Source organism: Mesobacillus sp. LC4 (assembly GCF_053543455.1).
The window spans coordinates 1,034,960-1,092,630 of sequence record NZ_JBGCUB010000001.1 but is presented as its reverse complement, the minus strand read 5'-3'; the positions used below and the strand labels follow the sequence as shown (position 1 = coordinate 1,092,630).

Below are 57,671 nucleotides of genomic sequence, written 5' to 3'. Positions count from 1 at the left end.
TGTGAATCGGGCACGAGGCTGTTTGTTCCGGATCATTTGCATGATGTAATCGTTGAGAATCTTGTGAAGCTTGCCGGGAAAATCAAGCTAGGAAATCCACTTGACCCAGCAAGTGATGTGGGTCCGGTTATTTCCAAAAAGCAAAAAGAGACGATTTTATCCTATATCGAAGCCGGAAAAGCAGAGGGAGCAACCCTGGTTTGCGGCGGAAAGGAAGCAAAGGTTTCTGGCTGTGAAAATGGACATTTCATTGAACCAACGATTTTCACAAATGTAACCAATGACATGAAAATTGCCCGCGAAGAAATCTTCGGGCCGGTGCTGTCTGTCATTCGATATACAGATCTTGACGAAGCAATCAAGATGGCGAATGATACCATCTATGGTCTTGCTGCCGGCGTATGGACCAGGGATGTGAATAAAGCTTATGAGGTTGCCCGCAAGCTTCAGGCTGGTGTCGTCTGGATCAATGACTGGCATATGCTGCGCAATGATGCTCCATTTGGCGGATACAAGCAGAGCGGAATCGGCCGCGAGATGGGCAAGCATTCACTCGATGCATATACTCAAGTCAAGCATGTCCACACTTCGATGGTCCCTGAAGCACATAAGCGTACATGGTATGGTTTGCTGCTTTCTGACAGTGCTGAATAATAAAAAATTCTAATGAGGTGAAAAGGATGCAAACGACAACATTATCACAGTTCTCCCTGCGTTCGGCAATTTACAGTGGGTCAAACTCCCGAGCCCTAGTACCTGATTTGTTCAATGGCTTAGGGTCTAAAAGAGTGGTTCTTTTTAGCGACAGGGGGCTGGAAAAAGCCGGAGTAGTAGACAAGGTCGCCCAGATTTTCGAGTTGACCTGTAAAGGATCTGGACCTGAACTGGCAGGGATTTATGTAGACATAGCCCAGGATGCGGAGAGCCGTTCGGTGAACGATGCGCTCAGTTATGCAAGGGAAGTGGGTGCTGACGGGTTGCTCGCAGTCGGAGGCGGCAGCGTGCTTGATACGGTTAAGGGAGTAAAATATGCCATGCATAAAGGGTTAACCGACATCAAGGAAGCAATCCCCGGCGGCTTTTTATTTGAACAGTTTCCAAAGGCGACGCATATTCCAATTCCACATATCGCCATTCCTACAACAGCGGGTACAGGGTCAGAAGTGTCGCCGATCGCGGTCATCTACAATGAGGATATACAGATGAAAGGCAACATCATCAATCCTTTCCTCAGCGCTGATATTGCTGTGCTGGATCCAGACTTGACTGTAGGACTGCCGCCGGCCATCACGGCTTTTACCGGTTTTGATGCTTTGACTCATGCGATCGAGGCTTTAGCTTCTCCAAGTGCCACTGCACTGACTGACGCCCATGCTTTGCATGCAATCAGGCTGATAGAAACAAATCTCCCAATTGCAGTAGCAGAAGGTTCCAATCTTGATGCGAGAATGGAAATGCTGCAGGCGAGCCTAATGGGAATCACCGCATTCAGTTTTGCATTGAATGCCATTCCGGTGCATAATTTCGCCCATGCATATGGCGCATTATTCCGAATCCCTCATGGACTGGCAAATGCTGTTTTCCTGCCTGTAGTAATGGAATATGTACCAAGCCTGTACCTTCCAAAGGTAAAAGAACTAGCCGCTGCATTGAGAATTGACTTTGATGCCCATGAGGAGAATGAGACCGTCCTGGCTAAAGTCGTTGAAAAATTGCGCCTGCTTCAGCATAAGACTGGATTGCCTTCAGACTTTACAGAATACAACCTGACCGAGGAAGATCTGGAACGTGTTGGAAGTGCCGTTGCCAAGGACCCTGCCGCCGTATCCTTCCCGATGCCAAAAGAGCTGATTCAGGCTGTCGGCCAGCAGGTCGTACCGATTGGGGTTAAGTAATAATCTATTAGGGGGAAACCAATCGGGGTTTAACCCTCTTTTTACAGTTTCTAACAGATTAGGACTATAAAGGAGTGGTCACAGAAGATGAATTTTGATTTTACTGAGGAACAGGAGCTCTTGAGAAAAACTGTCAGGAGCTTTGTCGATAAGGAAATCATGCCATATATAAAAGAATGGGATGAGAAACAGCATTTCGAGACCAGTATTTTAACAAGGCTTGCCGATTTGGGACTCATGGGTGTCTGTATACCAGAGCAATATGGAGGAAGCGGAATGGACTACAATTCCCTTGCGATTGTATGCGAGGAACTTGAGCGCGGAGACACGGCCTTCAGGACAGCGGTCTCTGTTCATACCGGTCTAAATAGCATGACATTGCTCCAGTGGGGAACTGAGAAGCAAAAGCAAAAATATCTGGTTCCCCAATCAAACGGAGAGAAGGTAGGAGCATTCGGGCTTACAGAGCCTAACGCAGGTTCGGATGTGGCCGCAATGCAGACAACGGCGCGTGACGCAGGAGATCACTACGTACTCAATGGATCAAAAACATGGATCTCATTAAGTGATGTAGCTGATCATTTTCTTGTATTTGCTTATACAGATAAAAGCAATAAACACCATGGCATCTCTGCCTTTATAGTGGAAAGGACCTGGGAAGGCTTCTCCTCTAAAGCCATAAAAGGGAAGTTGGGTATTAGGGCCGGAAATACCGGTGAGATCTTCTTTGATAATCTAAAGGTTCCAAAAGAAAATTTGCTGGGACAGGAGGGAGATGGCTTTAAAATTGCAATGTCTGCACTGGATAATGGACGCTTTACAGTAGCTGCGGGTGCATGCGGAACAATCATGGCAAGCCTTGAGGCCAGTGTGAAGTACTGTCATGAACGAAGCACCTTTGGCAAAGAAATCGGCAGGCACCAGCTTGTACAGCAGATGATTGCCAGGATGGAAGCCGGCCTCATACAGTCCCGTTTGCTGGTTTACCGTGCAGGCTGGCTGAAAAATCAGGGGAAGAGGAATACCAGGGAAACTTCCTTGGCAAAATGGCAGGCATGCGACTATGCCTATGAAGCTGCAAATGATGCCGTCCAAATCCATGGAGCCTATGGTTTCTCCAACGAATACCCGGTTGAACGGTATCTGCGTAACGCCAAAGCACCCGTCATTTATGAAGGGACACGAGAAATCCACACAGTCATGCAAGGAGAGTATGCTTTAGGTTATCGTGTTGATAAGCCATTGTCGAAAATGCTCCCAGCGTGGCCATTTGACTCGGTTAGCGAGGAAGCTGTGAAATAAGAAACGGGAGAGATTGAGTAGATGCCCGAAAAGCGATGGTGAAGTCAACTTGGGTAAATGGAAGTATACTGCTTTACCCGTAATTCAGTGAAGAGCTCTTTTTCGGTAAAAGCAACCTCTCTGCTTTGCCCATAATTCAGTGGGAGCTCTTTTTTGGTAAAAGAAACCACTCTGCTTTTCCCGTAATTCGGCGGAAAGCCCTTTTTAGGTAAAGCAGCACTTTTTGTCGCCCATTATGGCTGGCAGCAAACACCTATACGAACCTACACACCAATAATTACAAAAAAGTGATCACCTCATTAAGCAGGTGATCACCTTTTTACTTTTACAATACCATTTCAGATTGTACGTAGTGGTACAGGAGTTTCGCTGTGTTCTCGATAGAATCCTTGTGTGTTCTTTCGAATGCGTGTGATGAGTCAATTCCCGGTCCAATCAGTCCATGGATGATGTCGTGCCCTGATCGGATAGCAGCAGATGCGTCTGATCCGTAGAATGGATAAATATCGAGTTTGTAGCCGATTTCATTGTCAATCGCAAGCTGTGTCAGCCTTTTCCTTAGCTCGTAATGATATGGGCCGCTCGCATCCTTTACGCAGATGGAGACTGTATACTCATCCGTTGACTGGCCATCACCCATTGCACCCATATCGACTGCTAAATACTCTACGGTTTCCGGTGTGATATTCGAGTTCCCGCCATAGCCGATTTCTTCGTTATTAGAAATTAAAAAGTGTGTAGTGTAAGGCAGTTCTATGTTTTCGCTTTTCATTTGTTTGATTAATTGAAGCATGATGGCGACACTTGCTTTATCATCAAGGTGCCGAGATTTTATGTATCCTGAAGGAGTAGTCTGGACGCGCGGATCAAACGATACAAAATCTCCAACTTCAATTCCAAGTGCTTTGACATCATCTGCGCTATGTACTTTTTCGTCAATGCGCACTTCCATGTTGTCCTGGTTGCGTTCTGCTTTTCCAGCATCCTTGTATACATGGACAGAGGTCTGGTGCATTAAAATAGTACCGGTGAACTTTTTGCCGCTGGAGGTTTCAATTTCGCAGTATTCACCTTCGATGGAGTTATACTTGAAGCCGCCAATCAAATCAAGCTTAAGACGCCCACTCGGCTTGATTTCTTTTACGATCGCTCCGAGAGTATCCACATGGGCAGTCAGCATTCTATGGTTCAGCTGATCCTTGCCAGGAAGAGTCGCAATCAAACCTCCTTTACGGTTTCGTTTTGTATCAACCTGCAATTCCTTCAAATAATTTTCTACATATGTAATGACTTCGTTTGTATTTCCTGAAGGGCTGGGGATACTGACCAATTCCTGCAATAAATTTAATGTTTCATCTGTGTTCGGGTATGCCATAATAAAACTCCTCTCAAATAAAAATCTTCGCATAATTCATATTATAAACTTTTTTCACGCAGCAAAGTAAGCCTTTATCCAAAATACAGTAATCACCTACCGAGTCTATTCATATTTTGATTATGGATGCAGTTTTGGGAGGGATTAAGATGAATGGGTATTGGTTCAGGTATTCATTGCTGGAATGGTGCAAGGAGATGGAAGCGAAATGGAATTCAGTAAAAGGGCAACTTAGAGATTCCGCTGATGAAACCGCCTTAAATCAATGGGAAGCAAATCTTCTGACACTGAAAGCTCATGCCGAAAATTCCATGGATGATGAAGCACTATATGCTCAAGCCAGAAGCTTATATGACGAGCTTGCGGGATATTTATATGGCTCTGAATCAGAAATTGATCGGCAGCAAGGCCAGAGACTTCAGCCTGTGCCTATAGGCGGCCACAAACTTCCTCCGTTGCCTTATGCTTACGATGCGCTTGAGCCTGTGATTGATCAGCAGATCATGAGACTTCACCATTTAAAGCACCACCAGAGCTATGTAAACGGATTGAACAAGGCGGAAACAGAAATGCAGAAAGCAAGACAAACAGGGGATTTCGGTTTGATTAAACATTGGGAAAGAGAAGCAGCCTTCAATGGAGCCGGCCATTATCTCCATACAATTTTTTGGAACATCATGAGCCCAAATGGCGGCGGCACGCCAAAGGGACAGCTCGGGAAAGCAATCAACGATTCATTCGGCAGCTTTGACGGATTCAAAAAACATTTTTCAGAAGCCGCCAAAAATGTTGAAGCAGTTGGCTGGGCAATTCTTGTTTGGTCACCTCGTTCCCACAGGCTGGAAATCCTCCAGGCCGAAAAGCATCAAAACTTAACCCAGTGGGATGTTGTCCCTTTACTTGTCTTGGATGTTTGGGAACATGCTTATTATCTGCAGTATAAGAACGAACGGGCAAAATATGTTGAAAACTGGTGGAAGGTCGTCAACTGGAAAGAAGTCGAGCAGCGGTTTAATAAGGCCAGAACATTGGCATGGCAGCCTTTTTGAGGAGTGACTTAATGTCACCCTTTTTTTGTATAAAAGCCTCCCTTTAGCAAACACTAAACATATGTTCGGGAGGTGTTTTTATGGAAAGTAAAGATTTTAACCAGATTTACAATGAATACAAGGAACAAAGCCAGGGGCAGGCAGAGCTGGAAGCAAACTCACCGCAACCAGGAAAAGAGCAAATCGTTGCCGTACGAAAAAATGATGATGGTGACCTGATTGCTTTTAAAACTGAGAGCGGGAGAGAGCTCGATTATGTTTCCGCACTGTCTGAGGCAAAAGCGGGCAAGCTTGCACACGTTGATGTATTCCATAAATATGGCCGCGATATTCTGAGGAGCGAGCCAGATGGAATTAAGGAAAACAATCTCGATCATTTACCTCATTTTTAGCAGGGAGATTTCCCTGCATTTTTTATAAATTACTTGATTTTTCAGAAAGTTCAATCTAAAATAAAACTTACATACCAACCGGTAGGTATGTAATGAAAAGTTATGACATATATTTTTTAATAGACTATCAGAATTCAAGAATAGGATGGGAGTGACAATTATGCATTTACGCCTTACAGAAGAACAAAAAATGGTGCAAAAAACGATTCGCAGATTTGTAGAAAAAGAATTAATGCCGCTCGAAAATGAAGTCTTAAGAAATGAGAGAGAAGGACGGCCAAGCCTTCCTCCCGGAAAAATGAATGAATTGCAGATGAAGGCTAAAGAAGCAGGTTTCTGGGGGATCAATACACCAGAACAATATGGCGGTGCTGATTTGGGCCAGATGATGATGGCCATCGTCTTGATGGAAGTTTCGAAAACGTTCGTGCCTTTCCAATTTGGCGGTTCGGCAGACAACATTCTTTACTATGGAAATGAAGAACAAAAGCAGAAGTACCTGATTCCAACCATCAACGGTGAGAAAAAATCATGTTTTGCGATGACAGAACCTGGAGCCGGTTCAGATACAAGGAATATTAAAATGACAGCTGTGAAGGACGGAAATGAATGGGTACTGAACGGTGAGAAAACTTTTATAACAGGTGGAAACGAGGCTGACTTTGTCATGGTCATCGCGATCACGGATAAAGAAAAGCACCGTGCCACTGGCCGTGACGGGGTGACCTGCTTTATTGTCGACCGGGATATGGGCTGGAAATCAGAGTTTATACATACGATGGGCGAATGGGGGCCGGCGGGGCTGGTGTTTGATAACGTCCGTGTACCAGAGGAAAATATCCTGGGCGAAGTAGATGGCGGCTATAAACTGGGACTGGAATGGATCGGATTTGCAAGATGGGTTGTTGGTGCAAGGGCAATAGGAGCCGCTGAACGCTTGCTGCAAATGGCCATCGACTATTCAAAAGAACGGATTACTTTTGGCAAGCCGATTGCCGAAAGACAAGCTATCCAATGGATGATCGCGGATTCCGCAGTGGAAATCGAAGCCGCAAGATGGCTCGTGCTCAATGCAGCCTATACTCTTGATGCTGGTGAAGATAACAGGCATATGGCATCGATGGCAAAATTGTATGGTTCCAATATGGGGAACAGGGTTGTGGACCGCGTCATGCAAATTCATGGAGGAATGGGCTACACAAGGGAACTGCCGATCGAGCGCTGGTATCGTGAAGCAAGACTTTGGAGAATTTACGATGGCACGGATGAAATCCAACGAATGATCATCGCCAGGGATCTTTTGAAAGGACATGTGAAGATCGGCCAGTTTGTTTAATCGATAATTGTAAGCGTTAACAGAGTGATAGATAGAGGAGGAACTAGAATGGCAGGAAGATTTGAGGGCAAGGTTGCTTTTGTGACGGGAGGAAGCAGAGGAATCGGGAAAGGAATTGTTCAACTTTTCGCAGAGGAAGGTGCAAAGGTTGCTTTTGTTGACTTGAATGAGGAAGCATTGGCAGAAACCACAAATGAGCTGCGTGAAAAAGGATACGAGGTTTACTCCAAAGTAGCAAATGTGACGGACTCCGAACAGGTGGAGCAAGCAATGAAAGAGGTGCATGACACTTTTGGCTCTGTCGACATCCTTGTGAACAATGCAGGTGTCATCCGCGATAATTTGCTTTTCAAAATGACGGATTCTGATTGGCAAACAGTCATGGATGTCCATTTGAAAGGTTCGTTCAATGCTGCTAAAGCAGCTCAGAAGTACATGGTAGAACAGAAATATGGGCGGATCGTCAATATTTCGTCTACCTCCGCTCTTGGCAACAGAGGCCAGGCAAACTATGCAGCTGCAAAGGCAGGTCTGCAGGGTTTTACTAAAACACTCGCAATTGAGCTGGGGCGTTATGGGATAACAGCCAATTCAGTCGCTCCAGGCTTTATCGAGACGGAAATGACGAAAGAAACAGCAGCTCGAATCGGCATCTCGTTTGATGACCTGATTAAACACAGTATAGCGAGCATTCCAGTCGGCAGGAGCGGAAAACCTGCGGATATCGCCAATGCAGTTGCCTTCTTTGCTGATGAAAAATCATCCTTTGTTAACGGCCAGGTCATTTATGTAGCTGGCGGTCCAAAAAATTAATGTGAGGTGAAGAACCTGTGTTCAAACAACATATTGGTAAACAATCCAATAAAGTAAAAAACATTGTGGAACGAGGGGCTGTCAGGAAATTTGCTGAAGCAATCGGAGATCTTCATCCCATTTTCATTGATGAAGATACGGGAAAAAAATCACGATATAACAGGAACATTGCCCCGCCTACCTTTCCGAGGGTTTTCGACTACGGAACAATACAGGGACTGAATCTTCCTAATAAAGGCTTGATTCATGGCGAACAGACTTATCATTACGAGCGCCCTTTGCTTGTAGGCGAAGAAATAACCTGTTACTCGGTGATCAAAAATTATTTCGAAAAGAAAGGAACCCAGGGGGAGATGGGCTTCCTTGTATTAGAAAGCTTTGGTGAGGATGAAATGGGAAAACTAGTCTTTTCCTCCACTCAAACGGTCATTATCACGGAAGCAGTAAGGAAGGTGTTGATCGGATGAGCAGCTTAGCAGAATTGAATGTAGGAGAATCCCTGAAGGAGATCCAGCTTGAACCTGTCGACCGGATTACCCTGATCAAATATGCTGGTGCCTCAGGAGATTACAATCCAATCCATACAATCGATGATGAAGCTAAGAAAGCTGGGTTACCGGGAATCATCGCTCATGGCATGTGGACAATGGGCAACCTGGCAAAGCTATTCACTGATTTTTACGAGGAAGGATTCATTCAGGATTATACGATTCGGTTTAAAGGGATGGTGTTTCTGAATGATGTCGTCACTCTCCAGGCTGAACTGGCAGAGGAAAATGCGAACATCCTTAGATTCAACGTTAAGGCAGTCAATCAAAATGGCAATGAAGTCATTAAGGGAGACGTCCTCTATCATCGGTATGCTTCTTAGTAACCAAAAACCCGGCATAAAATTGCTGGGTTTATTGCTATAACGGGCAGAGGATGCCACGTTGGAATATAACGTGATTTTAAGGAATATCGACTTTCGATTCACTACTTGTATCTGGAATTGTTAATTCAAAAAGAGGAAACGAGGTGTTAAACCCCAGTGAACTTTGATTTTGACGAAGACTTACTCGCGTTAAAAAGAAATGTTCGTGATTTTATCCAGAGTGAAGTCGAGCCTGTTGCGATGCAAATCGAAGAAGAGGACAAAATTCCGCAAAACATTATACAGCTTTCCAGGGAAATGGGCCTCTTTGGATTAAGCATACCGGAGGAATACGGCGGACTAGGAATAGGAATAGGAATGGTGGAGAAATGTGCCCTGTATGAGGAGATCGGCCAGACGCACAATGGCTATACAACATTAATTGGAGCCCATACCGGCATTGGCACAGTCGGGATCGTCGAGCTGGGCAATCAGCAGCAAAAGCGAAAATATTTGCCTGCTATGGCCACCGGAGAAAAAATCGGTGCCTTTGCTCTCACAGAACCTGATGCCGGTTCGAATGCGGTCAACCTAAAAACGACTGCGGTCAAAAAAGGCGATAAATATGTACTCAACGGTTTGAAGCACTATATTACGAATGCAATTGAGGCGAGTGTTTTTACAGTGATGGCAGTAACTGACTCTGAAAAAGGGGCAAAGGGAATCACTTCGTTTATCGTTGAGAAGGACTTTCCCGGCTTCGAGCTTGGCAAAGTAGAAAAAAAGATGGGTCTGAAGGGGTCCCATTCAGCAGAATTGGTGTTCGAGGATTGTGAGGTTCCAATTGAAAATGTTCTTGGAACTGAAGGCCAAGGGTATGTAAATGCGTTGAAAATATTGGCCAATGGAAGGGCTGGCCTCGCAGCACGTAATCTGGGGTCATGCCAGAAACTCCTTGACATGTCTGTTGCCTACGCTAAAGAGAGGATTCAGTTCGGAAAACCGATTATCAAGCACCAGGCAGTAAGCCATATGCTAGCAGAAATGGCTGTTGAGATCGAAGCACTCAGGTCTTTTACATACCGAGTTGCCTGGATGGTTGATTCCAGCCAAAAGGTCATCAAGGAAGCTGCCATGCTAAAGCTCTATGGATCGGAGGTTTACAACAGGGTCGCCGATAAAGCAGTGCAGATTCATGGCGGTCTCGGTTATATATCAGATTACCCGGTTGAAAGATATTTCCGTGATGCTCGGATCACAAGAATTTATGAGGGCACGTCTGAAATCCAGAAAAACATAATAGCTGCCCAGCTTGAAAAAGAGTATTAACACGCCAACATACCTACTAGTTAGTATGAAAAAAGAAAGAGGTGGTATGGATGAATTTCAACCATACGGAAAAGGTCAAGGAATACCAGGCAAGGCTGACTGAATTCATGGATGAATACATTTATCCAAATGAGAAGGTATACAAAGACCAGATTGATAAGAATGACCCTTTTTCAAAAGTTCCTCCAATTATGGAAGAGCTGAAGAATAAAGCGAAAGAGAAAGGACTTTGGAACTTGTTTTTACCAGAGAGCCAATACGGCGAAGGCCTTACCAACCTTGAGTACGCACCGCTTTGTGAAATCATGGGAAGGTCAAGCATCGCGCCAGAGGTGTTCAATTGCGCTGCGCCTGATACGGGCAATATGGAAGTTCTCGTCCGTTACGGAACTGAAGAGCATAAGGAACAATGGCTGAAACCGCTCCTTGATGGCGAGATCAGGTCCTGCTTCTCGATGACGGAGCCTGATGTTGCTTCCTCTGACGCAACGAATATCCAGGCAAGCGTCGTCCGTGATGGAGATGAGTATGTCATCAACGGGACGAAGTGGTGGTCATCTGGTGCAGGAGATCCTCGCTGCAAGATTGCGATCGTGATGGGCAAAAATGATCCAGATGCCCCGAAGCATGAACAGCAATCTATGATTCTTGTTCCTCTTGATACACCAGGAGTAAGAATTAAAAGAATCCTGCCTGTATTTGGGTACGACCATGCGCCTCATGGACACGCAGAAATAGAATACAAGAATGTGAGAGTGCCAGCATCCAATATGCTATGGGGAGAAGGAAAAGGCTTTGCCATTGCCCAGGGCCGTCTTGGACCAGGGAGAATCCATCACTGCATGAGAACGATTGGCGCGGCTGAACGTGCACTGGAAGAGATGTCAAAACGGGTTCTTCAAAGGGCTGCATTCGGAAAAAGGCTCGCCGACCAGGGCGTCATCCAGGAGTGGATAGCAGAAGCAAGGATTGATATCGAGCAGGCGAGACTCCTGACATTGAAGGCTGCCTACATGATGGATACGGTAGGAAACAAAGAAGCCAAGGCCGAAATCGCGATGATTAAAGTGGTTGCTCCTAATATGGCACTGAAAATCATTGACAGGGCTATCCAGGCATTTGGTGCGGCAGGTGTAAGTGATGACTTCACGCTCGCAGCGGCATGGGCGAATATCAGGACTCTAAGATTGGCGGATGGCCCTGATGAGGTACACAAACGAGCGATTGCAAGATACGAACTGAAAAAATATATGTAAGGAGGAGACATCAATGCATGTATCTGAATTATTTTCACTTAAAGGAAAAGTAGCGATTGTCACTGGCGGAGGACGAGGCCTTGGGGAACAAATCGCGATTGGTTTCGCAGAAGCAGGAGCCAATGTGGTAGTTTGCTCACGGCGGGTCGAAGCCTGTGAAGAAGTTAGCGAGAAATTGAAGGGAATGGGTGTTGAATCCATGGCTCTTAAATGTGACATCACCAATCCGGAAGATGTGAAGAGCGTAGTCGAACAAACTGTGGAGAAATTCGGCCGGATCGATATCCTTGTCAATAACAGCGGAGCTTCTTGGGGAGCGCCGGCGGAGGAAATGCCGCTAGAAGCATGGCAAAAAGTCCTGAATGTCAATGTAACAGGAACGTTCTTAATGTCCCAGGCGGCTGGGAAAGTGATGCTTGAGCAAGGGGCAGGCAAAATCATCAATATTGCGTCTGTTGCAGGATTGAAAGGGTCCAATCCAAAGGTAATGGACGCAATTGGTTATAACGCCAGCAAAGGGGCTGTCATTACTTTTACAAAGGACCTCGCAGTAAAATGGGGCCCGCGAGGCATTTACGTTAATGCGATTGCACCGGGTTTCTTCCCGACAAAGATGTCAAAGGGGCTGCTGGAAAAAGGTGGCCAGGCGATTCTTGAGGGAACTCCATTACGAAAATTCGGCTCTGACACGGACCTTAAGGGCGTAGCAGTATTCCTGGCTGCAGCAGCGTCTGATTACATTACTGGTGATGTAGTCGTTGTCGATGGCGGGACACATGTACTGTAAAAGGAGGAAGCTCTCATGAATAGGGATGCAGTGATCGTATCTGCTGTCAGGACGGCGATTGGCAGGCAGGGCGGAGCACTTGCTTCGGTACCTGCCCATGTGTTTGGTGCAGAGGTGATCAAAGAGGCAATCGGGAGGGCAAATGTACAGCCTGAAATGATTGAGGATGTCATCATGGGGAATGTCATCAGCGGAGGCGGGAACATTGCCCGACTTACAGCGCTGCAAACAGGACTTTCCCTTGAATTGCCTGGCCTGACGATCGACCGCCAGTGCGGGTCAGGTATTAATGCAGTCAATCTTGCGGCCCAGGCAATTATGTCGGGGGCGGGCGATGTCTATGTTGCTGGCGGCATCGAAAGCATGAGCAGGGCTCCTTATTTAATGGATAAACCAGAAAGACCCTATAGCCCTCTGCCACCAAGTTTCAGGAAGTCCCAGCTGTCACCTGAAGAAATCGGAGATCCGCCAATGGGAATCACAGCAGAGAATCTCGTAACAAAATATGCAATTAGCAGGGAAGAGCAGGATGAATTCGCACTCTCCAGCCAGCAAAAAATGGCGGCAGCGATGGCTGAAGGCCGGTTTGATGAACAGATTATCCCAATCTCGATACCTGTCCGAAAGGGTTCACCGGTCATATTTAACAAGGATGAGCATCCACGGCCGCAAACGACTTTGGATGCCCTGGCTCAACTTAAGCCAGCGTTTTTACCGAATGGGACTGTCACAGCCGGAAGCAGTTCGGGCCTGAATGATGCCGCGGCAGCATTACTTGTTATGTCAAGGGAGAAAGCACAAGAATTGGGTGTGAGACCAATGGCCGTCATAAGGGAGCAGGCAGTAGCCGGGGTAGATCCGAATCTTATGGGCATTGGACCAGTTCCTGCAGTCAGGAAAGTGCTGGAAAAGTCTGGACTGACTCTCGATGAAATGGACATCATCGAGATAAACGAGGCATTTGCTGCCCAGGTCATTGCATGTGACAGGGAGCTAAAGATGGATAAGGAAAAGGTCAATGTGAATGGCGGAGCAATTGCCCATGGGCATCCTCTTGGAGCCACAGGAGCAATCCTTGTGACGAAAGCTGTTTACGAGCTCGAAAGAAGAGGCGGACGGTACGCGCTTATCACTGCCTGTATTGGCGGAGGACAGGGTATCGCCACGATTATTGAACGAGAATAGAAATTTCAGCTTAAAGGAGGACTGGTACTTATGGCTTCTGATACGATTCCAATCAGACAAGGGGAAGAACTTGATACCAGCGCGATCGAAAATTACTTAAGGGAGCAATTGACGAATCTTCCTGGAGATAACCTGACGATTGAGCAATTCAGCTTTGGAAAATCGAATTTAACCTATCAGCTGAAGATGGGGGAGTGGGAGGCGGTTCTACGGCGCCCACCGCTTGGTCCTGTGGCACCAAAAGCGCATGATATGGAGAGAGAATATAAAATCCTGAAAGAAATCAGCCCTCATTTTTCAGCAGCTCCGGAGCCCTATTTATTTGCTGATGAAAGAGTGATCGGCAGTCCATTTTTTGTGATGGAAAGAAAGCGCGGCATTGTACTTGACACCGATTTTCCCGAAGGCGTCATGCCAACTGATAAAATGTGCAGATCATTGTCTGAAACGATGGTCAACCATCTTGTCCAGCTGCACAGTATCGATTACCAGAAGACAAAACTTACGGAAATGACAAAACCAGAAGGCTTCATGGAAAGGCAGGTTATAGGCTGGATCCGCCGCTACGAACGGGCGGAAACGGATATTGTCCAAGGCGTGGAGCAGTTGAAGCAATGGATGCTAACAAATGTATCTGAATCTCAAACTCCAGCCATTATCCATTACGATTACAAATTGAATAACTCAATGTTCAATGAGGAATTGACAGAAATGGTCGGACTGTTCGACTGGGAGATGACTACTGTGGGTGATCCGCTTGCCGATTTAGGTGTCGCGATGAGCTACTGGATTGAACCCGACGACTCTGATCTTTTGAAAAAAGGGATGGGTAAGCCGCCCGTTACGGTGACCCCCGGCTTTATGACACGTGATGAATTTTTGGAGGACTATGCCAGGAAAAGCGGCAGGGACCTGGCCAACATGAACTTTTATCAAACATTCGCTTATTTTAAACTTGCTGTCATTTGCCAGCAAATCTATTACAGGTGGAAAAAGGGGCAAACGACGGACCCACGGTTTGCACACCTTGATGAATTTGTCAGCAGCTTGATCCAATACTCTCTTTACACAGCAGAAAAAAAATGACAGAAAGGGCTCGGTGATGATGAAAGTTCACCTTTTGCTAAAAAAAGAAGACATCGATAAACAGAAAATGGCTGATAACAAAATCGCTGTTGTTTTCGATGTTCTGCTTGCAACTTCTACTGTTGCGTCTGCTCTTGAGTTTGGAGCCAGGGAAGTCATCCCCGTGCTCGATGGAAAGGCAGCAGAACAGGAAGCTGAAGGCAGGGAAAAGGATAGTTTCGTTCTTGTTGGAGAGTATCAAGGGAGAACAATTGACGGGTTCCTTTCGCCAAACCCTTTAGAATTAAAGGAACAGATTGCAGGGAAGTCTGTCATTCTCTCCACTACAAATGGAACGGTTGCCCTCAAAAACTCTGCACATGCGAAGGCGGTTTATGCGGCATCCCTGTTGAATTGCGAGGCAGTTGCCAAACACATTTTAAAAGAATACCAGGGCGAGACGATTGTAGTTGTCTGCTCAGGGTCCTCCAATGAATTCAATGTAGAAGATTTCCAGGGAGCGGGCTGCTTTATTGACTGCTTAATCAAGCAATTCCGTGAAGAGTTTTTTCTAACTGATTCTGCCTATGCTGCGTATAGTTTCTACCATGGGCACAATCAAAATAGTGATGATATTTTAAAAGCTTCCCGAGTCGGACGGATGCTGAGCAAACATGGATTTGAAAAGGAAATTGAATTCGTTTCACAGCAAAATATATTTAATAAAGTCCCTATACTTATAGATAAAAACCGGATCATTGCTGTCTGAATTGACAGCGCTTACATGAAAAGGAGGAGAGAAAATATGTCATTAAAACCAGAAGTAAAGGCTTTGCTCGAAGCGTTTGCCAATAATCCTGTTCCGCCGCTGGAACAGCTTCCATTGGCAGAAGCCAGGAATGGATTTGAACAGTCTGCAAAACTAATGAGCAGAGCAGAAAAGCTGGCCAAAACGGAAGATCGAATAATCAAAGGTTTTAATGGAGAAATAGATATCAGGATCTATACACCCAAAGGAGCTGGTGAAGCTCAGTTTCCGGCCATTGTCTACTACCATGGAGGCGGGTGGGTAATCGGAAACATTGAAACACATGATGCCCTCTGCCACACATTAGCCAATGAAGCTGGATGTAAAGTAGTTTCAGTGGATTACAGTCTTGCACCAGAAAGCAAGTTCCCGGTTGCAGTGGAAGATTCATATCTAGCTGCTAAATGGGTGTTTGAAAACGCTGACGAGCTGAATATTGATGAAAACTTTATAGCAGTCGCAGGCGATAGTGCAGGAGGGAATCTTGCAGCTGCTGTCAGCTATCTTGCAGTCGAAAGGCAGTCACCATCGATTGCTTACCAAATGCTGTTTTACCCTTCTACAGGATTTGATTATACTCCATCTTACGAAAAATACGGCGAAGGCTACCATTTAACGAAGTCCACTATGAAATGGTTCCGTGAGCAATACTTGAACACACCAGCTGATACCCAAAACCCTCTGGCGGCACCTATGCTGATTCCCGATGATATCACTGCCAAGCTTCCGCCAGCTCTGATTATGACAGCAGAGCTTGACCCATTATGTGATGGAGGCGAGCATTTTGCCAAAAAACTGAAAAATGCCGGAGTGGAAACGGAATATGTTTGTGTCCCGGGTATGCTCCATGGTTTCCTAGGCATGACCGAATATTTGCCTGACGGGAAGAAGGCAATCAAGGACGCTGCGGCGGCTTTTAATAAACAAAGTTCTCTTAAACCAGTTGAGTAGAAAATAAGGAGGAATGGATGATGCCTAATCTTCATTTTGAACATTGGCCTAAAATATCTAGGTCACTCAAATTGCCTGAAACCTCTCTCTATGAAAATTTGAAAGTCAGTGCTGACCGATATCCAGACCAGAGCGCGATTTACTATTATGGAAATACACTTTCCTACAAGGAGCTTGATGAAGAGGTCAGCGCGCTTTCAGGATTCCTCCAGCAGAAGCTGGGTGTTGCTAAAGGGGAAAGAGTTCTATTGTTTATGCAAAATTCACCACAGTTTGTGATTGGATTCTATGCCATTTCAAGAGCAGACGCAGTTGTGGTCCCGATCAACCCGATGCTGACCGCAGAAGAACTAAGCTTTTATATCAAGGATTGTGAAATTAACACTGCGCTGGTTGGCCAGGAGCTTTATGAAAAGGTTGAGCCGCTTATAGGAACAACTCCATTAAATAATGTGGTAGTTGCCGCTTATTCAGATTATATAGGGAATCGCTTTAACGGAACAGTACCTCCGGAGGCAGAAGCAAAAAGAAAATTTTACGACCAGCCGGGACATTTCCTCTGGAAGGAAGCCATCGCGGCACAGTATGAACCCCGAAAGCATACGACCAGCGCAGATGATCTTGTTGTGCTGCCTTATACTTCTGGAACAACCGGGCTGCCAAAAGGCTGCATGCATACGAACCGAACTGTCCAGGCGAATACAATCGGCGCCTATCACTGGTCAAGTTCTACCACCAGTGCGGTTCATTTAACGACACTGCCATTGTTCCATGTGACCGGAATGGTCCACAGCATGCATATGCCGATTTATTCAGGCAGCACAATGGTGCTCATGACAAGATGGAACCGCGAGGCAGCCGTTGAATTGATTCAATCGCAAGGGTGCACGCACTGGGTGGCAATTGCAACAATGATCGTTGACTTCCTTGCAAACCCCAAACTGAAAAAAGAGGATATCGCAACGTTAACCTCGATCTCAGGCGGCGGCGCAGCTCTCCCTGAGGCAGTTGGAGAAAAACTGTACAAACTTTCAGGCCTGAGGTTTGTGGAAGGCTACGGACTTTCAGAAACAATTGCCCAGACCCACTTCAACCCGCCTGACAGACCAAAAATGCAATGTCTTGGAATCCCGTCTTTTGATGTCGATGCAAGGATCATTGAACCCTCAACCGGAAAAGAACTTGGTGCAGGAGAAATTGGTGAAATCGTAGTGAATGGTCCCCAGGTAATGGTTGGCTATTATAACAGGGAAGATGAAAACAGGAATTCATTCATTGACTTAGACGGCAAAAGGTTTTTCAGGACAGGTGACATAGGCCGTTTCGATGAAGAGGGATACTACTTCATGGTCGACCGCGTCAAAAGGATGATCAATGCCTCCGGTTACAAGGTATGGCCAACGGAAGTGGAATCGTATCTCTACAAACATCCGGCGATACAGCAGGCGGTGGTCGTTGGTATCCCAGATCCAAGAAGAGGAGAATCCGTGAAGGCCTTCGTGATTCTGAATGAGGGATATGAGGGTGAAATAAGCGAAGAAGAAATAATTGAATGGTCCAAACAGCATATGGCGGCCTACAAATATCCAAGGGAGATTGAGTTCAGGACACAGTTTCCTATGACAAGCAGCGGAAAGATATTATGGCGGAAACTACAGGAGGAAGAACGGGAAAAGGCTGAAAAACAGGTGAGGTAAAACCACTCCTTCGCGGCAGCTATTAAAATTCAAGGAGGATTTTAATGGAGATTTTGGTTCAGCAGTTGTTCAATGGGCTTACCATAGGAAGTGTTTATGCACTTGTTGCCCTCGGACTTACTCTAGTTTACGGTATCCTTCATATCCCAAATTTCGCTCACGGTGCTTTGTATATGATGGGTGGTTACATCACCTTGATGATGATGGTGCAGTACGGGCTTCATTATTGGCTGGCTATCCTGGTTTCTGTCATTGTTGTTGGACTTATTGGCGTGCTGATGGAACGATTCGTCTTTTACCCATTGAGGCACGCACCGCCTATACACGACAAAATTGCGGCAATTGGAATTCTATTGTTTCTGGAAGCCTTTGCCCAGTATGTCTGGGGAGCCGATTATCAAACAATGCCGACGCCATATGGCCAGGTCATTCAATTATTCGGTTTGACCTTTACTATGCAAAGATTACTGATCATCATTGCAGCGATTGCCGTGATGGTTCTGCTTTACCTTTTCCTGAAAAAGACATATACAGGAGCATCGATCATCGCGATGTCACAGGACCGTGATGGCGCTAACCTTGTCGGAATCAATACGAACCGGGTCGCGATGCTGACGTTCCTGATTTCCGGAGGGCTTGCTGCGATTGCTAGCTCTCTGGCTGCTCCTATCAATCTGGTATTTCCAGGCATGGGACAGCTGGTTATTTTAAAAGCATTTGTCATCATCATTCTCGGCGGCATGGGCAGCATTCCAGGAGCCATCATCGGCGGTTATATTTTAGGATTCAGCGAAAGCCTTGGTGCCACGTATATTTCTAACGATTATAAAGACATTATCGCGTTCATCCTGCTGGTGATCATTCTGTCAGTAAAACCAACAGGTCTCTTTGCAAAGGGGGGACACTAGTGGCAAAAATCATCAATAAACGGACTATCATTCCGGCACTCGTGCTATTTGCCATCGTCTTTCCATTGGTGACTCAAAATGACTATTTCATCCATGTGATGACTCTCTCTTTCATCTGGATGATTGGAGTTTATGGGCTTAATCTTTTGGCTGGATACACTGGTTATCTATCTTTGGCACATGCTGGATTCTTTGCGGTTGGTGCGTATTCCTTAGGTCTTTTAACAGTAAAAGCACAAATGAACTTCTGGCTGGCTTTTGCGCTCGCCTTGATTATTACAAGTATTCTTGGATTACTGATTGGCCTGATTGCGCTCAGGACAAAAGAACACTTTTTTGCCATTTATACTCTATGTGTAGGGTATATCCTTTATCTTGTCATCGATAAGTGGGACAGTTTAACAGAGGGAGTCCGGGGACTTATCGGAATTCCGGCACCTGCCAATATCGGACCGCTTTCCTTTGAAACACCTTTATCACAATATTACCTGGTCCTCGTTATCCTGCTCGCTGTGATCATGATTGTCTACCGTATCGTGAATTCTTTGACAGGAAGGACTTATATCGCCATTCGCAATAGTGAGGACCTGGCACAGACAATCGGTATTTCTACGATGAAAAATAAACTCGAAGTCTTCGTCCTTTCAACATTTTTTGCCGGATTGTCAGGAGCTCTCTACGCCTCATTCATCCGCTTCATAGGGCCTGATATAGGGAATATCGTCATCACATTTGATTTGCTGACATACCTGCTGATTGGCGGGATCGGCACGCTTTCAGGTCCGATCGTGGGAACTGTTCTAGTCGTCTGGATTTCCCAGCAGCTGCAATTTCTCCAGGATTATCGCATGCTTATTTTCGGACCTATCCTTACCCTGCTCGTGATTTTTTACCCACGGGGCATCGCAGGTTCGATTGTCGAGTGGATGGTAAAACGAGCAGAGAAAAAGCGTGCCAAAGACGAGCAGGACAAACACTTCTCACAAAGTCCAATTGCAGCAGACAATCAGGTGAAGGAGGGATAAGGATGTTCCTTGAAACCAAGAATTTAACGAAGAAATTTGGCGGCTTAACTGCGGTTAACAATGTTGATTTCTCCATTGAAAGGGGTAAAATCAATGCCATCATCGGACCTAATGGCGCCGGCAAGTCAACGTTTTTCAATTTAATCAGCGGCTTCCATTCTCCAAGCTCAGGCACTATTATCCTTAAAGGGCAAGATATCACCACAATGCCTCCTAATAAAATTGCTGAGTTGGGAATCGCACGCACCTTTCAGACTACGAATCTGTTTGAGCAGTCAACAGTGCTTGACAATGTGTTCGTCGGTCATAGATTAAGGACGAAATCAAATTTGCTGGATGCTGTTTTGAGGTCAAAGAGGTTGATAAGAGAAGAAGAAAAATGCCGAGAAAAAGCGCTCGAAGTGATAAAGTTCACCGGATTGGAAAGGGTTGCCGGCAAGTTGGTTGGCAGCCTGACCCAGGAAGAGAAAAAGCGGACGGCCTTTGCCCTGGCCCTTGCGACGGAACCGGAAATTGTTTTTCTTGATGAGCCTGCAGCAGGTGTCAATCCTGATGAGACAGAGGGTTTGGCTCAATTAATGAAGAAAATGGTGGATCAAGGGATTACCGTCTGCCTGATTGAACACAAGATGCAAATGATTATGAAACTAGCAGACAAAATTATGGTTCTCAACTATGGAGAGAAAATCGCAGAGGGCACTCCAGAGGAAATCAGGAATGATCCCAATGTCATTAAGGCTTATCTGGGAGGGAGCGCAAGTGCTTAAACTGCAGGACGTTTCGGTAAAATACGGAAGCTTTACTGCTATTCATAACGTCAGTCTTGAGGTTAACCCCGGACAAATTGTTGTTTTGCTAGGGGCGAATGGAGCTGGAAAAAGCACAATATTCAAGACGATCAGCGGACTGAACAAGGCGTCTTCTGGAAGTATTGAATTTGAAAGTGAATCCCTTAACAAACGCTCTCCTGATAAAATTGTCCAGTCAGGCATTGTCCAGTGTGCTGAAGGGCGTAAACTATTCCCTTCAATGACAGTAGAAGAGAACTTGAAGATGGGAGGCTATGTCCATAGAAAGCACAAGAAAGGGATAAAAGAATCGCTAAAGCATGTATACGAGCTTTTCCCTATTTTACAAGAGAAGCAGGATGATATGGCCGGTTCACTGAGCGGGGGCCAGCAGCAAATGCTTGCGATTGGGAGAGCACTTATGGCTAAACCAAAGCTGATGCTGCTCGATGAACCTTCAATCGGGCTTGCACCATTGATTGTAGAGCAAATGTTTGAAGTAATCAAAACCATCAATCGCGAGGGTACCACGATTCTCCTTGCTGAACAAAATGCCAATGCTGCCTTGAAAATTGCCGATAAAGGTTATGTTTTTGAAAATGGAGCGGTTGTACTCGAAGGTACTTCAGAGGAACTGTTCGCGAATGATGAGATCAAGAAAGCTTATATAGGTGCTTAGAACAACTTCTGTCTTTAGGGAGGTGGTTGCGAAGCGGTATAAATCAATATGTCTGAACATTAGGAAAGTTAAACTAAGGGGGAAAGCAAATGAAGAAATCTAAACTGTTTTTGATTTTAAGTGTAATGTTTGCTTTGATTTTCAGCCTTGCCGCTTGCAACAACTCTGAAAAAACAGATGCTGGAGGAACTGATCCTGAAGCTGGGTCAGGAGAAGGGACAATTAATATTGGTTATACAGGGCCGTTAAGCGGACCTGCAGCCTTTTATGGAGAAAGGACATTGAACGGGGTACAAATGGCTGCCGAGGAAATTAACAATGCTGGTGGTGTCGAAGTAAATGGGAAGAAGTATACATTCAATGTAGTCTCCCTGGATGACAAGTATTTGCCAAATGAAGCAGGAGCGAATGCAAAGAGATTGATGCAGGAAAACAAGACGCCGATTATTTTCACTCCTCACAGTGGCGGAGTAGCGGCAATGCAGGTATTTAATCAGCAGGAAAAATTCATTATTGGCGCCTATACAAGTGAACCTAAGGTCACTGAAGGGGGCAATAAATTAACAGTTAGAATTCCTCCTCGTTATGATGGCTATCTTGAGCCATTCACAAATTATTCAATGGAGAAATTCGGCAAGAAAATCGCTTTCCTTCCTACTGCGTCCCAGTACGGTAAAGACTGGGCAGAAAAGCTGCAGCCTCACTGGGAAAAAGCAGGCGGGAAAGTCGTGTATAACTCTTCGATCGACTTTGCGAAAGATACCGATTTCTTTACGATCATAACGAATGCCCTGAAGGAGAAGCCTGATGTATTATTTATCGGGGGACCGTCCGAGCCAACGGCAAAAGTTGCCAAACAAGCGAGAGAACTTGGCTTCAAAGGCGGTTTCATTGTTATGGACCAGGCAAAGTTCGACGAAATGAAGAAGGTTACCGGCAGCTATGATGTCCTAAATGGAGCGATTGGTGTTATGCCGCTTGTTGATTCAGACAGTCCAGGAATTCCAGAATTCGTCAAGAATTATCGTGAGAAATATAATGAGGACCCAGGTTCCGAAGCTGGCTTGAATTATATTGCCATGTATGTTTTTGCTGAGGCAATCAAAGCGGCAGGATCTATAGATGACCCTGAAAAAATCATGGCGCACATGCAGGATGGCCTGGATAAGCTACCAGAAGACAAGAAGGTGTATGTCATTCCAAAGATTGACCCTAACGGCGGATTTGAAGGCGAGCTGATCGTTGCAGCAATTGAGGATGGGAAGGTCGTGCCAATCAAGGCTGATTAATTGGTGAATGGGGCGTATGTTTAGATGCCCATCTGTACTAAGTTTTTGATTCCTCATTAAAAGGTACAAACCATCGCTAAACAAATCTACAAAGCGGCAGTTAAATATGACTGCCGCTGTTTTCTTTGCTTTCAAGTTTTCTAAAGACTTACAATAAAAGATAAGATTTAACTTGATTGATTTTCATGAAAGGGGAGACCTCATGAATAATAGGATTGGCATTGATGCTGGAGGGTCCTTAATAAAAATTGCTTATGAGGAAAATGGCATTCTTCATTATCGAAAACAACCAATCAGTGAAATGGATGGAGCATTAGGATGGCTGAAACTAGTCTCTTCAAACAAATCCATTTTCCTGACAGGAGGGAGAGCTGGTAAAATCAAAGCGAAATTTTTTCCGGAATCAGAGATTGTCGATGAATTTTCCGCCACATGTGAAGGTGCGAACTACTTGATGAGGAAGGAAGGGTTGCCAGCTGCAGAAAATTCCTTGCTCATCAATATTGGTACAGGAACTTCGTGGTTTAAGATCGAAGGGGAAAAGTATAATCGGGTTCTTGGCAGCGGAATAGGCGGCGGGACTTTTATGGGGATGGGAAGGCTTTTGGCAGATTCCAGTGATTTTGCAACTCTTGTCAGTTTGACAGCCACCGGTGACAAAGGGAAGGTGGACCTGCTGGTGAAGGATCTCTATCATCCGGAAGAACCTCCGATACCCGGAGACCTGACTGCAAGCAACTTCGCCAAGACGGAAACTATCCATACAAGCTCTTCAGCTGATGAAATGGCTTCTTTTATGAATATGATGGCAGAGACCATTACACTTTTAACCGTACAAACAGCTGCTTTGCACGGAAAAAAGAAAGTTGTTTTCATAGGAAGTACGCTGGCTGGCAATAAACCATTGCAAGATCAATTGGGTTTCTATTGTAAAATGTCCGGTCTGGATTCATACTTCCTGCATAACGGGGAATTCAGCGGGGCACTCGGGGCTATGCTCAGATGATTTAGGACAATTGTAAAAAGGTTAATAGAAAGAGGAGAATCTAGCTTTTTAGATTCTCCTCTTTCTATTATGATGATATTCCTATCCTTTAAAAACCTCAGAAACAATTTCAAAAGATTTTAATCTTGCTTTATGGTCAAATATTTGTGCATTGATGATCATTTCATCCGCCTGTGTTTCGTCCAGGAATTCTTGAAGTTTGGTTTTGATCGTTTCAGGGCTGCCGACAATGGAAGAACCGATACGACTGCCCAGCAGCATTCTTTCATACTCGCTCAGCTGATCTTCAAGGTTTTTGACAGGAGGCAGCAAAGGACTTGGGTTATTCCTGAAAAGGTTAAGGAACTGCTGCTGCATGGAGGTTGCCAGAAATTCTGCTTCCTCATCCGTTTCAGCAGCAATCACGTTGACGCCGACCATTGCATAAGGCTCCTCCAAAACATCTGAAGGCTGGAAGTTTCTGCGGTAAAGCTTTAATGCACCTAATGTATTTTCCGGTGAGAAATGGCTGGCGAATGAAAATGGCAAACCAAGTTGTCCCGAAAGCTGTGCACTGTAGCCGCTTGAGCCCAATAGCCAAATTGGTATGTTCAACCCTTCACCTGGAATCGCCCTGACACTGCGATATTGTGAATCCAGTTCCGGATTGAAATAAGCCCTAAGCTCATCCAATTGCTCCGGGAAGTCCTGGCCATCACTTCGACGTTCCCGCCTTAATGCATAAGCCGTCACCTGGTCAGTCCCAGGAGCGCGTCCGAGACCAAGGTCAATACGGCCTGGGAAAAGAGATTCAAGTGTCCCGAATTGTTCAGCGATAACAAGTGGAGCATGATTCGGAAGCATGATTCCACCCGAGCCAACTCTGATGGAGCTTGTTCCAGCTGCAACATGGCCAATTACAACGGATGTAGCGGAGCTGGCGATGCCTGGCATGTTATGGTGCTCAGCTAACCAATAGCGGTTATAACCCCATTTTTCTGCATGCTGGGCAAGGTCAAGAGTGTTCTTTAAAGCATTTGATGCTGTGCCGCCTTCAAGAATCGGAGCCAGGTCAAGCACGGAGTATTTTATATCGTTTAAACGTTTGTTGTCCGTCATTTTACATCTTCCTTTATTGAATAATAGTAACTGCCAGGGTTAGCACTTTTACTATTCCCAGCGATTATACCATTCAATAGTAACAATTATCTTTCGGTAATCAAAATAAAATGTTTGAGAAAATAGAAATGAGGCATGGGGTGGGGAGGGATGCGAGGCACAAGCTTATCTCTTTAAAGATAGGTATTCATAAACCTCGCGCAAGTTTTTGTAGCCTTGCTCCCGGGCTTTTTTAATATAGAAAGCCCATAGCTTCGCTGCCATTTTGGCATCCGCCAATGCATGATGCCTATCTTTCACTTCAATCCCGCACTCAAAGCAAATTTGTTCCAAAGGCAGGGAATTGACAACAGGCTGGAAAATCCTAATTAAAAATGAAGTATCAATCACCCTGTGTTCAAAATTCAAGCGTAAATGGCTGCCTGTAAATTTCTTCATAAAGGCTTGCTCATGTCTTGCATGGTGAGCTACAAGGACTGAGCTGCCTATGAAATTTAAAAATTCCATCAGGGCTTGTGAAGTTTTCGGGGCAGTCAAAAGCTCTTCCTCAGTGATAGAAGTCAGGCTCAGGACATCAGGCGGTACTGGAATTTCAGGGTTGATTAATGAATAGAAGAACTCATTTTCAAGTATTGTGGAACCAATAACTTTTACAGCTCCTATAGAGATGATCCTATCGCCTTTTTCAGGATAAAAGCCTGTTGTTTCAAGATCAAATACAATGACCTGCAATTCCTCCAACGGACAGTCGAGGCTAGTTCCTTCCTTCATTTCTTTTTGCAGCTGTCTTAAAAACGACATTTGTTGTGGATTTGAGTGCGTTGGCATTCCGGCATAGATGTTCGATCCGAGCTTCCCGGTCATTTGCCGAAAGAAACGAATCATATCATTCATTCCCATAAAATTCACATCCTTTAAACCAGCTTTTTGACATGTTCATAAAACTGTTCACCCACTTTAATGATCTCTTTTAATGCTTTCTTTTCAGCTTTAGAAAGTTTATTGATATTAACGTAGTGTCCGGAGTCATAATCCCTATGACTTCCATGTTTCAGGCGATAGTCAAGCAATGCAGAGAAGGTATTGCTGTACAAAGCTTTTTCTTGATGTGTCATCAAGTCGTCAGATAAAAGGCTGATACGGAAGAGAGTTGGAGTTTCTTTTATCCCTTCGGAAAATGACAACAACCTTGCAGCATTTACAAAGGGGAAAAACGCTGTCTCCTTTAGATTAATAGATCCCGTAAAGGTGCCATGGGTTTCTGCAAGCAGCTGGCCAAGTACTCCGATCCCTTTTTTAAGAAACATTGTGTTATGAAGCATTCTTAACTGTAATTGTTCTCTTTTAACTTCATCAAAGGCTTTTTCTTTCAACCTTCTTAACAGACCAGCGTCACCGTGGATAGACCTGGCATCGGCAAAAATAAGCAAATACCGGATTGACTCCCATGTAGCTTCACCAACCCAAACTCCAAGTTGATTCTCCCAATCCTTCAGCGATTTACACCACAATGGATTGCTTGCCATGACACCGCCGGAACATTTTTTATAGCCAGCCAGCTCTAATCCTTCAGAAATCTCTTTACCTAACTTCAAAAAGTATTCCTTTGCTTCATCGGTGTTCATTGTGAAAACCAGTCCGTGGTCCTGGTCACTCCAAATAGATTGCTCCATCCGTCCAGCACTTCCCATGACGAAGAAGGAAAATGGGGAAGGGGGATTCCCATATTTCTTTGTCAATTTGCTGACAGCAGCAGAGATGACTTGATCATAAATAAAGTCATGGAAATGATTTAATTGTTCATTGTTAAAAGAAGCTTCAGTCAGTCCTTTAACTCTTAAAGCGTTTATATTAGTATAGTCAACGAAGTTCATAATTCGGACGTCCTCCTTTCTCCATTCATCAAAAGAGGGCTGGCCCCCATTAGGGACCGCCGCTCCATATAACAGACTTATTAATCTAATTGACAGTAGGTTGCTGTGAATTTAAGGGGATGTTGGATGTTGAAGTGACATCCATTGAAACCTTAGCTGCTGCTTCCTTATTGACCAATTCTGGATACCCATAGCTTCCGTGTTCACTAATATCCAGGCCGATGATTTCTTCTTCTTCTGTTACCCGCAAGCCCTTCATTGCTACCTTCATAATCGATAAGATGATATAAGATACTGCGAAAGCGAAAGCTCCTGAGGCGAAAACTCCCAGCGCCTGCACTCCTAGCTGTTCAAAACCGCCGCCATAGAACAAACCTGGATTTCCAACTGTGGCTAGTTCAGGTGTCGCAAAGAATCCTGTGGAAAGAGTTCCCCAAACACCAGCCGTACCATGTACAGATAGCGCAAAGATAGGATCATCTATCTTCCTGCTTTCAAAGAAGCGAATACTATAGAAAACAAGGATGCCGGCGATCAATCCGATCAGGACCGCTGCCCAAGTATCAACAAAAGCACACGAGGCTGTAATGGCCACGAGTCCTGCCAGTGCTCCGTTCAGCATCATTGGAACATCCGCTTTGCCTAAAACAATCCAGGAGATGAGCATGGCTGCAACAGTACCGGCAGCTGCTGCAAGATTCGTGTTGAGCGCAACAAATCCAAAAAATGCTCCATCAACAGAAACGGTGCTTCCTGCATTAAATCCAAACCAGCCAACCCATAGTAACAATACGCTCAATGCTGTGAAGACCTGGTTGTGACCTTCGATATTATTAGCTGAACCGTCTTTATTGAATTTACCAATCCGCGGCTTCAGAAGAATGGTTGCTGCTAGTGCTGCCATTGCTCCAGTGAGATGGACAACTGTCGAGCCAGCAAAATCCTGTTTTCCATGTTCTGCAAGCCAGCCACCGCCCCAAATCCAGTGGGCGATGAACGGATAAACCAATACTGAGAACAGGAGTGCAAAAACAAGATAGACAGATAATTTTGCCCTCTCAGCAAATCCGCCAAAAGCAATCGTTAAGGAAATCCCTGCGAAAGCCAGCTGGAATAGAAAGAATACAGCACCTGAAAGTCCTAACCCCTCAATATCATAGCCTGAATAAAAAAAGTTTGAGAAGCCAAGAATTGAGTTGCCTTCTCCAAAGATAAGTCCATAACCTACAGCCCAGAAAACGATTGATGAAATTCCAAATGTCAAAATCGTTTTTCCAGCAATGTGGCCAGCGTTCTTCATTCGGGTTGATCCTGTTTCAAGCAGGATGAAGCCACCAATCATCAAAATAACTAAAACCGCGGAGATCGTAACCCATAGACTATTCATTAAAAATACCGTATCCATTTTTTTCGTCCCCTTTCAAATTGTGAATGTAGTTTGTATTCTCGCATGGATTTGTATTTCATTCTACTTTTATGTAAGAAAACCTTACACGTATTTTGAACAAAAGAAAAAACCTCCAATAATGAAGGTCTTCAGTTTAGTATTTTCGAATGCCGAATCTTGCGTTCAATTGTCCTTGTATCATTTTCTTATGATCTTGGTCTTTATGTCGCTTCTTTTCTTTAATCATTTCCTGCCGGATCTCATAAGTCTGTACACCATCTTCGATTTTGTTGGCAATCTCCACTAATTGTTCAACATCTAAGAATGAATATCTTCTGCTTCCGCCAGGAGTACGGTCGGGAAAAACCAATTTCCTTTCTTCATAATATCGTATCTGCCGTTCTGAAAGACCGGTCAACTCACTGACAATACCAATGGTAATCACTTTCTTTTCTTTGTAGGAGGAGGAGTCTGCAGCCAATTCATTCACCACACTTTATTCACTTTTGATATTATATGTTATATTTTCTCACATGATATATCAATTTGTAAATTGGCTAAAACCTATTTATTAAATTTTTCAGTTCCGTTAATGTTAGCTTTCTTAATTCTTCTTCGCTTTCATTTGTCATATTTGATTTGATCAGATGCTGGATATAATGGTCTTTAAGCTTTTCCACGGCAGTACGCAAATGCAATGACACAGTGAATCACTCCTTAATAAGTTTCATTCTGGGCAGTACGTAACAGTTCAAGAGCGTGCTTTCCATGTCTTTTCAAAAGTTCCTCATACAATTCATCACGAAAAAGATCGATTAAGATAATCAATTGGGCTAATTCCATTCCATTACGACTTTGCATATTCATCTCCTCAATTATTGAAACATTTTTTCAAGCTTAAAGATTTTCCGGAATAAAGTCAGCGACTTCGTAAGGATATCTGACAGGATTTTTTTGAGTAAAGTAATGATTAAAGTGTAATCCGGAAAACCTATAATGATTTGTTCAAAAGGAGGAATGATGATGGAACAAAATATGCAGCCCGAAAATAGAGGGTATGTCATAAATGAATATGACGCACTTAAGAAAGTCATTCTTTGTCAGCCACAGTATATGACAATCCGCGAAGTAATAAATGAAACCCAGAAACATTTCAAGGATGAAGGCATACATATAGAAGTTGCCTTGGAACAGCATAATGAATTTGTGAACACCTTGAAAAATCATGGGGTAGAGGTCATCCTGCTTCCATACCACAAAAAATATCCGGAGCAAGTGTTTACGAGGGATATCGGATTCACCCTTGGCCAAACCATATTTGTGGCGGATATGGCAAGCGATGTACGTAAAGGTGAGGAAGACGTCCTGAAACAATGGCTCGAGGATGACGGAATATCATACTATAATTTAATCGGGGACCATATAGAAGGCGGGGATGTTGTCATTGATCAAGACACTGTATATGTCGGGCTGAGTAACCGGACCAACCAACAAGCGGCAGACCACCTTCAAGGACTGCTTCCGACCTTTGAAGTGAAAGCCGTCCCATTTAAAGCGGAGTATCTGCACCTTGACTGTGTTTTCAATATCGTTTCTCCGGAAGTTGCACTAATCTATCGACCTGCACTGACTGACGAGGATATTAAAATGTTCAGTTCGAAATATGATTTGATCGATGTTAGCGAGGAAGAACAATTTACACTCGGTACGAATGTGCTGGGTATCGGAAACAAGAAAATTCTGAGCTTGCCGGTGAATAATGGCGTTAATGAACAGCTAAGAAGTAAAGGATTTGAAGTCATTGAAGTGGATATAACTGAAATCATCAAATCTGGCGGATCCTTCAGATGCTGCACACTTCCGATTATGCGTGAAAGAAGTGTTCAATAATATTTATTCAAATAGGTAAAACACTAACACTGAAAGAGCGGGAGATAAGTGTCTCTCGCTTTTTCGTGTGTTTTTTAGGGAGAGTCGGCTACTTCAGACAGCTTTGAAGTAAACCAGCACATACTTGTCTGAAGACAGGGCAACTTCGGACAACTTCGCAGGTAAACATTGAAAACCTGTCTTAAGTAGAGCGATCTTTTGACAACTTTATAGGAAACAAGCACAAACTTGTCTGAAGACAGGGCAACTTCAGACAACTTCGCAGCTAAACATTGAAAAGCTGTCTTAAGTAGAGCGATCTTTTGACAACTTTTAAGGAAATTAGCACAATCTTGTCTAAAGACAGGGCAACTTAAGACAGCTTCTCAGGTAAACATTCAAAAGCTGTCTTAAGTAAAGCGATCTTTTGACAACTTTAAGGGAATTTAGAACAAACTTGTCTGAAGACAGGGCTACTTCAGACAACTTCGCAGGTAAACATTCAAAAGCTGTCTTAAGTAGAGCGATCTTTTGACAACTTTTAAGGAAACCAGCACAAACTTGTCTGAAGTCAGGGCAAGTTCGGACAACTTCGCAGCTAAACATTGAAAAGCTGTCTGAAGTAGAGCGACCTTTTGACAACTTTAAAGGAAAACAGCCCTAACTTGTCTGAAGACAGGGCAACTTCAGACAACTTCTCATGTAAATATAGAAAAGCTGTCTGAAGTAAGGACATCTTTTGACAGCTTTGAAGGAAATCAACACAAACTTGTCTGAAGGCAGGGCAACTTCGGACAACTTCGCAGCTAATCATTAAAAAGCTGTCTGAACCCATGCAACCTTCAAAGGGCTTTACCTGAGAATCAAATTCCAACCGATCCAGAGCCAGTCGGTTTAGTTCATAAATAAAAAAATACGGGAAACCTCCGCGACCAATTGTTTTCACACAGCTCAATAAATTGTTTACTGTTAAATATCACATTTTGATTGTCCTTTGGGTTAAATTATCTTATAATTCAAAATAGAAAGAAATTAATTTGATAAAGGGGGATTCATTTGGAAGCTTTCATTTCTTGGCTCAATGGGATTCTTTGGAGCAACCCGGTCATTTATATCATTCTTGGAATCGGTTTGCTCTTCTCGATCCTGACACGATTTTTGCAAGTCAGATTACTGAAAGACATGGTATTACTTATGTTCAAAGGAAGAAGTTCCGATGCGGGTGTTTCATCTTTTCAGGCCTTATCTATTGCTTTATCCGGCCGTGTAGGAACTGGTAACATTGCAGGTACTGCCACTGCGATCGCAATGGGTGGTCCTGGTGCTGTATTCTGGATGTGGACGATCGCGTTCATCGGCGCGGGAAGCGCTTTTGTTGAATCAACATTGGCGCAGATTTACAAAGTTAAACAAGATGGACTTTATCGAGGCGGTCCAGCTTACTACATCGAAAAAGGACTTGGTATCAAGTGGTTCGCTATTGCCTTTGCTGTAGCTGCTTTGCTGGCAATGTCACTTTTGATGCCAGGGATTCAGTCCAACTCGATAGCACTTGGTCTTGAGAACGCTTTTGGCGTTAGCAAAACGGTGACAGGACTTGTTGTAATTGCATTATTGGCTTTAATCATTTTCGGTGGCGTTAAAAGGATTGCAACTGTTGCTCAATATACAGTACCTTTCATGGCCGTAGGATACATCCTAGTTGCTCTTATCATCATTGGAATGAATATCTCAGAAGTTCCTGCGGTGTTCGCTTTAATCTTCAAGAGTGCATTCGGTGCTGACTCCATGTTTGGCGGTATTCTTGGAAGCGCGATTGCTTGGGGTGTAAAACGCGGTATTTATTCCAATGAAGCAGGACAGGGAACAGGACCTCACGCAGCTGCTGCTGCTGAAGTATCACACCCAGCTAAGCAAGGTCTTGTTCAGGCATTCTCAGTTTACATCGATACTTTATTCGTTTGTTCCGCTACAGCATTCATGATCCTGTTCACTGGAATGTTCAATACTGTTGGCGCTGACGGAGCATTCATCGTCGAAAACCTTCAGGGAGTGGAAGCCGGTCCTGGTTATACACAGGCTGCAGTTGATGCGGTTCTTCCTGGATTCGGAGCAGAATTCGTTGCTGTCGCACTATTCTTCTTCGCTTTCACAACCATCATGGCATACTATTATATGGCTGAAACGAATATCGCCTATCTTCTCAGGGGAAGAAATGGCAAAGTTCCAATGCTCATCCTAAAAGTGGTCATCCTCGGAGCAACTTTCTACGGAGCGGTGAAAGAAGCGTCACTCGCTTGGGCTCTTGGTGACGCTGGACTGGGATTGATGGTATGGCTCAACCTGATTGCCATTGTCCTTCTTGCAAAACCGGCATTGATTGCTTTGAAGGATTATGAGGAACAGAGAAAGCAAGGTATCGATCCGGTCTTCAATTCCAAAAAGCTTGGCATCAAGAACGCTGAGTACTGGGAAGAGGAATATTCCTTCAACCATGAGAAAGAAAAAGTATCATAATATTATCATCCAAGGAGAACTGCCTTTACGATGGCAGTTCTTTTTTGTTTGATGAGTTTGATTATATTGTTATCGTGGAATGGGAACAATGATAGCAGCAAGGACGAACCGGGGGAATTTCATGAAAATGCTATGCATTGACGGTGGCGGTATAAGGGGCATTTTCCCGATTGCCATCCTCCAAAACATAGAAGAAGAGTTTGGAAAGCCTGTTGGCGAACTGTTTGATGTTATCTCAGGGACAAGTACAGGGGCGATCATCGCTGCTTCAGCGGCTCTGAATACTTCCATGCAAGAGGTGATGGGGAGATATGAGACATACGGAGAAAAGATATTTTTAAGAAAATCCAAAATCGGACTCTTCAAAAGTGTCTATAGTGACAGTTATTTACGCCGGCTGTTAAAACAGGCCTTCAAGGATATCACTCTCGCTCAAATTGAAAAACCTTTATTGATACCAGCTGTTGATATAACCCATGGAAAACCCTATGTCCATCGATCAGACTTTGGACACTCTTCCGAAAAAGAGTTATCAATAAAGTTGTGGGATGCCGTTTTATCGTCCTGTTCAGCTCCCATCTACTTCCCGCCAAACAATGTAAACAATCAATATCTTTCGATAGATGGGGGATTATGGGCCAATAACCCTTCATTGGTTTGTGTAACTGAAGCCTTGCACCATTTTAAAATTGGCCTCAATGACATTCAAATTATGTCAATTGGGACAGGCCAACAGAAGATCGATTTTACAATGGAGGAGGAACGACACTGGGGAATCCGCCAATGGCTCCCGTTCCAATTCCCTTCATTGAAGGTTACGCCAAAGTTATTGGATCTGGCAATGGACTTGTCCTCTGAATCCGTTTCTTATCACTGCAGGCTTTTGCTAGGGAATCATTACTTCCGCATTAATTCAGAGTTATCGGAAGAAGTTCCGTTTGACGATTTTACAAGTATGGCAAAATTAAAGGAGCTAGGGCACAAAGTTTTTAATGATAATAAAAAGGATATAGATGCATTTTTATCACAAAAATAAATATGCGTTAGACTGGCATAATCAGTCATTTTAACTTAGTCTTAAAAAGAATGTGGTTTTAATTGTAATTGGATAAAAGCTTTTTTAAATGACAGGAGGGCATTTCTATGGAAAAACTTGAAGTTGGCGAAGTATTCACAATAAGTGATGAAAATGATGCAGAGCAAGAGGTAGAGGTTATTGGGACAGTGACAATAGAGGGCACTGACTATGCAGCAGTAAGCTTCGTGGATGATCTGCAAACGGAAACAGATGAAGATATCGATATCTTTTTCTTAAAAGTGGATGAGGATGGAGACTTAGCAGCCATTGAGTCGGATGAAGAATTCGAAAAAGTTTCTTCCGCGTTTGATGAAATGCTGAATGAAGAAGAGTAATGCACAGGAGAAAGGTTAATCCTTTCTCTTTTTTTGGTATTATTGAATATAGGCAAGCCGGTTCACGTAAAAATGTTGTAAATAGAAGGAAATCAAACGACTTTGTCGAATTGTTTTTTGGAAGGAGTTGATTCCATTGGATAGCGTCATTCTTGTCACCTTTAAAATTAAGGGAATTCCCATACCTATCAAAATAGCATCTACTAACGAACCCACCAGGGAGCAAATACTGAAGAAAATCACTGACTTGGCGAATGGATATGACTTATCTGGCGAAATCCAATTCAAGAAGCTCCTTAAAGAAAACGGCCATAAAATGTTTATCTACGAAATCGGCGATAAAAAATGCATGGTGCTCGTAGAAAAGCTCGAGAAGATTAAAGAGTTTGAAGAGATTGATTCTTAGTCCAGATCCTCTTTGAATTTATAATTTCTTATTTAAAAAACCCAGAGGCATAAGCCCTGGGTTATTTTACGTCAAAGTATGATTTAGATGCAGTTTTTTGATAAGGATCACATATTGTAAATAATTCAAAGTCCCAAAGTCGATTGGATTAGGTATAGATTTAATCGGTGAAACAGAAGATGATAACTCTACGGTCAACTAATTATTCAATACTTTCGCTATAATCCACTGTCATAAGCAAGGTATTTTCCAGGCTGCTTATTTCGGTCTTCAGGTAACCGATAGAATTTTTTGTTTCGGCAATGTTTCCATCTTCAAAAGAAATATAATTTATATTTTCTTCCCACAAAAGTTGTTCGTCCTGTTTTTTATCATTTTTACCAAGAGCAAGAGCCAACGATTCGCCACAGCTCCGGTATAGGGACTGTTCTCGACGTTTGTGGGCGTTTAGCCAAAGAACCGACTTCATTAAGCCCCCCCATAATCCGGTAAAGCTCTCATTATGGATAGGACTGCTTGTAAATTGGTAGAATGATTGTTTTTCGCCGGAATGGAACTGGACATCCGATTTAACGGATGAGGAGAAGTGGACATCTCCGGACAGCAATACAGAGTACGAAGGGTCCCAGGAAGCGACTTGTGATATAAAAGCATGAAAGCCTTTGCCATTATATTTCCAGCCATCAAAATCAAAAGAAGTCTGGACGGGGAAACCCAAAACTTTGAATCGATATACATACTTGTGGAGAAAGGATTCAATTAATCCCATCCCATAAAAGGGCGTGGGGGAAACGATATTCAGCGGCGTTTTTCTTTCCCAGCCGCTCTGCATTAATTTGTGGCTTATATCTTTCCAGCCTGCTTCGCTGATCAATAGAGGTGTTCGTGTTGTTTCTTCGATCACGCTGCCGAGTTTAACCCCCTCCGGTCTCGGGTCGAACTCCCGCTGGGTCCTTGTATCAAGGAAAACGGTTTTTGGATTGGTTGGTGCAATGAAATGCCAGGAATGATAGTCCCATAGATGATTCAAACCATTCATATAGCCATCTGAATCAATGCTGGATGATATAAAGTTTTTAACTTGCTTTAAAAATTCACTGGCAAAGTTTTCGGGTTCATTGCCCCAGCCCTGGAATAGCCAGTAGGCAGCAAGTCCGTTACCGATGATATGCTTTCCTAAAGCGGAATTTCTTACAGCAGAAGTCCACTTATTGGATATGTTCCAATCATCGGTCAAATCGTGGTCATCAAAGATCATATAGGTTGGCGTGTTTGCCATTAAGCGTCTTGCCGCAGACAGTGATACAACAAAGTCCCTGACGTTATCTATTTGCTCCTCGTACCTAGCTTCCAGCCTGGTTAATTCCTTTTTTCTCTTTTTATCATGATCCAATTTCAGGTGTAGTTTATCGCCTTCTTGTAACTGTTGAAAAGAAAGGAGCAGCTCTTTTTCGTGGATATAGTCCCAAATTTCAGGGCTCCAGCTGAACATATACATTGCCGCATATTCACCAAAAGAAATCAGATGGTTATCACCTTTCCTTGTTGAAAAATTGGCGAGATGTTCAATTAAGAATTGCCTACCATTCACCTTGTCCAGCCGGGGAATTAAATTTTCTGGGATCAGTTCGTTCAATTTATCCCTTTCGCTGTCTCCGAGCAATTCCTTGCCAAGTTCCGTCATGATGGGCAGGAGTGGATCAGCAACATCATCAGCATATATCTGGTCTCCCATTAAAAATAAAGCATTCGGTCTTTCTGTAAGATCCAGGTGATTGTTTTCAACCAGTACATCTGCTGCAAAAAGAGCGTCATCTCCATGGCCATGGGGCTTTCGGCAAGAGCCATACAATAAGTTATCTGACTCGCTTTCATGGTTTATAGAAAACGAAGGATACTTAAGATTTCCGTATACGATTGAGCGGGGATTTTCAGGATCCAGCAGGTTATAACTGTCCAAAGTACGGACTTGTCGCCCTTTTTTAAAAATCAAATCATAACCGAGGAGAGTGCAAGGAGGAAAATGTAAATGATCTGGGGAAATCTTAAGCAAATAGATATATAGATTATCGCCCGCTTTAAAGGTGTTTGCCACAGTGTGTGTACGTAAAGGTATATATTGATACTTTTCGTCACTACTAGACTCGATCTGGAATAGTTGAGCATCGATTTCAACCTTAGAGCTTAATGCGATCCAAATATATACGGAAGAAGGTTCGACCCTTCTAATGATTGGCCCGGATAAAATTGCCGGTAATTTCATTCATTTGTTCACCACCGTAAAGTTCTTTACTGCTAACTTATTCATGCAATAACTAAACGGTGTCCTACAGAACCAAGGACTATAAAGAAAAGGAAGCCAATTAAGGCTTCCTTCATTTATTTCCTCGAATAGTAACGATTATCTTCCTGTTTCTTTAGTTCTCCTGCGATCAGGGCTGTGGCACTATGCTTCCCTTTTGCGTCCAATCCCGCTTCCCATAGCATCATGCCGCCCAGTTTTTGAGAGAGAGCAAGATCGGTTTTCTTTATCAATGTGGAATGGCCATTATAATGGTATGTCGTTCCATTCAACACAACCTGATCCTTACTGGCATTATCGGGGGGATGATTGATGAGAGCTTCGAATGAAACCTGTTTGACCGAAGGGTCTTCAGGCTGAGCATAGAGAGGCACTCCCAGGGTCAGCTTTTCTCTCGAATATCCTTGCTTGTCGAATAGCGCCGTCCAGTAGGCTACTATATTAGCAGAATAAGAGTAAGGTGATAGATTGGCTGCATTATACTCTCCGTCCCATTGGCCATCATATGCCATCAAATTGACATGGTCAAAGTACTTGAACATGGATGGCTCAAATACGACTGAGTCGATTTCTGTCCCTGTTACGCTATGGACCTTGGCGTTTACCGCTATAGACAGTTCTTTCCCTTTAGGCGTCAACTGTTCACTTAACTCTTTAGCAAATTCAGCCAGATAGCGGGCATCTTCTTTTGAGCGCGGGTGCTCGAAATCGATGTCGACTCCATGAAGCTTTTCTTTCTCTGTAAAACTCACAAGCTCGTGAACTAGTTTATTTCTTGAGGCAGGGCTTGAGATAGCTGCCTTAAAATAGTCATAAGATTCTCCGCCATTTATATGATACCAGCCACCGATGGCCAAAATGACCTTGGTATCATATTTTTGCGCATTAGCAACAACTGCCCTTAAATTTTTGACGGCATGATCACCATTTATCAGCATGCTGCCATCCTTGTTTGGATGGGCAAACGAAAAAATTACATGTGTAAGGTTATCGTAATCAATATCGGCAGGATTCCTGAAATCCTGGACATAGCCTATTAACACCTTGGATTCTTGTACTTTCAACTTCGGTTCTTTTTTGAAACCAGGAACTTTGATTGAATGTGAAGCTTGAGCACTGCTTGCTACCGGATTGATTTTTTGAGAATTTGAATATATTGTTCCAGATATAAAGCCCCCAATGAAGGTGAATATGACAATCATCAGAGGCAGGAAAGTTTTTTTCATTAAAAGATCCTCCCGAGTTTATTCAACCTCAAAATTGTAACAGAGAAAACACCACTATAGCTGTGGAAAAATCAGCCTATATATACAGGTGATAGATTAATAAATGAGTATGGAGGGAATATAATAACTATACTTAATGATGGGAGCAGATCGCTATGGACTTAAAAAGAGCAATGATTGGGAATATTGAAGTAAGCTATTTTGATGAAGGCAAAGGAAAACCAATGATCCTTATACATGGTTTTGCGGGGAGCAAGGAATATTGGGATAAAATCATTCCACAATTGGCAACCGAAAACAGGGTCATTGCAATCGATTTGCCTGGACACGGAGAGTCCGGCATGAGCAAGGATCGATATACAATCGAAGACATGGCAGGAACAATCAAGGGACTAATGGATCATTTAGAAGTGAATAAAGTAACCATGTTCGGTCATTCTCTTGGAGGGTATATCACACTGGCCTTTGCAGAGGAATATCATCAGTATTTAAACGGGTTTTCTTTGGTGCATTCGACGGCAAATCCAGATTCGGAGGAAGCAAAGGAAGCCAGGGAAACCAATGCAAAGAAAATCCAGGAAGAAGGAGCAGAATCATTCATCGATGGACTTTCAAAGAAGCTATTTTCTCCTGAAAATACAGAAGTGAATGCAAAGGAAATAGAAGAGACTGTCAACATCGGGTTGAAGACGAGTGAGAAGGGACTTGTCAGCGCATTGCTTGCAATGAAGAACCGCCCCGACCGAAACCATGTGTTGAAGGAGACTGATCTTCCCGTACTCCTGATAGCAGGCGAACAGGACCAAATCATACCTGCCGAGAAAACGTTCACTGTAACCAAAGGAAATATCGAAAAAAAGAAGATTCAAGGCGCTGGCCATATGAGCATGTATGAACAGCCTGAAGAACTTGTTAAGGTAATGAAGGATTTTCTAGCAGAAATATAATGATCAGCCTGTCCACTTAGGGCAGGATTTTTTTTATTCCATTCAAAAATGATAGTATGGAATGAAGCAAGTTAAAGGAGTGGAGAATTTGGTTGATACAATTTTATTAGATGGACATCCCATCGTAATCAATAAATATAACCCGGACACGATAAGTGGGCTTGATCTCATCTCAGTTGAGTTTACCGTGAAAAGTGAGGAGTATCATCAAGTAACGACATTATTGTATGCAGGAGAATTCCATGTACAGGTCCCGGCTGAGAATAAAGCATTTAGGGGAAAAATCATTGAGTATTCAACATCCATTACCAACCTGTATAAAAGCGGGCAGGTTGGAACCTTCAAACTAGTTTTAAGGGAAGTAGAGGAGTAAGCCATGAGATTAAGCATACTTGATCAGGCTCCTATCTCAGCGGGCCAGACAGCAAGAGAAGCTCTGGAACAATCCGTATTGCTTGCGCAGACTGCTGAAAGTCTGGGTTATACGCGTTTCTGGATGGCAGAGCACCATGATATACCTGGCCTGGCATGTCCAGCACCTGAAGTGATGCTCCCTTATATTGGTGCAAAGACAAACAAGATCCGGCTTGGATCTGGCGCTGTTTTACTTCCACACTATAAACCATACAAAGTCGCGGAGCTTTATAATCTACTTGCCACATTGTTTCCGGACAGGATCGATATTGGAATCGGCCGTGCACCAGGGGGGTCTGCTGAAGTGACCAATGCTTTGTCAGACAACTTCCTGCAAAATGTTTGGAAACTGCCTGAATCATTGAAGGACTTGCTCCATTTCATCAGAAACAATCACCCTGAAAACAGTGAACATGCTAAAATCAATGCTGCACCCTTACCCGATGTCCGTCCAGAACCCTGGCTTCTTGGGACGAGTAAAAAAAGTGCTTTGCTAGCAGCTGAATATGGTATGGCTTATGCGTTCGGGTTGTTTATGAGCGATAAGGACCCACAGGACATATTACAAGCTTATTATGAGTCATTCAAACCAGGAAGTACCCCATCTCCGCAAATCATTTTGTGTGTTTCGGCAATTTGCGCTGATACTTCTGAACAAGCAGAAGAAATCGCCTTAAGTTCTCTAATTTGGAGCATCCAGCAGGGAAATGGAGAAGGTACATCCGGCATACCTTCAATTAAAACCGCTAAGGAATTCAAGTTATCTGCAGAAGCATATGAAACACTAGAAAACATGAAGCAAAAAATGCTCATAGGAGATCCTAAGCAAGTAAAAGAGAGATTGCTTGAATTGTATAAGAAATATTCCCCTGATGAAATCATGTTATTGTCTATCACACATGCACCAGAGGACCGAATAAAATCGTATGAACTGATAGCGGAAGAATTACTTTAGATGGTGAGGGGGACAATCCTCAGCTGGCTTGATGTATACTAACCTCTTAACAAATCTTTCATTTAAGGTATAATATTATCTGTGAGCAGCAGCTGCATCATGTTGATATGCAGTTATCTGATATAAGTTGAAAGAGAGTGGAAAATATGGGTCGTAAATGGAACAACATTAAAGAGAAGAAGGCGTCCAAGGACGCAAATACAAGCAGGGTTTATTCAAAATTCGCGCTTGAGATTTATGTTGCAGCCAGACAAGGAGAGCCAAATCCAGAATCCAACCAGGCACTGAAGTTCGTCCTTGAAAGAGCGAAGACATATAATGTACCAAGAGTCATTATTGATCGTGCAATCGAAAAAGCCAAGGGCGGCGGTGAAGAAAGTTATGATGAGCTTCGATACGAAGGCTTTGGTCCTAATGGTTCAATGGTGATTGTTGATGCACTTACAAACAATGTAAACCGTACAGCTTCAAATGTGCGCGCGGCCTTTGGAAAGAACGGCGGCAACATGGGAGTAGCTGGTTCCGTTTCTTATATGTTCGACAAAACTGCGGTAATCGGTTTTGAAGGTAAATCAGCTGATGAGGCGCTCGAAATATTGATGGAAGCGGATGTTGATGCACGCGATATCCTTGAAGAAGACGATTCCATCATTATTTATGGCGAACCTGAACAATTCCACGCTATCCAAGAAGCGTTCAGGAATGCTGGAATCACCGATTTTACTGTTGCTGAACTGACCATGCTGCCTCAAAATGAAATTAATCTTGACGAAGAATCACAGGCTCAATTCGAGAAGCTGGTTGATGCCCTTGAAGATTTAGAGGATGTCCAGCAGGTATACCATAATGTTGATTTAGCTTAAATAAACTTTACAAAAACAAACCCATTCTACATTGGAATGGGTTTGTTTTTAGTCTTTGATATTCAGGACTAATACCTTTATGCGGCCAATTTATATTTGGCCAGTTCCTTATCCAATTTACCTAATAAGATTAAACGGTACATGCGGAAATCTGCACGGAGTGACCAGACTGGGTGCCCGAATGTAGCTGGCTTGTTGCCTTCAATAAAGAAATGGCTAAACCACGCGAACGCGTAAGCAGTAACTGGCGCCAGCAATATCAACCAGAAGTTCAAGGTGATCAATGCAGCGATTATAAATACGAAAACGAAACTGGTACCGACAAAATGCCATCCTCTTGTAGAACGTTTACTATGCTGCGATAAGTAGAAGGGCCAGAATTCTTCATAATCTTTAAACTCCATTTTCAACCTCCTAATATTATTTACTATATATTTCTATGTGTAAGTGAAAATCCCTCTAAATTCACCTATACACACATTTCTTATAATAAGAAAGGCAAAATTTCATAAAGCCAATTACACCATTGCTTGGTTGTCTTACTTTCTGCATAACGACGATATATCTTGTACGGTTGAGTATTCCTGAAATTTTCCGGTTTAACGCTTTCCAACCTCAGACGTTTAACCCTCTTGTTTTACAGGAATAGACTCATATATTGAGATTGCAGGTGGTACACATGGTAGATACATTTATTCGGGATATTTCGCGCGGGGAAATAATTAGACTGGCGATATTTTTAGTGATAATAATAATAGGAAATTGGCTGATCAAGAGGACCGCTAAGTATACGGCAGCAAAAAATTCGAGATTTTTTCAAAGGGCACTACCCATCATAGATTCCCTTGCGGATTGGGTAACTTTTTATGGAATCATCATTTTGCTTCTTTTAACTTTTTCGAAGACAAAGTGGTTATTTTACCCGCTATATACACATGGGGAAGTGGATGTAACAGTCTTGCTGATTGTCATAGCCTTCTTGATCGTGTCACTTGCGCACAGGCTTATTAAACTATTGAATAAGTATATATTATCTTCTGTCTATGAGTATTATGGAGTGGACAGGGGATTAGGGTATACGTTCAACCAAATCATTTATTATACTGTTATGTTTGCAGCCCTAGCTGTCAGCTTGACAAGTGTAGGGATTAATCTCACGGCTATCGGGGCAGTTTTTGGTGTTCTAGGCATTGGTATTGGTTTCGGAATGAGGAATGTTGCCGGTAACTTTGTATCAGGTATCATTATTTTGTTTGAAAGGCCGATTGAGGTAGGAGAAATCATCCAAATCAATAACACAGTCGGCCGGGTTGAAAATATCCGCTTGAGATCCACAATTATCCGGACGGCAAAAGAGGGGACATTGATTGTTCCGAACCAGTATTTTATCGAGCAGATCGTCAAGAATCGAACTAGTGCTAGGATGATGGCCCAGGTGAAGGTAAGCGTCGCTTTTGGGACAGATACACATCTAGTACAGACATTGCTTGAACAAGCAGTCAATGAAATCAAGGAAAAAGAAGAGGGAGTCCTTGATTCCCCGGAGCCAGATATCCGTTTTATCGATTTTAATAGCAAGGCGATGGAGTTCCTTATTGAAATACCAGTCGTAAACTTTGAGATCAAAGAAAAGATTGAAAGTAAATTAAGACATATGGTCGCAGTAATTTTTGTCGAAAAAAATATTCAGCTGCCGGCTATTACCCTCCAAGTTAGTGACACGAATTGAACTGTGTGCGTTAATGCAATGAGTCCCATAGTATAAAAAAAAGAGAGTTTACCATGCGTTGAGGTAAACTCTCTTTTTGTTTCATATTAAACTCCTTTAATGGCTTCTTCAATTTCAGTATCACCGGAAATTAAGTCGAATGATTTTTTGAATGTATTCTTTTCATTCAGGCAAGCCAAGATGGTTTTTGCTACATCAATTCTTGGGATGCTGCCAGTTTTCAAGTTATCGGCAATTTCAATTTTACCTGTTCCAGGTTCGTTCAATAATCCGCCCGGCCTGATGATGGTGTAGTCCAGGCTGCTCTGGAGCAAAGCCCGATCAGCATAATGCTTTGCGACATAATAAGGTTTGATGACGTCAGCCCAGTTTTCCCGGTTGTTTGCCTGGAGGGCACTGACCATGATGAATCGGTCAATTCCAGCCTGTTCTGAAGCTTCTACCGTTTTCACTGCACCGTCCAGATCTACTAAAAGTGTTTTATCAAGACCTGTATGCCCCCCTGAGCCTGCTGCGAATACCACCGCGTCGCAGCCTTTTGCTGCAGATGCGATATCCTCAACAGAACCTTCGAGGCTTGCAATGACAGTTTCAATTCCTCTTTCCTCAAACTGAGCTGTTTGTTCAGGTTTTCTCAGCATCGCTCTTACTTCATGATCGGTGCTTTCATTAAGCAAATCGACAAGGTGTTTGCCAATCTGGCCATTAGCACCTACGACAAGTACTTTCATCAGATATACCTCCTAAAAAAGGATTAAATTTGATCCTATTTATTCAAGGATTATTTAAGACCATATGTATATAATCTCCCCTTTAATCATGATTGTAAAAGAATTAGCTTTTGAATGAGATAAAAGCTAAAGGAGTGGTATTTTCGCAATTCAATAGGGAATACAAAAAGGAGATACAATACTGGAGGGATGAAAGAATGGGAGCTATTGAACGAAGCGGTTATGTATTTGAACCAGAATACAGTGTAATCAGTCAGGATGGAGCTATACATGTTTACCATAAAGGAGAATTTATCGAGGAAATCAAATTTACTTTTAATGGGCAAGGACCGGATCTTGATCAGATCGAAAAGTTAATTGACGAATATTGTAACACCCATGAAATGTAAGAGAATGCTTGGCGGTTTTAAACCAGGCATAATGAAACAGCTGCTCTAAAAACGAGCAGCTGATCATTAATTTCTTATGCTGTTACATTCTCGTCAATTTCAACTTCTCCTAATGTTTCACCTTCAGAGCGGGCAACATAGACTGCGCATGCGGCATCTCCGGTAATATTCACTGCAGTTCTGCACATATCAAGAAGACGGTCCACCCCTAGAACTAGAGCGATAGCTTCCACAGGCAGGCCAACAGAAGTTAACACCATTGACAGCATGATCAATCCCACTCCAGGAACGCCAGCTGTTCCGATACTCGCCAGTGTAGCAGTTAATATGACTGTCAGCAGCTGCCCGATTCCAAGATCAGCTCCATAAACCTGGGCAATGAATATAGTCGCAACCCCTTGCATGATTGCCGTTCCATCCATATTGATGGTAGCTCCAAGCGGCTGCACGAAACCACTTATGCTTTTGGAAACTTTGAGATTATTTTGCAGTGTTTTCATTGAAATAGGCAAGGTAGCCGCACTGCTGGATGTGCTGAATGCAACAATCATTGCGGGTGAGAATTCTTTTATAAACTTGAATGGATTCAATTTTCCAAGTAATGATACCGCCGAACCGTATGTGATGACCATATGAAGCAGTAGGACGAACAATACAACGAACATATATTTGCCCATCGCGGAGATTGCCTCTAATCCCTGGCTGCCAATCGCGGTAGCAATCAAACCGAAAGCGCCATATGGGGCAAATTTCATGACTGCCTGAACCAAATACATCATGACCTCATTTGCCTGTTCGACCAGTTTGATTAATCCGGATGCTTTTTCGCCAACTCTTGCGATTCCAAATCCAATGATGATGGAAAAAGCGATTACTTGAAGCATCGAGCCCTCGACCATCGCACCAAGAGGATTGGCTGGGATGATATTCAATAATGTTTCAATGACAGGCGGTGCCTCAGCAGCTTCGAAGGTTGCCCCATCCAATTGGAAGCTGCCCGAACCTGGTTGCACCAGCAAGGCAATCCCAATGGCCAATACCAGTGCAATTGCTGTCGTGACTAGAAAGAAAGAAATCGTCTTTCCGCCAATTCTGCCAAGCTTCTTAGGATCGCTGATTCCTGCAGTTCCAAGAATCAATGAAACAATTACAATCGGTACAACAAGCATTTTGATCAAATTGACAAAGATTTTACCAAGGGGAACAAATAAATAACTATTGACTGTTTCGAACACTCCAGGCAAGGCTAAGTTAAAAATAAGACCAACAATGATACCCAAACCCATCCCATAAAGAATCTTGCGAGTCAGCGACATTTTATCTCCTCCTAAAAATAAAATAATGAAAATGAAAGCGCTTACTAAAATAACTGATAATTATAAATATTTAGATATATTTAAAGTATGACTATTTTCGAAAGAGATAGCGAAATATTCCACTGATATTTTTTAAATGCAAATTATAGATTAGAGAGCCATCCATATATGGTATATTTTTAATAAGATTTTTGAAGGTAGTGATTGAATATGGACTCAAAAGAAAAGTGGAATCAAAAATATAGTGACAGGCTGACTGATCAGATTCTTCCAGAACCCAATAGAAGGCTGGTAGAGTTGAATGCCTACCTGGACCGCGGATCAGCAATCGACCTCGCTTCTGGCTTAGGAGGAAATAGTATGTATTTGGCAGAGCAGGGCTATGAAGTGACGGCTATTGATATTTCAGAAGTTGCCACCCAATATGTTAGAGAGCAGGCGGATCATTATAAGCTGAATATCACGGCTGCAGTCGCTGACCTTACCAAAGAAACAACTGCTCTTAGCGGCCATAAATATGATTTAGCAGTAATGGCATACTATTTAGACAGATCTTTATTTCCGCTCATAAAGCAAGTTCTTTCTACAGGTGGATATTTGTTTTTTGAAACCTTTTATAAGAATGGAGCAGCTGGGAAACAACAAGTCTCTAACCAATACAAACTGAACTCGAATGAACTGCTAAATGAATTCAAAGAATGGAAGATTCTTTTTTTTGAAGAAAATGAGCAGGAAGGACGACAAACTATTTTTTGCCAAAAAACAACTGAATAGTTGAAACGAATTATATTCAGAATCAAATTGGAATAGATATCATACATGAGGGAAGATCAAAGGGTGGGTGCTATGTATAATATTCTATTGTTTACAGATTCAGGGGTGGATGATTCATTGGCTTTAATGTATGCCTTGTTGCATCCTGAACTTAATGTTGTCGGCGTTGTTACTGGCTACGGAAATATTACGAAGAAACAAGCGATTAATAACACCGCCTATTTATTGAAGCTGGGAGGCAGAGAGGATATTCCGATCATCGCAGGAGCATCTGGTCCTTTATCCGGTGAGCTGGCTACTTTTTATCCCGAGATTCATGGACCTGAAGGCCTTGGCCCGATCAGGCCCCCAGAAAACCTGGGGGAAGTAATGGTTTATGATATTGATAAAATTCTTGATATTGTCAAGCAGTACCCAGATAATCTGGTAATCGTCGGAGTGGGAAGGCAAACGGAACTGGCAATCCCATTTATCCTATATGGCGAAGAAGCGTTCAGGACAGTCAGTGCTGTCTATATCATGGGCGGAGCATTCCTAGTTCCAGGCAATGTCACTGCTGAAGCAGAGGCTAATTTTTACGCCGACCCGATTGCCGCGAATCAAGTACTGGAAAAGGCAAGGAATGTTTTCTTGCATCCGTTGAACATCACCAATAAAGCGATCGTTCCACCGACAGTAATCAATTTTCTTGCCGAAAACAGCCAGTCTCCTTTTAAGGATCTGATCAAACCTGTCTATGATTATTACTTCGAAGCTTATAAAAAGAATGTACCTGGCATCCAGGGTGCGCCACTTCATGATGTAATCACCTTAAGTGCTCTGGTTAACAAAAATCTTGTAAAATATCTTCCAAGAAGAGTAACCGTAGAATTATTTGGAAGGGCAAGAGGGAAAAGCATGGCAGACTTCAGGCCAAAACCGGAGCAGGAGCCTGAAGAGGATTTAGACTGGATTGGCATGGAGGCTGACATTCCTGCTTTTATAGAGGATTTTACCGCGGTATTCATGGGGACAGATACAACTAAAAGCTAGACAAAAAGAACTCCCGCTCAATCGATACCGGGAGTTCTTTTCAATCGCCAAGTTAGATACTTTGCTTGATCTCATTAAGTTTATTTTGCTTGCCGGCCGAATAAATCATTACTAAAATACTTGTCGTGATTAAGGATCCATGGAAGACCCAGACCATTTTTGCCAGCGACAGGGCTTCCAGCAGGAAAGGGGCAAGAACAAAACCGAGTGCAAATCCTAAAGATTTTAACAGCATGCCAACGCCAAATATTCTTCCTCTAATGTAATTATCTGTTTTTTGGAGGATGGTTGCGTGCAAAGTGGTGAAGCAGGCATCAAAAATACCCGTAAAGAACGCAAACATAAGAACGATCCAAAGATTCATGTTTGATAGAAAAGTAATAAAACCTGACGACATTAGAATGGTTACTATAAAATATGTACGGTACAAGCTGTTCCCCTGTATCATTTTCATTTTCGGCAGAAGCAGGGTTGCTAACACAGATCCGATGCCCCAGACACCCCATATCAGCCCGTAAATCAAGCTTTGTTTACTGGAATTAATTGATTCTGCCAGTAAAGGAATACCGAGATTATGGGAGGCACCTGCAAATGACCCCACTAGGAAAACGACATTTACGTACAATAACATCGGTACTGAAAGGATGAAAGAATACACTTCTTTTAGATCTCTGCCAATCTGAGATACTTTCTCCTTAATTCCATTTGAAAGTTTTGCTTTGTCCGGCTTAGGAGATTGCCACTTCATTTTGATCAATACTCCTGCTGATATCAGATAAGTTGCAGCATCAATAATCAATGTAACCTGATAACCGAGAAAATCTGTGATTATCCCAGCCCCGATGAACCCAAAAACCAGGCTGATCGATGTCAATCGTGAGATAAGAGCATTTGTTTCCAAAATCTTATCCTGGCCAAAGATTTGCGGGATTTCCGCACTGTAGCTGACAGCAAAAAAGCTGCTCGTCAAGCCAATCAAAAAGCAGACAATCAAGATCATCACTGGATTAGGGAAGGGAATCAAACTCAGGATGATGATTGCCCTAAAAATATCGGTCCATATCATAATTTTCCTGCGATTAAAACGATCTGCAAGGACGCCTGAAAACAAACTGGATAAAACTCCCCCCAATGTCCGGAATGCCATGGTAGCAGCAAGCCAGGCAGCACTTCCGGTAGCAATATACATCAATACATTGATTGCAATTAAATCCATAAAGGTCCCAAGGTCAGAAAAGGCTTTTACATAAAGAAAAACTTTGCGGTTCATAGAATCTCCCTAAATCTATAGATAGTATAGTCATTCTGTTTTATTTTAAAGATTTTGAATTTACTTCGCAATACGAAATTTCAGTTTTTTTGCTATAATAGAATATATTTCTAAAAAAGCAGGACTCCATGACAAAGGGAAGGAATTATAGGGAATAAAAACAGCAAAAATAGACAGTTGCCCATGCTCCATTGGCAATTAAAAGGGGGAGACTTCATGCTTCAAGTAATCAATCAAACAGTCATGCATAGTTATCCAGGAATGGTCGCACTTGTTACTGTATGCCATAACGGTGAGAATAATATCATGGCAGCAGGATGGCATTCCTATATTTCTTATGAGCCGCCAATTTATGGGGTCGCCATAGGCCGTGAGCGCCATACTTATCAGCTGCTAAAATCCGCAGGCAAATTCGCTATTAATTTTCTGCCCTATGAATATTCAAATCTAATTCAACAGGCAGGTGTCTATTCTGGATCAAAGGTCAACAAATTCGAAGAGGCGAACATCTGTTTCGACCAAGGATCCGCAACCAATTCACCAATACTGCAGGATTCATATATAGCATACGAATGTGAAGTTATCGATCGCAATAGTTACGGAGATCATGATTGGTTCGTTGCAAACATCGTCCAGTTTTACAGGGATCCAGCTAAATTCCTTGACAATGGAATGCCGAATTTCAAAGAACTGAATATACCGCTATATTTAGGACGATCTACATACACCAACGTAAATCAACATAGTGAATTTGTTTCGCATAAGATCGAGGAATAGGAGCAGGATAAAACACGGAAACAGTTAGATGATTGTACAGCTGATTTTCCGTGTTTGCTTTAGAAATTCAGAGGGGGGGATGGATCAGGAATGGTTGCTATAAAAACTCATTTTTCTAGTTTACATAACATAAATTCTAGGAAGTTAAACAAATGAATCGAGATTGTGTCTCAATAACTAAGTATACTTAAACTAGTGAGACAGAAACAAAATTTTCTTTATTCATACATAAATCAATTACCAGTCGTATGATTACGTCATTAATTTGATTTAAATAAATTTTATTTCATTTAATTTAGATTAATCATTTTAAGTTGCACTTGCTTCTATACAGTTCGGTTCTAATTTATTTCTTAATATACACTAATGCTAGATATTATTATAAATGCGATTATTTATTTTTCTGTTATTCGATAAAATATTTTCATTCTGGATAACTTCTCGTGAATCAATTATTTAGTCATGATATTAATCATTTGTAATCCATCTTCCAAGTTCATTTTAATTCTGCGTAACAATTTAATCAGTTTACATAATATTATTATCATTCTTCCTTTCTAAAATACAACAAAGCACAGGATTCATACCTGTGCTTCTGGCATAGTTTTTTTGTTCACTTTATTCAGATACGTCCTCGGTGTACCGTAATAAGCTATTTGATTAAATTCTGGGTATACTGAGGAAAATTGTACGTAAATCGGCGCATCCAGCAGCCATGGGTAATATATGAAGAAGCTTTTGTCTCCATAAACAATCGCAGTTAATGCTAACTCCAATTCTTTCTTGAATACCATATAACGGATTCTTGACATATTCTGATCGTATTCCCCGTTGCTGATATATACTTTTCCATACAGCAAATATTCACCATTGATTGTGATCCAGTCTGCTAATACTTCATCTCGCATTTCATAATTAATGGCCTGGTAATCATACACATTCCCGATGCTGAGAAATAATTCCCCAGTGATATCTGAATGAGTTAAAGTATACTTCCTGCCGTCTATAGGAAAAAAAGCAGTTGCAGGAGGAATAAAGGTAACTTCCAATTTTTCCGTCTTGAATTTGCTCACGTCAGAAGGCTCCTTCCCAATAAAAGAATCCTTTTGCGTAGCTTATGCCAGACATCAGAAATACGTGACAGATGCCTATTTATTGAGCTTCCAGCCCCTTGACTTCAGCGCTTATTACCTGCCATTTCCCCTTCTCATACAACCAGGTTGATTCCAGATTGGCAATTCCATCAGCATTATACGCACCATTTATCCGCTGGCTCCCTTTTAATCCATAACGATCGTTCTTAAACTTTATAGGCTTTAATGTTCCGAATGGCAGGACCATAAGTTCCGTTGGTTCATTCAATTTTCCATCCTGGTAAAGGCCAAGCCGTTCATACTCCTCTTTCCTGTTGCTTAAATCAAAGCTGTACGATTGACCTGTTTCCTGAATTGAAATGGAAGCCTTATAGCCATCTTCAAATTGGCTGCTGACTGCTAAAGGCTCTGGTACAGTCAGGTCAGTAACTTGAAAATCCTTTAAACTATATAGATAAAAATTCGAAAGACCCCCGCTTCCTCCTGTTGGAACACTGATCAGCATATCCTTCACAGAATCATGATTCAAATCTCTAAAAATAATTGCAGGGTCATAGCCAGCTTCAAGCTCAATTTTATATATTTCCCCATCAGAAGCTTTTATTTTCAAGTAAATATGCTTGAGATACTGCGCACCCTCTTCAAAAGGTACACCTTTGACATAAACTAAATCCTTTTTCCCCTCGCCTGTAATATCAACTTTATTTTCCGAAACCGTCACCGTTTTCTCTTTGGACTCGCCTGCATAAACGCCAGTGAAGGCGGTTAACGACATAAAAAAGAAGGCACTGAACGTAATTAATAATTCCCTTTTCATTATGCATCACCTCGTTATAGTTAACATCTCCATAATTGGTAAAAAAATGCACAAAAAACCCTTCTGAATTAATCAGAAGGGTGGAAAATACTTACTTATTCTTCGATTCTGCAGCCTGTCGGTATTCCCATGACTCAATTCCAGTCAATCCGTCGATTGAGTCAGCATAAAACACGGGATCTTTTCCTTGTTTTCGCTGTTCCTTGTAATCCTTCAATGCTGCCATAGCAATCTTGGCCAACAAGGTGATGACTATTAGATTAATCAATGCCATGACCCCCATGAAAAGATCTGCCAGATTCCAAACAATAGCTAACTCGGCAATAGAACCGAATAGAACCATTCCAATAACAGCAAGACGGTAAATAAACAGAGCTGTTGGGCTTTCCTTTATGAATTCAATATTCGTTTCACCATAATAGTAATTACCAATAATTGAGGTAAAGGCAAAGAGGAAAATAGCTCCGCCGACGAAAGCAGGTGCCCATGAGCCTACATGCGCTGTCAGTGCTGCCTGGGTTAATTGTATTCCGTCTAAATCAGGGTTAGTATATTCGCCTGACATAATGATGATGAAGGCTGTTGCCGTACAAATCAGTAAAGTATCCGTAAATACGCCTAATGTTTGGATGAGACCTTGCTTTACTGGGTGTGTAACTGCAGCTGTAGCCGCTGCATTTGGTGCACTACCCATTCCAGCCTCATTGGAGAATAACCCTCGTTTGATTCCCATCATCACCGCTGCTCCCATTCCTCCGCCAACCACTTCCTGTAAGCCAAAAGCGTTCTTGACGATTAGTGAGAGCATAGCAGGTATTTCACTGAAGTTCATGATTACAATGAACATAGCAAGAATCAAATAGATGACTGCCATGATTGGCACGATGATTTGTGAAACAAAAGCAATCCTTTTGATGCCCCCGAAAATGACTGCTGCAGTCATAACTGCCAAAATGATTCCCATCCATAAGCGATCGAATCCAAATGCCTGGTCAAATGCAAGGGAAATTGTATTGGATTGAACAGAACTAAAAACCAAGCCAAATGTGAAAACAATGATGATCGCAAATAAAATTCCCAGCCATCTCTTATTTAAGCCGCGTTCCATATAATAAGCTGGACCGCCGCGATACTCTGCCTCGTCAGTATCCTTAACCTTATAAATTTGAGCAAGTGTGCTTTCGATGAAGCTGGAAGCAGCACCAACAAGGGCAATGATCCACATCCAGAAAACCGCTCCCGGCCCCCCTGCAGAAACGGCTGTCGCTACTCCGGCAAGGTTCCCTGTACCAACTCTTGAAGCTAAGCTGACCGTAAATGCCTGAAATGAAGACCTGCCTCTTTTCCCTTCTGATGAAACAGTGGCTGGATCCTTAAGCACCCTTATCATTTCAGGAAAGAATTTAAATTGGACAAAACTTGTCCTGAAAGTAAAATATGTACCTAGCACAACTAATACCGCTATTAGGATATAGCTCCACATATAGTTGTTTAATTCCGATATGATGTTGTTAAAAATCTCCATAGTAAACTCCTTTTCATTTTCTCCAAAGCTATTTAAATATAGTTTTTAATGTACCAAAAATGATGTTCCAGCACAATGGCACTCAACTTCCATTTCAAGCTTTGTCCTTAAAGATATCTATCTATTTACCCTGATAATGGTAATGAAAACAAAAAAACACAGGAATGATCCTGTGTTTTTTAGTAATCTTTTATTTGTTTTCTGTTTCTTTCACTTCTTCGCTTTTCCAAATAGCTGTTAGCTTGCCAGTTTCGCTCTCGTCCACAAGGAAAGAGCCATTTGAATAACGATCGTTGAATCTTAATTCTGAAGCCTTCAAGGATACAATTTGCTGTTTTTCTGTTTGGAAGAATACTTCATCCTCATCTCTGACAGCTTCCACTCCAATAATGCGGTGTGGATTTGCTTTCAACTCCCGAAGCATTACAACGCCGCGTTTCGCCCGCGAGGTTTTCTCGAACTCTGATAGCTTCATTTTCTTAACGGCACCGCGCTGTGTAGCGATGACGATGGAGTGGCTTTGATTGTTGTCAATCATTTTCCCGCCGACAACATAATCTCCGTCCTTCAGGTTCATCCCTTTCACTCCAGCAGCCCTGATTCCGATCGGACTGATTTCTTCTTCACTGAACCATAGGGCGTAGCCTAGGTTCGAGGCAAGGAATAGATCATTCTCACCATTGGTTACATGCACATCGATCACTTTGTCGTCACCTTTGACATTGATCGCAGTCAGCGGCTTTGAATAGCGCTGGGCTTTGTAAAGGCTTAATTCTGATTTTTTCACCATGCCATTCTTGGTCACAAATACAAAGAATGCGTTTTGTTCGAAATCTGTGACAGGAACAGCTTTTATGATTTCTTCATCACGATCCAGCGGTACAAGATTTGCTACATGCTGGCCAAGGTCTTTCCAGCGGATGTCAGGCAGTTCATGGACCGGCAAGTATAGGTAGCTGCCTTTATTCGTGAACAAGAGCAAGACATCCTTTGTATTCATATTCAACTGTGACAGTAGCCTGTCGGTATCCTTCATGGCAAAATCCTGCCCATTGGACGCGGCATATGATCTTTGGCTGGTCCGCTTAACGTAACCGTCCTTCGTCACAGTAACAATGACATCCTCACTAGCAATGAGAACTTCAAGATTGATTTTGATTTCCTCAATCTCATCCTGGATTTTTGTTCGGCGCTCATCTGAGAAGCGCTTTTTGACATCCTTCAGTTCTTTCTTGATTACGGATAATAGCTTTTTCTCACTGCCAAGAATCGCAGTAAGCTCTTCTACCTTCTTGGCAAGCTCCTCTGCCTCGGCTTGAAGGGCAGTGATGTCTGTGTTAGTCAGGCGGTATAATTGCAAGGATACGATTGCTTCTGCCTGGACCTCGGTGAATTCGAATTTTTTAATCAAATTATCTTTGGCGTCACGTTTATCCTTGGATGCACGGATCGTTGTGATTACCTGATCCAGGATTGATAAAGCTTTAATGAGCCCTTCAACGATATGCTGTCGGTCACGTGCCTTTTGAAGATCATATTGGGAACGTTTTGTCACAACATCCTTCTGATGGTCAATGTACGCATCAAGCAGCTCGGCAAGTCCCATTAATACAGGCCTTTTCTTGTTGATCGCCACCATATTGAAGTTATAAGTAATCTGCAAATCGCTATTTTTATATAGGTAATGCAATACGCCATTTGCGTCCGCATCTTTTTTTAATTCAATCACCACACGCAGCCCGGTGCGGTCAGTCTCATCACGCACTTCTGCGATGCCTTCCACTTTTCGGTCAAGTCGGAATTCATCGATCCGTTTAACAAGATTGGCTTTATTGATCTCATATGGGATTTCTGTAATGACAATCTGCTGCTTGCCGCCACGGATATCTTCAATCTCAGCTTTGCCGCGAACGATGATCTTTCCTTTGCCGGTTTTGTATGCCTTTGCAATGCCTTCGATGCCCTGGATGATTCCCCCAGTAGGAAAATCAGGACCCTTAATGACTTCCATCAAATCTTCAATCGTGCAAGAAGGGTTGTCCATCCTCATGATAACCCCATCAATCACTTCCGATAAATTATGGGGCGGTATATCTGTCGCATAACCCGCTGATATACCTGTTGAACCATTGACCAGCAAGTTAGGGAACATCGCTGGAAGCACGGTTGGCTCGCTGGAGGTATCATCGAAGTTTGGAATGAATTCCACCGTTCTTTTTTCAATATCCCTTAGCAGCTCACCGGCAATGGCCGATAATCTCGCTTCTGTATAACGCATTGCGGCTGGCGGGTCACCGTCGATGCTTCCGTTATTTCCATGCATTTCGACCAGATAGTTCCGCACTTTCCAATCCTGGCTCATCCGCACCATCGCTTCATAAACAGAAGAATCACCATGCGGGTGGTAGTTACCAATTACGTTACCGACAGTCTTCGCAGATTTACGGAAGCCTTTTTCACTTGTATTGCCTTCCACGTGCATAGCATACAAAATTCGGCGTTGGACAGGCTTAAGCCCATCCCTGGCATCAGGAAGTGCACGTTCCTGAATAATATACTTGCTATAGCGGCCAAAACGGTCGCCTAAAACGTCTTCTAAAGGGAGGTCGCGAAACTTTTCAACTGAACTCATTCGCCTGCTTCCTCCTCTGCAACTGAAATATTTTCATTTTCAAGGATGTTTCCATCTTCCTCAAGTCCGAATGCCACATTGGATTCGATCCATTTCCTGCGTGGTTCTACCTTATCGCCCATAAGGGTGGTCACTCTGCGTTCGGCCCTTGCTGCATCATCAATTCGGACGCGAATCAAAGTCCTGGTTTCTGGATCCATGGTCGTTTCCCATAGCTGGTCTGCATTCATTTCCCCGAGCCCCTTATAACGCTGGATGATATAGCCTTTTCCGACCTTTTTCATCGCATCCTTGAGCTCATCGTCGCTCCAGGCATATTCAATGATTTCTTTTTTGCCTGTTCCCTTGCTGACCTTATATAAAGGCGGCAGTGCTATGAATACCTTTCCGGCTTCAATCAGTGGCTTCATATAACGATAAAAGAACGTTAATAACAGCACCTGGATATGAGCTCCGTCCGTATCAGCATCCGTCATGATGACAATTTTGTCATAGTTGATGTCTTCTACATTGAAGTCAGACCCTACACCCGCTCCAATCGCATGGATGATCGTATTGATTTCTTCGTTCTTGAAGATGTCCTGCAGCTTTGCTTTTTCTGTGTTGATCACTTTACCGCGGAGTGGGAGCACCGCCTGGAACTTTCTGTCACGTCCCTGCTTGGCAGATCCGCCAGCAGAGTCACCTTCTACTAAGTAAAGTTCATTTTTGGCAGGATTCTTGGACTGAGCCGGAGTCAGTTTACCAGATAGCATGGCATCTGATCTCTTTCGCTTCTTCCCGCTTCTTGCATCCTCACGTGCTCTGCGTGCAGCTTCTCGAGCCTGGTAGGCCTTGATGGACTTCTTGATCAGCAATGTACTGATATCCGGATTCTCCTCAAGAAAATAAGAAAGATGCTCTGAAACGACAGAGTCGACAGCAGATCTTGCCTCACTTGTTCCAAGCTTACCCTTCGTCTGGCCTTCAAATTGAAGCAGCTCTTCAGGAATACGCACAGAGACAATGCCTGCTAATCCTTCCCGGATATCTGCTCCTTCAAGGTTTTTATCTTTTTCCTTAAGCAATCCAACCTTGCGGGCATATTCATTGAATACCCTGGTCATAGCTGTTTTGGAACCAGCTTCATGTGTTCCGCCATCTTTTGTACGGACATTGTTTACGAATGAAAGCACATTCTCTGAGTACCCATCATTAAATTGAAAAGCAAACTCAACTTCTATTTGGCTGTTGTCCCCCTCGAAACTGACAACAGGATGAAGCACATCTTTTTCTTCGTTCAAATATTCAACGAATGCCTGAATTCCTGTTTCGAAATGGAAGACATCCTTAACATCATTGCGTTCATCGACCAACTCTATTTTTAACCCTTTTAACAAAAAGGCAGACTCTCTAAGGCGTTCCGAAAGGGTATCATAGTTATAAGTTAATGTAGAAAATATTTCAGGGTCTGGTTTAAAGTGGATGGTTGTTCCTGTTTGGTTTGTTTTCCCGATCTTTTCCAGTGTAGTCACTGGCTTGCCGCCATTCTCAAAACGCTGTTCATAGACAAAGCCATCACGTTTTATGGTGACAACCAGCCATTCTGATAATGCGTTAACAACGGAAGCACCTACACCATGCAATCCACCGCTCGTTTTATAACCGCCCTGTCCAAATTTACCCCCTGCGTGCAGGACAGTAAGGATTACCTCGGGAGTCGGTTTGCCAAGCTTATGCATACCCGTAGGCATACCTCGGCCTTTATCCTGGACACTGACTGAATTATCTTTATGGATTTTGACGATGATCTGATTCCCGTAGCCGCCGAGTGCTTCGTCTACCGAGTTATCTACGATCTCATAAACGAGGTGATGAAGTCCTCTTGTATCTGTGCTGCCGATATACATACCCGGCCTTTTGCGCACCGCTTCAAGGCCTTCAAGTACCTGTATGGCATCATCATTATAATCAAAAGCTTGCTGATTTCTTGCCACGAACATACCCCTTTCATTTCTTGCAAACAACATTGACGGTTTTTATGTATAGTGTCAATGAATTCGTTAAGTATTCATTTTTTTTGATAAAGGCTTCTCAAATGGAAATTTGATGGTCTAATCAATTGGGCCATTTTACATATAAAGCTGCCTTTTATCTGGATCAGAACAATTGTTCTCTTATTTATTTTACCATAAGAATGGCGTCTATGCTTAATTGTAGCGATTAATTGGAATTTGGCAAACGGATTTCAAGAATTAATTGGAATTTTGTCATAAAAAATCAGTTTTTTGGATACTTATGTGAAGGTTTTATGTCGTCCTGGATGCTGTTTAAATTATGATTTTCTCACGGCATACTTGCAATACCTGTTCCTGAATCAAACTCCCAGCGATTTCCGGCGTTATTTTTTCAAGATGAACTGCAACATAAGAACAAATTCTTTTTATGGAGGACATTCAATATGAGAAGCACCAAGGTGTTCTTTCTTGGAACGGCACTGCTCCTTCTTCTTGCTGTCACTGCCGGCGGTGTATTCAGAAGTGACAC

General features: G+C 43.0%; 57 protein-coding genes (2 of these 57 running past the window's edge). 38 read left to right on the top strand and 19 right to left on the bottom strand.

All coding sequences use genetic code 11. The annotated features are described in order from the left end of the window. The 3 genes from AB5I83_RS05625 to AB5I83_RS05615 all read left to right on the top strand — a co-directional run. Positions 1–654 carry the 3' portion of an aldehyde dehydrogenase family protein gene (locus tag AB5I83_RS05625; RefSeq protein ID WP_448973489.1) on the top strand. The gene continues 876 nt to the left of window position 1, outside the view, so only the last 654 of its 1,530 coding nucleotides appear in the window; the start codon falls outside the window, past its left edge; the stop codon is at positions 652–654. Between the two features lie 26 nt (positions 655–680). Continuing rightward, complete coding sequence (locus tag AB5I83_RS05620; protein WP_448973487.1) at positions 681–1,895, top strand: iron-containing alcohol dehydrogenase; 1,215 nt, start codon at positions 681–683, stop codon at positions 1,893–1,895. A gap of 87 nt (positions 1,896–1,982) precedes the next feature. Further along, on the top strand, positions 1,983–3,197 hold the full coding sequence (locus AB5I83_RS05615; RefSeq protein WP_448973485.1) for an acyl-CoA dehydrogenase family protein: 1,215 nt from the start codon (positions 1,983–1,985) through the stop codon (positions 3,195–3,197). 325 nt (positions 3,198–3,522) lie between these two features. Here the strand turns inward: AB5I83_RS05615 and AB5I83_RS05610 are convergent, their stop codons facing one another. After that, positions 3,523–4,572 (bottom strand): M42 family metallopeptidase, encoded by a 1,050-nt coding sequence (locus AB5I83_RS05610; protein WP_448973484.1) that lies wholly within the window; start codon positions 4,570–4,572, stop codon positions 3,523–3,525. Positions 4,573–4,721: 149 nt separating this feature from the next. Between AB5I83_RS05610 and AB5I83_RS05605 the strand changes: the two genes are divergently transcribed. The 20 genes from AB5I83_RS05605 to coaW all read left to right on the top strand — a co-directional run bounded on the left by AB5I83_RS05605 (position 4,722) and on the right by coaW (position 23,788). Next, positions 4,722–5,621 carry a superoxide dismutase gene (locus tag AB5I83_RS05605; protein WP_448973482.1) on the top strand — a complete coding sequence of 300 codons (900 nt, stop codon included), beginning with the start codon at positions 4,722–4,724 and terminating at the stop codon, positions 5,619–5,621. Between the two features lie 80 nt (positions 5,622–5,701). After that, a complete protein-coding gene (locus tag AB5I83_RS05600) occupies positions 5,702–6,013 on the top strand; it encodes a DUF3892 domain-containing protein (RefSeq protein ID WP_226641757.1) in 312 nt (103 codons plus the stop codon). Positions 6,014–6,173: 160 nt separating this feature from the next. Beyond that, positions 6,174–7,349: an acyl-CoA dehydrogenase family protein gene (locus AB5I83_RS05595; protein ID WP_226084968.1), complete on the top strand. Its 1,176-nt coding sequence runs from the start codon at positions 6,174–6,176 to the stop codon at positions 7,347–7,349. 48 nt (positions 7,350–7,397) lie between these two features. Beyond that, a complete protein-coding gene (locus AB5I83_RS05590) occupies positions 7,398–8,162 on the top strand; it encodes a beta-ketoacyl-ACP reductase (RefSeq protein WP_448973480.1) in 765 nt (254 codons plus the stop codon). A gap of 17 nt (positions 8,163–8,179) precedes the next feature. Further along, entirely contained in the window at positions 8,180–8,629 is a 450-nt protein-coding gene (locus AB5I83_RS05585; RefSeq protein WP_448973478.1) for a MaoC family dehydratase N-terminal domain-containing protein, read from the top strand. Next, positions 8,626–9,033 (top strand): MaoC/PaaZ C-terminal domain-containing protein, encoded by a 408-nt coding sequence (locus tag AB5I83_RS05580; protein ID WP_448973477.1) that lies wholly within the window; start codon positions 8,626–8,628, stop codon positions 9,031–9,033. Before AB5I83_RS05585 ends, AB5I83_RS05580 begins: the two co-directional genes overlap by 4 nt. Before the next feature lie 159 nt (positions 9,034–9,192). Further along, a complete protein-coding gene (locus AB5I83_RS05575; protein ID WP_448973475.1) occupies positions 9,193–10,344 on the top strand; it encodes an acyl-CoA dehydrogenase family protein in 1,152 nt (383 codons plus the stop codon). 50 nt (positions 10,345–10,394) lie between these two features. Beyond that, positions 10,395–11,600 carry an acyl-CoA dehydrogenase gene (locus AB5I83_RS05570; protein WP_448973473.1) on the top strand — a complete coding sequence of 402 codons (1,206 nt, stop codon included), beginning with the start codon at positions 10,395–10,397 and terminating at the stop codon, positions 11,598–11,600. Between the two features lie 13 nt (positions 11,601–11,613). Beyond that, the gene (locus AB5I83_RS05565) at positions 11,614–12,387 is read left to right on the top strand and encodes an SDR family oxidoreductase (RefSeq protein WP_448973471.1); all 774 of its coding nucleotides are present in this window, start codon (positions 11,614–11,616) and stop codon (positions 12,385–12,387) included. Between the two features lie 15 nt (positions 12,388–12,402). Continuing rightward, entirely contained in the window at positions 12,403–13,572 is a 1,170-nt protein-coding gene (locus tag AB5I83_RS05560; RefSeq protein WP_448973469.1) for a thiolase family protein, read from the top strand. 30 nt (positions 13,573–13,602) lie between these two features. After that, entirely contained in the window at positions 13,603–14,658 is a 1,056-nt protein-coding gene (locus AB5I83_RS05555; RefSeq protein ID WP_448973467.1) for a phosphotransferase family protein, read from the top strand. Between the two features lie 16 nt (positions 14,659–14,674). Further along, the gene (locus AB5I83_RS05550) at positions 14,675–15,406 is read left to right on the top strand and encodes a 2-phosphosulfolactate phosphatase (RefSeq protein WP_448973465.1); all 732 of its coding nucleotides are present in this window, start codon (positions 14,675–14,677) and stop codon (positions 15,404–15,406) included. Between the two features lie 36 nt (positions 15,407–15,442). Next, entirely contained in the window at positions 15,443–16,396 is a 954-nt protein-coding gene (locus AB5I83_RS05545) for an alpha/beta hydrolase (RefSeq protein WP_448973463.1), read from the top strand. 20 nt (positions 16,397–16,416) lie between these two features. Next, positions 16,417–18,093, top strand: a complete 1,677-nt coding sequence (locus tag AB5I83_RS05540; protein WP_448973934.1) for a long-chain fatty acid--CoA ligase — start codon at positions 16,417–16,419, stop codon at positions 18,091–18,093. Positions 18,094–18,137: 44 nt separating this feature from the next. Then, entirely contained in the window at positions 18,138–19,001 is an 864-nt protein-coding gene (locus tag AB5I83_RS05535; protein ID WP_448973461.1) for a branched-chain amino acid ABC transporter permease, read from the top strand. Then, positions 19,001–20,026, top strand: coding sequence for a branched-chain amino acid ABC transporter permease (locus AB5I83_RS05530; RefSeq protein ID WP_448973459.1), 1,026 nt, complete (start codon positions 19,001–19,003; stop codon positions 20,024–20,026). The genes AB5I83_RS05535 and AB5I83_RS05530 overlap by 1 nt, the downstream gene beginning before the upstream one ends. A 2-nt stretch (positions 20,027–20,028) precedes the next feature. Further along, positions 20,029–20,793 (top strand): ABC transporter ATP-binding protein, encoded by a 765-nt coding sequence (locus AB5I83_RS05525; RefSeq protein ID WP_448973458.1) that lies wholly within the window; start codon positions 20,029–20,031, stop codon positions 20,791–20,793. Continuing rightward, the gene (locus AB5I83_RS05520; protein ID WP_448973457.1) at positions 20,786–21,493 is read left to right on the top strand and encodes an ABC transporter ATP-binding protein; all 708 of its coding nucleotides are present in this window, start codon (positions 20,786–20,788) and stop codon (positions 21,491–21,493) included. Before AB5I83_RS05525 ends, AB5I83_RS05520 begins: the two co-directional genes overlap by 8 nt. An 89-nt stretch (positions 21,494–21,582) precedes the next feature. Next, the gene (locus AB5I83_RS05515; RefSeq protein WP_448973455.1) at positions 21,583–22,782 is read left to right on the top strand and encodes an ABC transporter substrate-binding protein; all 1,200 of its coding nucleotides are present in this window, start codon (positions 21,583–21,585) and stop codon (positions 22,780–22,782) included. Positions 22,783–22,984: 202 nt separating this feature from the next. Then, the gene (coaW, locus tag AB5I83_RS05510; protein ID WP_448973453.1) at positions 22,985–23,788 is read left to right on the top strand and encodes a type II pantothenate kinase; all 804 of its coding nucleotides are present in this window, start codon (positions 22,985–22,987) and stop codon (positions 23,786–23,788) included. A gap of 81 nt (positions 23,789–23,869) precedes the next feature. On the opposite strand, the gene AB5I83_RS05505 is transcribed toward coaW, so the two are convergent. The 7 genes from AB5I83_RS05505 to AB5I83_RS05475 all read right to left on the bottom strand — a co-directional run bounded on the left by AB5I83_RS05505 (position 23,870) and on the right by AB5I83_RS05475 (position 29,008). Then, a complete protein-coding gene (locus AB5I83_RS05505; RefSeq protein WP_448973452.1) occupies positions 23,870–24,886 on the bottom strand; it encodes an LLM class flavin-dependent oxidoreductase in 1,017 nt (338 codons plus the stop codon). Between the two features lie 165 nt (positions 24,887–25,051). Next, complete coding sequence (locus tag AB5I83_RS05500; RefSeq protein ID WP_448973450.1) at positions 25,052–25,786, bottom strand: exonuclease domain-containing protein; 735 nt, start codon at positions 25,784–25,786, stop codon at positions 25,052–25,054. A 14-nt stretch (positions 25,787–25,800) separates the two neighbouring features. Beyond that, entirely contained in the window at positions 25,801–26,760 is a 960-nt protein-coding gene (locus AB5I83_RS05495) for a DUF294 nucleotidyltransferase-like domain-containing protein (RefSeq protein ID WP_448973448.1), read from the bottom strand. Between the two features lie 85 nt (positions 26,761–26,845). Further along, positions 26,846–28,165, bottom strand: coding sequence for an ammonium transporter (locus AB5I83_RS05490; RefSeq protein WP_448973446.1), 1,320 nt, complete (start codon positions 28,163–28,165; stop codon positions 26,846–26,848). A 136-nt stretch (positions 28,166–28,301) separates the two neighbouring features. Then, the gene (locus AB5I83_RS05485) at positions 28,302–28,640 is read right to left on the bottom strand and encodes a MerR family transcriptional regulator (RefSeq protein WP_448973444.1); all 339 of its coding nucleotides are present in this window, start codon (positions 28,638–28,640) and stop codon (positions 28,302–28,304) included. 64 nt (positions 28,641–28,704) lie between these two features. Then, positions 28,705–28,851 (bottom strand): Fur-regulated basic protein FbpA, encoded by a 147-nt coding sequence (gene fbpA / locus AB5I83_RS05480; protein WP_318999783.1) that lies wholly within the window; start codon positions 28,849–28,851, stop codon positions 28,705–28,707. Between the two features lie 13 nt (positions 28,852–28,864). Beyond that, complete coding sequence (locus tag AB5I83_RS05475; protein ID WP_448973441.1) at positions 28,865–29,008, bottom strand: hypothetical protein; 144 nt, start codon at positions 29,006–29,008, stop codon at positions 28,865–28,867. A gap of 162 nt (positions 29,009–29,170) precedes the next feature. Between AB5I83_RS05475 and AB5I83_RS05470 the strand changes: the two genes are divergently transcribed. The 5 genes from AB5I83_RS05470 (at position 29,171) to AB5I83_RS05450 (ending at position 34,352) form a co-directional block, all read left to right on the top strand. Then, positions 29,171–30,037, top strand: coding sequence for a dimethylarginine dimethylaminohydrolase family protein (locus AB5I83_RS05470; RefSeq protein ID WP_448973932.1), 867 nt, complete (start codon positions 29,171–29,173; stop codon positions 30,035–30,037). A gap of 1,035 nt (positions 30,038–31,072) precedes the next feature. Beyond that, the gene (locus AB5I83_RS05465; RefSeq protein WP_448973440.1) at positions 31,073–32,533 is read left to right on the top strand and encodes an alanine/glycine:cation symporter family protein; all 1,461 of its coding nucleotides are present in this window, start codon (positions 31,073–31,075) and stop codon (positions 32,531–32,533) included. Positions 32,534–32,654: 121 nt separating this feature from the next. Then, positions 32,655–33,569: a CBASS cGAMP-activated phospholipase gene (locus tag AB5I83_RS05460; protein WP_448973438.1), complete on the top strand. Its 915-nt coding sequence runs from the start codon at positions 32,655–32,657 to the stop codon at positions 33,567–33,569. Positions 33,570–33,676: 107 nt separating this feature from the next. Further along, positions 33,677–33,946 carry a DUF1292 domain-containing protein gene (locus tag AB5I83_RS05455; protein WP_226641779.1) on the top strand — a complete coding sequence of 90 codons (270 nt, stop codon included), beginning with the start codon at positions 33,677–33,679 and terminating at the stop codon, positions 33,944–33,946. A 136-nt stretch (positions 33,947–34,082) separates the two neighbouring features. After that, positions 34,083–34,352: a hypothetical protein gene (locus AB5I83_RS05450; RefSeq protein WP_167830812.1), complete on the top strand. Its 270-nt coding sequence runs from the start codon at positions 34,083–34,085 to the stop codon at positions 34,350–34,352. A 202-nt stretch (positions 34,353–34,554) separates the two neighbouring features. Here the strand turns inward: AB5I83_RS05450 and AB5I83_RS05445 are convergent, their stop codons facing one another. Together AB5I83_RS05445 and AB5I83_RS05440 are read right to left on the bottom strand one after the other, a co-directional pair. Beyond that, positions 34,555–36,615, bottom strand: a complete 2,061-nt coding sequence (locus tag AB5I83_RS05445; protein ID WP_448973436.1) for a hypothetical protein — start codon at positions 36,613–36,615, stop codon at positions 34,555–34,557. A 116-nt stretch (positions 36,616–36,731) separates the two neighbouring features. Next, complete coding sequence (locus AB5I83_RS05440; protein ID WP_448973434.1) at positions 36,732–37,880, bottom strand: glycoside hydrolase family 18 protein; 1,149 nt, start codon at positions 37,878–37,880, stop codon at positions 36,732–36,734. A gap of 155 nt (positions 37,881–38,035) precedes the next feature. Here AB5I83_RS05440 and AB5I83_RS05435 point away from each other — a divergent pair, with 155 nt between their 5' ends. From AB5I83_RS05435 to AB5I83_RS05420, 4 genes are all read left to right on the top strand, one after another. Beyond that, positions 38,036–38,827, top strand: a complete 792-nt coding sequence (locus AB5I83_RS05435) for an alpha/beta fold hydrolase (protein WP_448973432.1) — start codon at positions 38,036–38,038, stop codon at positions 38,825–38,827. A gap of 79 nt (positions 38,828–38,906) precedes the next feature. Beyond that, positions 38,907–39,200, top strand: coding sequence for a DUF3219 family protein (locus AB5I83_RS05430; protein WP_448973930.1), 294 nt, complete (start codon positions 38,907–38,909; stop codon positions 39,198–39,200). A 3-nt stretch (positions 39,201–39,203) separates the two neighbouring features. Continuing rightward, positions 39,204–40,196: an LLM class flavin-dependent oxidoreductase gene (locus tag AB5I83_RS05425; protein WP_448973430.1), complete on the top strand. Its 993-nt coding sequence runs from the start codon at positions 39,204–39,206 to the stop codon at positions 40,194–40,196. A 146-nt stretch (positions 40,197–40,342) separates the two neighbouring features. Next, entirely contained in the window at positions 40,343–41,059 is a 717-nt protein-coding gene (locus tag AB5I83_RS05420) for a YebC/PmpR family DNA-binding transcriptional regulator (RefSeq protein ID WP_167830818.1), read from the top strand. Positions 41,060–41,136: 77 nt separating this feature from the next. On the opposite strand, the gene AB5I83_RS05415 is transcribed toward AB5I83_RS05420, so the two are convergent. Further along, positions 41,137–41,463 carry an Mpo1-like protein gene (locus AB5I83_RS05415; protein ID WP_448973428.1) on the bottom strand — a complete coding sequence of 109 codons (327 nt, stop codon included), beginning with the start codon at positions 41,461–41,463 and terminating at the stop codon, positions 41,137–41,139. Positions 41,464–41,738: 275 nt separating this feature from the next. On the opposite strand from AB5I83_RS05415, the gene AB5I83_RS05410 reads away from it, so the two are divergent. Then, a complete protein-coding gene (locus AB5I83_RS05410; protein ID WP_448973427.1) occupies positions 41,739–42,788 on the top strand; it encodes a mechanosensitive ion channel family protein in 1,050 nt (349 codons plus the stop codon). A gap of 86 nt (positions 42,789–42,874) precedes the next feature. On the opposite strand, the gene AB5I83_RS05405 is transcribed toward AB5I83_RS05410, so the two are convergent. Beyond that, positions 42,875–43,519 carry an SDR family oxidoreductase gene (locus AB5I83_RS05405; RefSeq protein ID WP_448973425.1) on the bottom strand — a complete coding sequence of 215 codons (645 nt, stop codon included), beginning with the start codon at positions 43,517–43,519 and terminating at the stop codon, positions 42,875–42,877. Between the two features lie 197 nt (positions 43,520–43,716). On the opposite strand from AB5I83_RS05405, the gene AB5I83_RS05400 reads away from it, so the two are divergent. After that, a complete protein-coding gene (locus tag AB5I83_RS05400) occupies positions 43,717–43,908 on the top strand; it encodes a YbxH family protein (RefSeq protein ID WP_226641786.1) in 192 nt (63 codons plus the stop codon). A gap of 74 nt (positions 43,909–43,982) precedes the next feature. On the opposite strand, the gene AB5I83_RS05395 is transcribed toward AB5I83_RS05400, so the two are convergent. Beyond that, a complete protein-coding gene (locus AB5I83_RS05395) occupies positions 43,983–45,224 on the bottom strand; it encodes a dicarboxylate/amino acid:cation symporter (RefSeq protein WP_448973423.1) in 1,242 nt (413 codons plus the stop codon). Between the two features lie 210 nt (positions 45,225–45,434). Here AB5I83_RS05395 and AB5I83_RS05390 point away from each other — a divergent pair, with 210 nt between their 5' ends. Together AB5I83_RS05390 and AB5I83_RS05385 are read left to right on the top strand one after the other, a co-directional pair. After that, complete coding sequence (locus AB5I83_RS05390) at positions 45,435–45,998, top strand: class I SAM-dependent methyltransferase (protein WP_448973421.1); 564 nt, start codon at positions 45,435–45,437, stop codon at positions 45,996–45,998. A gap of 72 nt (positions 45,999–46,070) precedes the next feature. Further along, positions 46,071–47,030, top strand: a complete 960-nt coding sequence (locus AB5I83_RS05385; protein WP_448973419.1) for a nucleoside hydrolase — start codon at positions 46,071–46,073, stop codon at positions 47,028–47,030. 52 nt (positions 47,031–47,082) lie between these two features. On the opposite strand, the gene AB5I83_RS05380 is transcribed toward AB5I83_RS05385, so the two are convergent. Beyond that, entirely contained in the window at positions 47,083–48,300 is a 1,218-nt protein-coding gene (locus AB5I83_RS05380; RefSeq protein WP_448973417.1) for an MFS transporter, read from the bottom strand. A gap of 216 nt (positions 48,301–48,516) precedes the next feature. Between AB5I83_RS05380 and AB5I83_RS05375 the strand changes: the two genes are divergently transcribed. Then, a complete protein-coding gene (locus AB5I83_RS05375) occupies positions 48,517–49,077 on the top strand; it encodes a flavin reductase family protein (protein WP_448973415.1) in 561 nt (186 codons plus the stop codon). Positions 49,078–49,658: 581 nt separating this feature from the next. Here the strand turns inward: AB5I83_RS05375 and AB5I83_RS05370 are convergent. From AB5I83_RS05370 to parE, 5 genes are all read right to left on the bottom strand, one after another. Further along, positions 49,659–50,150: a staygreen family protein gene (locus AB5I83_RS05370; RefSeq protein ID WP_448973413.1), complete on the bottom strand. Its 492-nt coding sequence runs from the start codon at positions 50,148–50,150 to the stop codon at positions 49,659–49,661. A gap of 79 nt (positions 50,151–50,229) precedes the next feature. Next, positions 50,230–50,988 (bottom strand): hypothetical protein, encoded by a 759-nt coding sequence (locus AB5I83_RS05365; protein ID WP_448973411.1) that lies wholly within the window; start codon positions 50,986–50,988, stop codon positions 50,230–50,232. A 91-nt stretch (positions 50,989–51,079) separates the two neighbouring features. After that, positions 51,080–52,513: an alanine/glycine:cation symporter family protein gene (locus AB5I83_RS05360; protein ID WP_448973409.1), complete on the bottom strand. Its 1,434-nt coding sequence runs from the start codon at positions 52,511–52,513 to the stop codon at positions 51,080–51,082. Between the two features lie 190 nt (positions 52,514–52,703). Next, positions 52,704–55,145 carry a DNA topoisomerase IV subunit A gene (gene parC / locus AB5I83_RS05355; protein ID WP_448973408.1) on the bottom strand — a complete coding sequence of 814 codons (2,442 nt, stop codon included), beginning with the start codon at positions 55,143–55,145 and terminating at the stop codon, positions 52,704–52,706. Continuing rightward, positions 55,142–57,121 carry a DNA topoisomerase IV subunit B gene (gene parE / locus AB5I83_RS05350; protein WP_448973406.1) on the bottom strand — a complete coding sequence of 660 codons (1,980 nt, stop codon included), beginning with the start codon at positions 57,119–57,121 and terminating at the stop codon, positions 55,142–55,144. Before parE ends, parC begins: the two co-directional genes overlap by 4 nt. A 464-nt stretch (positions 57,122–57,585) precedes the next feature. On the opposite strand from parE, the gene AB5I83_RS05345 reads away from it, so the two are divergent. Further along, positions 57,586–57,671: the start of a S8 family peptidase gene (locus tag AB5I83_RS05345; protein WP_448973404.1), read on the top strand. It continues 1,309 nt past the right edge of the window; the window shows 86 of its 1,395 coding nt (coding positions 1–86); the start codon lies at positions 57,586–57,588; its stop codon lies off the right edge, out of view.

Excerpts from the sequence above, each read along its gene's own strand:
- AB5I83_RS05620 (WP_448973487.1), top strand. The coding sequence starts at position 681 with ATGCAAACGACAACATTATCACAGTTCTCCCTGCGTTCGGCAATTTAC.
- AB5I83_RS05615 (WP_448973485.1), top strand. The coding sequence starts at position 1,983 with ATGAATTTTGATTTTACTGAGGAACAGGAGCTCTTGAGAAAAACTGTC.
- AB5I83_RS05610 (WP_448973484.1), bottom strand. The coding sequence starts at position 4,572 with ATGGCATACCCGAACACAGATGAAACATTAAATTTATTGCAGGAATTG.
- AB5I83_RS05605 (WP_448973482.1), top strand. The coding sequence starts at position 4,722 with ATGAATGGGTATTGGTTCAGGTATTCATTGCTGGAATGGTGCAAGGAG.
- AB5I83_RS05600 (WP_226641757.1), top strand. The coding sequence starts at position 5,702 with ATGGAAAGTAAAGATTTTAACCAGATTTACAATGAATACAAGGAACAA.
- AB5I83_RS05595 (WP_226084968.1), top strand. The coding sequence starts at position 6,174 with ATGCATTTACGCCTTACAGAAGAACAAAAAATGGTGCAAAAAACGATT.
- AB5I83_RS05590 (WP_448973480.1), top strand. The coding sequence starts at position 7,398 with ATGGCAGGAAGATTTGAGGGCAAGGTTGCTTTTGTGACGGGAGGAAGC.
- AB5I83_RS05580 (WP_448973477.1), top strand. The coding sequence starts at position 8,626 with ATGAGCAGCTTAGCAGAATTGAATGTAGGAGAATCCCTGAAGGAGATC.
- AB5I83_RS05570 (WP_448973473.1), top strand. The coding sequence starts at position 10,395 with ATGAATTTCAACCATACGGAAAAGGTCAAGGAATACCAGGCAAGGCTG.
- AB5I83_RS05565 (WP_448973471.1), top strand. The coding sequence starts at position 11,614 with ATGCATGTATCTGAATTATTTTCACTTAAAGGAAAAGTAGCGATTGTC.
- AB5I83_RS05560 (WP_448973469.1), top strand. The coding sequence starts at position 12,403 with ATGAATAGGGATGCAGTGATCGTATCTGCTGTCAGGACGGCGATTGGC.
- AB5I83_RS05555 (WP_448973467.1), top strand. The coding sequence starts at position 13,603 with ATGGCTTCTGATACGATTCCAATCAGACAAGGGGAAGAACTTGATACC.
- AB5I83_RS05550 (WP_448973465.1), top strand. The coding sequence starts at position 14,675 with ATGATGAAAGTTCACCTTTTGCTAAAAAAAGAAGACATCGATAAACAG.
- AB5I83_RS05545 (WP_448973463.1), top strand. The coding sequence starts at position 15,443 with ATGTCATTAAAACCAGAAGTAAAGGCTTTGCTCGAAGCGTTTGCCAAT.
- AB5I83_RS05540 (WP_448973934.1), top strand. The coding sequence starts at position 16,417 with ATGCCTAATCTTCATTTTGAACATTGGCCTAAAATATCTAGGTCACTC.
- AB5I83_RS05535 (WP_448973461.1), top strand. The coding sequence starts at position 18,138 with ATGGAGATTTTGGTTCAGCAGTTGTTCAATGGGCTTACCATAGGAAGT.
- AB5I83_RS05525 (WP_448973458.1), top strand. The coding sequence starts at position 20,029 with ATGTTCCTTGAAACCAAGAATTTAACGAAGAAATTTGGCGGCTTAACT.
- AB5I83_RS05515 (WP_448973455.1), top strand. The coding sequence starts at position 21,583 with ATGAAGAAATCTAAACTGTTTTTGATTTTAAGTGTAATGTTTGCTTTG.
- coaW (WP_448973453.1), top strand. The coding sequence starts at position 22,985 with ATGAATAATAGGATTGGCATTGATGCTGGAGGGTCCTTAATAAAAATT.
- AB5I83_RS05505 (WP_448973452.1), bottom strand. The coding sequence starts at position 24,886 with ATGACGGACAACAAACGTTTAAACGATATAAAATACTCCGTGCTTGAC.
- AB5I83_RS05500 (WP_448973450.1), bottom strand. The coding sequence starts at position 25,786 with ATGGGAATGAATGATATGATTCGTTTCTTTCGGCAAATGACCGGGAAG.
- AB5I83_RS05495 (WP_448973448.1), bottom strand. The coding sequence starts at position 26,760 with ATGAACTTCGTTGACTATACTAATATAAACGCTTTAAGAGTTAAAGGA.
- AB5I83_RS05490 (WP_448973446.1), bottom strand. The coding sequence starts at position 28,165 with ATGGATACGGTATTTTTAATGAATAGTCTATGGGTTACGATCTCCGCG.
- AB5I83_RS05475 (WP_448973441.1), bottom strand. The coding sequence starts at position 29,008 with ATGCAAAGTCGTAATGGAATGGAATTAGCCCAATTGATTATCTTAATC.
- AB5I83_RS05470 (WP_448973932.1), top strand. The coding sequence starts at position 29,171 with ATGGAACAAAATATGCAGCCCGAAAATAGAGGGTATGTCATAAATGAA.
- AB5I83_RS05460 (WP_448973438.1), top strand. The coding sequence starts at position 32,655 with ATGAAAATGCTATGCATTGACGGTGGCGGTATAAGGGGCATTTTCCCG.
- AB5I83_RS05455 (WP_226641779.1), top strand. The coding sequence starts at position 33,677 with ATGGAAAAACTTGAAGTTGGCGAAGTATTCACAATAAGTGATGAAAAT.
- AB5I83_RS05445 (WP_448973436.1), bottom strand. The coding sequence starts at position 36,615 with ATGAAATTACCGGCAATTTTATCCGGGCCAATCATTAGAAGGGTCGAA.
- AB5I83_RS05440 (WP_448973434.1), bottom strand. The coding sequence starts at position 37,880 with ATGAAAAAAACTTTCCTGCCTCTGATGATTGTCATATTCACCTTCATT.
- AB5I83_RS05435 (WP_448973432.1), top strand. The coding sequence starts at position 38,036 with ATGGACTTAAAAAGAGCAATGATTGGGAATATTGAAGTAAGCTATTTT.
- AB5I83_RS05425 (WP_448973430.1), top strand. The coding sequence starts at position 39,204 with ATGAGATTAAGCATACTTGATCAGGCTCCTATCTCAGCGGGCCAGACA.
- AB5I83_RS05420 (WP_167830818.1), top strand. The coding sequence starts at position 40,343 with ATGGGTCGTAAATGGAACAACATTAAAGAGAAGAAGGCGTCCAAGGAC.
- AB5I83_RS05415 (WP_448973428.1), bottom strand. The coding sequence starts at position 41,463 with ATGGAGTTTAAAGATTATGAAGAATTCTGGCCCTTCTACTTATCGCAG.
- AB5I83_RS05410 (WP_448973427.1), top strand. The coding sequence starts at position 41,739 with ATGGTAGATACATTTATTCGGGATATTTCGCGCGGGGAAATAATTAGA.
- AB5I83_RS05405 (WP_448973425.1), bottom strand. The coding sequence starts at position 43,519 with ATGAAAGTACTTGTCGTAGGTGCTAATGGCCAGATTGGCAAACACCTT.
- AB5I83_RS05400 (WP_226641786.1), top strand. The coding sequence starts at position 43,717 with ATGGGAGCTATTGAACGAAGCGGTTATGTATTTGAACCAGAATACAGT.
- AB5I83_RS05395 (WP_448973423.1), bottom strand. The coding sequence starts at position 45,224 with ATGTCGCTGACTCGCAAGATTCTTTATGGGATGGGTTTGGGTATCATT.
- AB5I83_RS05390 (WP_448973421.1), top strand. The coding sequence starts at position 45,435 with ATGGACTCAAAAGAAAAGTGGAATCAAAAATATAGTGACAGGCTGACT.
- AB5I83_RS05385 (WP_448973419.1), top strand. The coding sequence starts at position 46,071 with ATGTATAATATTCTATTGTTTACAGATTCAGGGGTGGATGATTCATTG.
- AB5I83_RS05380 (WP_448973417.1), bottom strand. The coding sequence starts at position 48,300 with ATGAACCGCAAAGTTTTTCTTTATGTAAAAGCCTTTTCTGACCTTGGG.
- AB5I83_RS05375 (WP_448973415.1), top strand. The coding sequence starts at position 48,517 with ATGCTTCAAGTAATCAATCAAACAGTCATGCATAGTTATCCAGGAATG.
- AB5I83_RS05365 (WP_448973411.1), bottom strand. The coding sequence starts at position 50,988 with ATGAAAAGGGAATTATTAATTACGTTCAGTGCCTTCTTTTTTATGTCG.
- AB5I83_RS05360 (WP_448973409.1), bottom strand. The coding sequence starts at position 52,513 with ATGGAGATTTTTAACAACATCATATCGGAATTAAACAACTATATGTGG.
- parC (WP_448973408.1), bottom strand. The coding sequence starts at position 55,145 with ATGAGTTCAGTTGAAAAGTTTCGCGACCTCCCTTTAGAAGACGTTTTA.